58 protein-coding genes (2 of these 58 cut by a window edge) are annotated in these 55,646 nt (G+C 71.3%); 29 read left to right on the plus strand and 29 right to left on the minus strand.

Features of this window, described 5'->3' with window-relative positions; genetic code table 11:
• The 3 genes in view from JOF36_RS16465 to JOF36_RS16475 are tightly spaced (at most 1 nt apart) and all read left to right on the plus strand, a layout consistent with a single transcriptional unit that may run on beyond the window.
• Positions 1-585, plus strand: partial view of a class I SAM-dependent methyltransferase gene (locus JOF36_RS16465; protein ID WP_210027745.1) — the 3' portion only. 225 nt of this gene lie to the left of the window's left edge; only the last 585 of its 810 coding nucleotides appear in the window; its start codon lies beyond the left edge, outside the window; it ends in the stop codon at positions 583-585.
• Complete coding sequence (locus JOF36_RS16470) at positions 582-1,061, plus strand: hypothetical protein (RefSeq protein ID WP_210027747.1); 480 nt, start codon at positions 582-584, stop codon at positions 1,059-1,061. The genes JOF36_RS16465 and JOF36_RS16470 overlap by 4 nt, the downstream gene beginning before the upstream one ends.
• Position 1,062: 1 nt before the next feature.
• Positions 1,063-1,662 carry a TetR/AcrR family transcriptional regulator gene (locus JOF36_RS16475; RefSeq protein ID WP_210027749.1) on the plus strand — a complete coding sequence of 200 codons (600 nt, stop codon included), beginning with the start codon at positions 1,063-1,065 and terminating at the stop codon, positions 1,660-1,662.
• Here JOF36_RS16475 and JOF36_RS39100 read toward each other — a convergent pair.
• Positions 1,629-1,838: an oxidoreductase C-terminal domain-containing protein gene (locus JOF36_RS39100; RefSeq protein WP_210035771.1), complete on the minus strand. Its 210-nt coding sequence runs from the start codon at positions 1,836-1,838 to the stop codon at positions 1,629-1,631. The genes JOF36_RS16475 and JOF36_RS39100 overlap by 34 nt on opposite strands.
• A gap of 49 nt (positions 1,839-1,887) precedes the next feature.
• Between JOF36_RS39100 and JOF36_RS16485 the strand changes: the two genes are divergently transcribed.
• Positions 1,888-2,664 (plus strand): SDR family NAD(P)-dependent oxidoreductase, encoded by a 777-nt coding sequence (locus tag JOF36_RS16485; protein WP_210027751.1) that lies wholly within the window; start codon positions 1,888-1,890, stop codon positions 2,662-2,664.
• A gap of 74 nt (positions 2,665-2,738) precedes the next feature.
• Positions 2,739-3,986, plus strand: coding sequence for an NAD(P)/FAD-dependent oxidoreductase (locus JOF36_RS16490; protein WP_210027754.1), 1,248 nt, complete (start codon positions 2,739-2,741; stop codon positions 3,984-3,986).
• A 23-nt stretch (positions 3,987-4,009) separates the two neighbouring features.
• On the opposite strand, the gene JOF36_RS16495 is transcribed toward JOF36_RS16490, so the two are convergent.
• Complete coding sequence (locus JOF36_RS16495; protein WP_210027755.1) at positions 4,010-4,639, minus strand: TetR/AcrR family transcriptional regulator; 630 nt, start codon at positions 4,637-4,639, stop codon at positions 4,010-4,012.
• Between the two features lie 99 nt (positions 4,640-4,738).
• Here JOF36_RS16495 and JOF36_RS16500 point away from each other — a divergent pair, with 99 nt between their 5' ends.
• Positions 4,739-5,908, plus strand: coding sequence for a thiolase family protein (locus tag JOF36_RS16500; RefSeq protein ID WP_210027757.1), 1,170 nt, complete (start codon positions 4,739-4,741; stop codon positions 5,906-5,908).
• 50 nt (positions 5,909-5,958) lie between these two features.
• Here JOF36_RS16500 and JOF36_RS16505 read toward each other — a convergent pair whose 3' ends face one another.
• Positions 5,959-6,759 carry an enoyl-CoA hydratase-related protein gene (locus JOF36_RS16505; protein ID WP_210027759.1) on the minus strand — a complete coding sequence of 267 codons (801 nt, stop codon included), beginning with the start codon at positions 6,757-6,759 and terminating at the stop codon, positions 5,959-5,961.
• A 106-nt stretch (positions 6,760-6,865) separates the two neighbouring features.
• Here JOF36_RS16505 and JOF36_RS16510 point away from each other — a divergent pair, with 106 nt between their 5' ends.
• On the plus strand, positions 6,866-7,900 hold the full coding sequence (locus JOF36_RS16510; RefSeq protein ID WP_210027761.1) for an MBL fold metallo-hydrolase: 1,035 nt from the start codon (positions 6,866-6,868) through the stop codon (positions 7,898-7,900).
• 62 nt (positions 7,901-7,962) lie between these two features.
• Here JOF36_RS16510 and JOF36_RS16515 read toward each other — a convergent pair whose 3' ends face one another.
• Positions 7,963-9,288, minus strand: a complete 1,326-nt coding sequence (locus JOF36_RS16515) for a phytoene desaturase family protein (RefSeq protein WP_210027763.1) — start codon at positions 9,286-9,288, stop codon at positions 7,963-7,965.
• A gap of 73 nt (positions 9,289-9,361) precedes the next feature.
• A complete protein-coding gene (locus JOF36_RS16520) occupies positions 9,362-10,120 on the minus strand; it encodes an SDR family NAD(P)-dependent oxidoreductase (protein ID WP_210027765.1) in 759 nt (252 codons plus the stop codon).
• Positions 10,121-10,167: 47 nt separating this feature from the next.
• Here JOF36_RS16520 and JOF36_RS16525 point away from each other — a divergent pair, with 47 nt between their 5' ends.
• The gene (locus JOF36_RS16525) at positions 10,168-11,328 is read left to right on the plus strand and encodes a CaiB/BaiF CoA transferase family protein (RefSeq protein WP_210027767.1); all 1,161 of its coding nucleotides are present in this window, start codon (positions 10,168-10,170) and stop codon (positions 11,326-11,328) included.
• 130 nt (positions 11,329-11,458) lie between these two features.
• On the plus strand, positions 11,459-13,153 hold the full coding sequence (locus JOF36_RS16530) for a class I adenylate-forming enzyme family protein (RefSeq protein ID WP_210027769.1): 1,695 nt from the start codon (positions 11,459-11,461) through the stop codon (positions 13,151-13,153).
• Positions 13,154-13,278: 125 nt separating this feature from the next.
• On the opposite strand, the gene JOF36_RS16535 is transcribed toward JOF36_RS16530, so the two are convergent.
• The 3 genes from JOF36_RS16535 to JOF36_RS16545 all read right to left on the minus strand — a co-directional run bounded on the left by JOF36_RS16535 (position 13,279) and on the right by JOF36_RS16545 (position 16,555).
• Positions 13,279-14,445: an acyl-CoA dehydrogenase family protein gene (locus JOF36_RS16535; protein ID WP_210027770.1), complete on the minus strand. Its 1,167-nt coding sequence runs from the start codon at positions 14,443-14,445 to the stop codon at positions 13,279-13,281.
• A gap of 24 nt (positions 14,446-14,469) precedes the next feature.
• Positions 14,470-15,687 (minus strand): enoyl-CoA hydratase-related protein, encoded by a 1,218-nt coding sequence (locus JOF36_RS16540; RefSeq protein WP_210027772.1) that lies wholly within the window; start codon positions 15,685-15,687, stop codon positions 14,470-14,472.
• A 70-nt stretch (positions 15,688-15,757) separates the two neighbouring features.
• Positions 15,758-16,555, minus strand: a complete 798-nt coding sequence (locus tag JOF36_RS16545) for an SDR family NAD(P)-dependent oxidoreductase (protein WP_210027775.1) — start codon at positions 16,553-16,555, stop codon at positions 15,758-15,760.
• A 193-nt stretch (positions 16,556-16,748) separates the two neighbouring features.
• Here JOF36_RS16545 and JOF36_RS16550 point away from each other — a divergent pair, with 193 nt between their 5' ends.
• The 7 genes from JOF36_RS16550 (at position 16,749) to JOF36_RS16580 (ending at position 21,838) form a co-directional block, all read left to right on the plus strand.
• Entirely contained in the window at positions 16,749-16,940 is a 192-nt protein-coding gene (locus JOF36_RS16550; protein WP_210027776.1) for a ferredoxin, read from the plus strand.
• 181 nt (positions 16,941-17,121) lie between these two features.
• Complete coding sequence (locus JOF36_RS16555) at positions 17,122-18,420, plus strand: aromatic ring-hydroxylating oxygenase subunit alpha (protein ID WP_307862420.1); 1,299 nt, start codon at positions 17,122-17,124, stop codon at positions 18,418-18,420.
• Positions 18,417-18,917, plus strand: coding sequence for an aromatic-ring-hydroxylating dioxygenase subunit beta (locus tag JOF36_RS16560; protein ID WP_210027777.1), 501 nt, complete (start codon positions 18,417-18,419; stop codon positions 18,915-18,917). The genes JOF36_RS16555 and JOF36_RS16560 overlap by 4 nt, the downstream gene beginning before the upstream one ends.
• A gap of 14 nt (positions 18,918-18,931) precedes the next feature.
• Positions 18,932-19,153, plus strand: a complete 222-nt coding sequence (locus tag JOF36_RS16565; protein WP_210027778.1) for a hypothetical protein — start codon at positions 18,932-18,934, stop codon at positions 19,151-19,153.
• Positions 19,150-19,929 (plus strand): enoyl-CoA hydratase/isomerase family protein, encoded by a 780-nt coding sequence (locus tag JOF36_RS16570; RefSeq protein ID WP_210027779.1) that lies wholly within the window; start codon positions 19,150-19,152, stop codon positions 19,927-19,929. Before JOF36_RS16565 ends, JOF36_RS16570 begins: the two co-directional genes overlap by 4 nt.
• Complete coding sequence (locus tag JOF36_RS16575) at positions 19,926-20,729, plus strand: enoyl-CoA hydratase/isomerase family protein (RefSeq protein WP_307862421.1); 804 nt, start codon at positions 19,926-19,928, stop codon at positions 20,727-20,729. The genes JOF36_RS16570 and JOF36_RS16575 overlap by 4 nt, the downstream gene beginning before the upstream one ends.
• A gap of 11 nt (positions 20,730-20,740) precedes the next feature.
• Positions 20,741-21,838, plus strand: a complete 1,098-nt coding sequence (locus JOF36_RS16580; protein ID WP_210027780.1) for an LLM class flavin-dependent oxidoreductase — start codon at positions 20,741-20,743, stop codon at positions 21,836-21,838.
• Positions 21,839-21,885: 47 nt separating this feature from the next.
• Here JOF36_RS16580 and JOF36_RS16585 read toward each other — a convergent pair whose 3' ends face one another.
• From JOF36_RS16585 to JOF36_RS16605, 5 genes are all read right to left on the minus strand, one after another.
• On the minus strand, positions 21,886-22,293 hold the full coding sequence (locus JOF36_RS16585) for an Lsr2 dimerization domain-containing protein (RefSeq protein WP_210027781.1): 408 nt from the start codon (positions 22,291-22,293) through the stop codon (positions 21,886-21,888).
• A 3-nt stretch (positions 22,294-22,296) separates the two neighbouring features.
• Entirely contained in the window at positions 22,297-22,791 is a 495-nt protein-coding gene (locus tag JOF36_RS16590) for a hypothetical protein (protein ID WP_210027783.1), read from the minus strand.
• Between the two features lie 150 nt (positions 22,792-22,941).
• Positions 22,942-24,096: an MFS transporter gene (locus JOF36_RS16595; RefSeq protein WP_210027784.1), complete on the minus strand. Its 1,155-nt coding sequence runs from the start codon at positions 24,094-24,096 to the stop codon at positions 22,942-22,944.
• A gap of 76 nt (positions 24,097-24,172) precedes the next feature.
• Complete coding sequence (locus tag JOF36_RS16600) at positions 24,173-25,411, minus strand: CaiB/BaiF CoA transferase family protein (protein WP_210027786.1); 1,239 nt, start codon at positions 25,409-25,411, stop codon at positions 24,173-24,175.
• A 66-nt stretch (positions 25,412-25,477) separates the two neighbouring features.
• Positions 25,478-26,191, minus strand: a complete 714-nt coding sequence (locus tag JOF36_RS16605; protein WP_210027789.1) for a GntR family transcriptional regulator — start codon at positions 26,189-26,191, stop codon at positions 25,478-25,480.
• A gap of 190 nt (positions 26,192-26,381) precedes the next feature.
• Here JOF36_RS16605 and JOF36_RS16610 point away from each other — a divergent pair, with 190 nt between their 5' ends.
• A complete protein-coding gene (locus JOF36_RS16610; protein WP_210027791.1) occupies positions 26,382-27,188 on the plus strand; it encodes an enoyl-CoA hydratase/isomerase family protein in 807 nt (268 codons plus the stop codon).
• 3 nt (positions 27,189-27,191) lie between these two features.
• Here the strand turns inward: JOF36_RS16610 and JOF36_RS16615 are convergent, their stop codons facing one another.
• A complete protein-coding gene (locus JOF36_RS16615) occupies positions 27,192-27,653 on the minus strand; it encodes a nuclear transport factor 2 family protein (RefSeq protein ID WP_210027792.1) in 462 nt (153 codons plus the stop codon).
• On the minus strand, positions 27,650-29,458 hold the full coding sequence (locus JOF36_RS16620; RefSeq protein ID WP_210027794.1) for a flavin-containing monooxygenase: 1,809 nt from the start codon (positions 29,456-29,458) through the stop codon (positions 27,650-27,652). The genes JOF36_RS16615 and JOF36_RS16620 overlap by 4 nt, the downstream gene beginning before the upstream one ends.
• A gap of 212 nt (positions 29,459-29,670) precedes the next feature.
• Between JOF36_RS16620 and JOF36_RS16625 the strand changes: the two genes are divergently transcribed.
• On the plus strand, positions 29,671-30,273 hold the full coding sequence (locus JOF36_RS16625) for a carboxymuconolactone decarboxylase family protein (RefSeq protein ID WP_210027795.1): 603 nt from the start codon (positions 29,671-29,673) through the stop codon (positions 30,271-30,273).
• Between the two features lie 66 nt (positions 30,274-30,339).
• Here JOF36_RS16625 and JOF36_RS16630 read toward each other — a convergent pair whose 3' ends face one another.
• Together JOF36_RS16630 and JOF36_RS16635 are read right to left on the minus strand one after the other, a co-directional pair.
• Positions 30,340-31,800 (minus strand): acyl-CoA reductase, encoded by a 1,461-nt coding sequence (locus JOF36_RS16630; protein WP_210027796.1) that lies wholly within the window; start codon positions 31,798-31,800, stop codon positions 30,340-30,342.
• Complete coding sequence (locus JOF36_RS16635) at positions 31,797-33,149, minus strand: hypothetical protein (RefSeq protein ID WP_210027797.1); 1,353 nt, start codon at positions 33,147-33,149, stop codon at positions 31,797-31,799. Before JOF36_RS16635 ends, JOF36_RS16630 begins: the two co-directional genes overlap by 4 nt.
• A gap of 159 nt (positions 33,150-33,308) precedes the next feature.
• Here JOF36_RS16635 and JOF36_RS16640 point away from each other — a divergent pair, with 159 nt between their 5' ends.
• A complete protein-coding gene (locus tag JOF36_RS16640) occupies positions 33,309-33,875 on the plus strand; it encodes a TetR/AcrR family transcriptional regulator (RefSeq protein WP_281072466.1) in 567 nt (188 codons plus the stop codon).
• A gap of 18 nt (positions 33,876-33,893) precedes the next feature.
• Here the strand turns inward: JOF36_RS16640 and JOF36_RS16645 are convergent, their stop codons facing one another.
• From JOF36_RS16645 to JOF36_RS16665, 5 genes are all read right to left on the minus strand, one after another.
• Positions 33,894-34,775: a hypothetical protein gene (locus tag JOF36_RS16645; protein ID WP_210027799.1), complete on the minus strand. Its 882-nt coding sequence runs from the start codon at positions 34,773-34,775 to the stop codon at positions 33,894-33,896.
• An 8-nt stretch (positions 34,776-34,783) separates the two neighbouring features.
• Positions 34,784-35,599 (minus strand): mycofactocin-coupled SDR family oxidoreductase, encoded by an 816-nt coding sequence (locus JOF36_RS16650; RefSeq protein WP_210027800.1) that lies wholly within the window; start codon positions 35,597-35,599, stop codon positions 34,784-34,786.
• Positions 35,600-35,680: 81 nt separating this feature from the next.
• Positions 35,681-36,421, minus strand: coding sequence for an SDR family NAD(P)-dependent oxidoreductase (locus JOF36_RS16655; protein ID WP_210027802.1), 741 nt, complete (start codon positions 36,419-36,421; stop codon positions 35,681-35,683).
• A gap of 53 nt (positions 36,422-36,474) precedes the next feature.
• Positions 36,475-36,675, minus strand: coding sequence for a ferredoxin (locus JOF36_RS16660; protein ID WP_210027804.1), 201 nt, complete (start codon positions 36,673-36,675; stop codon positions 36,475-36,477).
• A 3-nt stretch (positions 36,676-36,678) separates the two neighbouring features.
• The gene (locus JOF36_RS16665; RefSeq protein WP_210027806.1) at positions 36,679-37,956 is read right to left on the minus strand and encodes a cytochrome P450; all 1,278 of its coding nucleotides are present in this window, start codon (positions 37,954-37,956) and stop codon (positions 36,679-36,681) included.
• 336 nt (positions 37,957-38,292) lie between these two features.
• On the opposite strand from JOF36_RS16665, the gene JOF36_RS16670 reads away from it, so the two are divergent.
• Genes JOF36_RS16670 through JOF36_RS16690 form a run of 5 tightly spaced genes read left to right on the plus strand, consistent with a single transcriptional unit; the run spans position 38,293 to position 42,656 of the window.
• Entirely contained in the window at positions 38,293-39,534 is a 1,242-nt protein-coding gene (locus JOF36_RS16670; protein ID WP_210027808.1) for an amidohydrolase family protein, read from the plus strand.
• Between the two features lie 50 nt (positions 39,535-39,584).
• Positions 39,585-40,556: a VOC family protein gene (locus JOF36_RS16675; protein WP_245350873.1), complete on the plus strand. Its 972-nt coding sequence runs from the start codon at positions 39,585-39,587 to the stop codon at positions 40,554-40,556.
• Between the two features lie 27 nt (positions 40,557-40,583).
• Positions 40,584-41,501, plus strand: coding sequence for an SDR family NAD(P)-dependent oxidoreductase (locus JOF36_RS16680; protein ID WP_210027809.1), 918 nt, complete (start codon positions 40,584-40,586; stop codon positions 41,499-41,501).
• 46 nt (positions 41,502-41,547) lie between these two features.
• Positions 41,548-41,952 carry an SRPBCC family protein gene (locus tag JOF36_RS16685; RefSeq protein ID WP_210027811.1) on the plus strand — a complete coding sequence of 135 codons (405 nt, stop codon included), beginning with the start codon at positions 41,548-41,550 and terminating at the stop codon, positions 41,950-41,952.
• Positions 41,949-42,656 carry an NADPH-dependent F420 reductase gene (locus JOF36_RS16690; protein WP_210027813.1) on the plus strand — a complete coding sequence of 236 codons (708 nt, stop codon included), beginning with the start codon at positions 41,949-41,951 and terminating at the stop codon, positions 42,654-42,656. The genes JOF36_RS16685 and JOF36_RS16690 overlap by 4 nt, the downstream gene beginning before the upstream one ends.
• Positions 42,657-42,734: 78 nt before the next feature.
• On the opposite strand, the gene JOF36_RS16695 is transcribed toward JOF36_RS16690, so the two are convergent.
• The 3 genes from JOF36_RS16695 to JOF36_RS16705 all read right to left on the minus strand — a co-directional run bounded on the left by JOF36_RS16695 (position 42,735) and on the right by JOF36_RS16705 (position 45,973).
• Positions 42,735-44,123 (minus strand): MFS transporter, encoded by a 1,389-nt coding sequence (locus tag JOF36_RS16695; RefSeq protein ID WP_307862422.1) that lies wholly within the window; start codon positions 44,121-44,123, stop codon positions 42,735-42,737.
• 87 nt (positions 44,124-44,210) lie between these two features.
• The gene (locus JOF36_RS16700) at positions 44,211-45,047 is read right to left on the minus strand and encodes a mycofactocin-coupled SDR family oxidoreductase (RefSeq protein ID WP_372447386.1); all 837 of its coding nucleotides are present in this window, start codon (positions 45,045-45,047) and stop codon (positions 44,211-44,213) included.
• A 317-nt stretch (positions 45,048-45,364) separates the two neighbouring features.
• The gene (locus JOF36_RS16705) at positions 45,365-45,973 is read right to left on the minus strand and encodes an acyl-CoA-like ligand-binding transcription factor (RefSeq protein ID WP_307862754.1); all 609 of its coding nucleotides are present in this window, start codon (positions 45,971-45,973) and stop codon (positions 45,365-45,367) included.
• A 250-nt stretch (positions 45,974-46,223) separates the two neighbouring features.
• Between JOF36_RS16705 and JOF36_RS16710 the strand changes: the two genes are divergently transcribed.
• Positions 46,224-47,342 carry a cytochrome P450 gene (locus tag JOF36_RS16710; RefSeq protein WP_307862423.1) on the plus strand — a complete coding sequence of 373 codons (1,119 nt, stop codon included), beginning with the start codon at positions 46,224-46,226 and terminating at the stop codon, positions 47,340-47,342.
• Positions 47,343-47,354: 12 nt separating this feature from the next.
• Here JOF36_RS16710 and JOF36_RS16715 read toward each other — a convergent pair whose 3' ends face one another.
• Together JOF36_RS16715 and JOF36_RS16720 are read right to left on the minus strand one after the other, a co-directional pair.
• Positions 47,355-47,888: a DoxX family protein gene (locus JOF36_RS16715; protein ID WP_307862424.1), complete on the minus strand. Its 534-nt coding sequence runs from the start codon at positions 47,886-47,888 to the stop codon at positions 47,355-47,357.
• 93 nt (positions 47,889-47,981) lie between these two features.
• Positions 47,982-48,992, minus strand: a complete 1,011-nt coding sequence (locus tag JOF36_RS16720) for an HNH endonuclease (protein ID WP_210027818.1) — start codon at positions 48,990-48,992, stop codon at positions 47,982-47,984.
• Between the two features lie 97 nt (positions 48,993-49,089).
• On the opposite strand from JOF36_RS16720, the gene JOF36_RS16725 reads away from it, so the two are divergent.
• From JOF36_RS16725 to JOF36_RS16740, 4 genes are all read left to right on the plus strand, one after another.
• Positions 49,090-50,250: an epoxide hydrolase family protein gene (locus tag JOF36_RS16725; RefSeq protein ID WP_210027819.1), complete on the plus strand. Its 1,161-nt coding sequence runs from the start codon at positions 49,090-49,092 to the stop codon at positions 50,248-50,250.
• A gap of 207 nt (positions 50,251-50,457) precedes the next feature.
• Positions 50,458-51,489, plus strand: coding sequence for an ABC transporter substrate-binding protein (locus JOF36_RS16730; RefSeq protein WP_210027820.1), 1,032 nt, complete (start codon positions 50,458-50,460; stop codon positions 51,487-51,489).
• A 39-nt stretch (positions 51,490-51,528) separates the two neighbouring features.
• Positions 51,529-52,704, plus strand: coding sequence for an ABC transporter ATP-binding protein (locus JOF36_RS16735; RefSeq protein ID WP_210027821.1), 1,176 nt, complete (start codon positions 51,529-51,531; stop codon positions 52,702-52,704).
• Entirely contained in the window at positions 52,701-54,437 is a 1,737-nt protein-coding gene (locus JOF36_RS16740) for an ABC transporter permease (RefSeq protein WP_210027823.1), read from the plus strand. Before JOF36_RS16735 ends, JOF36_RS16740 begins: the two co-directional genes overlap by 4 nt.
• Before the next feature lie 14 nt (positions 54,438-54,451).
• Here the strand turns inward: JOF36_RS16740 and JOF36_RS16745 are convergent, their stop codons facing one another.
• Positions 54,452-54,919 (minus strand): nuclear transport factor 2 family protein, encoded by a 468-nt coding sequence (locus JOF36_RS16745; RefSeq protein ID WP_210027825.1) that lies wholly within the window; start codon positions 54,917-54,919, stop codon positions 54,452-54,454.
• An 86-nt stretch (positions 54,920-55,005) separates the two neighbouring features.
• Positions 55,006-55,646 carry the end of an FAD-dependent oxidoreductase gene (locus JOF36_RS16750; RefSeq protein WP_210027827.1) on the minus strand. Its footprint extends 1,018 nt past the window's final position, so 641 of the gene's 1,659 nt are visible here — the last part of the coding sequence; the start codon falls outside the window, past its right edge; its stop codon occupies positions 55,006-55,008.

Raw genomic sequence — 55,646 nt, forward strand, 5'->3', positions numbered from 1 at the left:
CTCCGCAGCCGGGGGAACGTCGAGGTACGGCAGCACGACATCGTCACCGACGAGCTCCCCGAGGGAGAGTTCGACCTGGTTCATGCCCGGCTGGTGCTGCTGCACCTGCCCGAGCGTCGTCGGGCACTGGCTCGGATGGTCCGGGCGCTGAAACCGGGCGGATGGCTGCTGCTCGGTGAGTTCGACTGCACCTGGCTCCGGGTCCTGGCGACGACCGACCCCGCGGCCGGCGTGGTGTTCGCCCGGTTCCACCGCGCCCTGTGCGCCGTGCTGGAGCAGGCCGGCGCCGACGTCGAATGGGGTGTGCACGCCTACCAGGCGGTTCAGGATCTCGGACTGGTCGAGATCGGGTCGCACGCCGGTGCGCAGCCCTGGCCCGGGGGCGGCGACGGAGCACGCTGGCTGGAGATCAACTCCCGCCAGCTCGAGGACCGGCTGCTCGGCACGGGCCTGGTCACGGCCGGGGACCTCGACGGCGTGCGCGCCTCGCTGAGCGATCCCGCGTTCGTCGTGAGCTCCTACCTGACGATCTCGACCTGGGGCAGGCGGCCCCTCGACGACACCCCGGGTCGGGCCGCGCGATGACCGGTACCGACGACGTACCCGTACCCGTTCCCGCACCGCTGCGTCTCGCCGGGGCGTGTCTTCTCGCGCTGCTGGTGGTGCTGGCGGCGCTGCCGGTACTGATGGCGCTCGATCCCGCCGCCACCGCTGCCTCGGTGATCCGTCAGGACCCGTCGCTGAGCCCCGGCGACGTGGAGTTCGGCGTGTCGGCGGCGATCGCGTACGCGGCGGTCCTGCATCTGCTCTACGGCGCCGTCCTGCTGTGGCTGGGGTTCAGGACGCTCCGGCGGCGTCGCTGGGCCCGCGTCGCGCTGACCGTCGCGCTGGTTCTGGCGAGCCTCAGCAGCATCGACTCGATGACGAACGGCCCCGAGTACTTCTGGTGGGCGATCGCGGGCGACGTGCTCCACATCGGGATCATCGCCCTGCTGTGGTGGCCACGGTCGGTGCGCGAGTACTTCGTCTCGCCTCGGCCGAGCAGCGTGGCAGCGGAGTGACGTGCCCAAGCTGATCGACCACGACGAACGCAAGAGACAGCTGGCCCAGGCGACCTGGAGGGTGATCATCCGGGACGGGGTCGCCGCGGCCTCGGTCCGTACCGTCGCCGCGGAGGCCGGGGTGTCCGCGGGGTCGCTTCGGCACCTGTTCGGCACCCACGCCGACCTGCTCGCGTTCGCGCTGCAGATGGTCATCGACCGCGCCGTCGCCCGCGTGGCCACCCGCCCGCCGCAGCCGGACGCGGTGCGGGAGGTGGAGGCCGTCGCCGCGGAGCTACTGCCCCTGGACCGGGAGCGCCGTGCCGAGATGGAGGTCTACCTCGCCTTGTTCACCGCGGCCAACACCGACGCCGACCTGCGCAGCACCCGCGACCGGGCCCGCCGCCAGATGCAGGACGCCTGCCGATGGATGATCAGGCGGCTCGCCGAGGGCGCCGCCCTCGACGCCGGGGCCGATCGGGAGCTCGAAGCGCTGCGGCTGTACGCCCTGATCGACGGCCTCGCCGCGCACCTGACCTACGACGGCGCCGGCGCGGATCCGGAGTGGGCGCGCCGGGTCCTTCGACGTCACATCGGATCGCTGGCGACGCCCGGTCCGTAGCCGTCGCCCCGACCGAGCTTGCGCAGGTCCACGGCGGGATCGGCGAGATCGTCGATCCCGACCCGGACCCCGCGGATCATCAGCCGCTTCGCAGCCCGGAGCGCCTTCCCGGAGTCGATCGCGGCGCACCCGACGAGCTGCCCCTCGTCATCTTCCGGCCGCCGATCTGATTCGATGACATATTAGAAAATGTCGTCGGAGGACCCCGGAAGGAGACGTGCTCGGATGGTCGTCAAGGAGTACACCGAGAGCGGCGCCCTGGTGGTCGGCGGATCGTCGGGGATCGGCCTGCAGACCGCGTGTCACCTCGCCGCAGCCGGCGTGCCGCGGATCGCACTTGCCGGACGCGATCGGCGCCGGCTCGACGCGGCCGCCGCGACGGTTCGCGATCATGGCGACGTCGACGTCGTGGGGGTTGCCTTCGACGCCGCCGACCCCGCGGCGGCCGCTGCCGGGATCGAGGAGGCCGAGAGCCACCTGCGCGGGATCGACGTGCTGGTCTGTTCGGTGGCGAGCAGCGCCGAGCCCGATCTGCTGCACGACATCGCCCCCGAGGAGATCCTCGGTGTCGTCAGCGGTCAGCTGCTGCCTCCTCTGGTGACCACCCGGCTGGTCGTTCCCGGGATGTACCGGCGTGGGAGTGGTTCGATCGTGCTGATCGCGTCCGACGCGGCGAAGGTGGCAACCCCGGGGGAGAGCATCATCGGCGGTGCCATGGCCGGGATCGTGATGTTCGCGCGGACGGTGGCGCTCGAGGCCAAGAGGCACGGTGTCCGCGTCAACGCGGTGACGCCGTCGCTCGTGCGCGGGACGCCGACCACCGAGCGCCTCACCTCGTCCGGGTTCAGTGCCCGGCTCTTCGCCGCGGCGGAGAAGCAGGCCCACCTCGGCGTGGCCGAGCCGGCCGATGTCGCCGAGCTCGTCACCTTCCTGGCCGGTCCGGGTGCCCGCCGGATCACCGGGCAGGCCGTCAGCGTGAACGGTGGGATCTCGGTCGCATAGGCGCTGACCGCGTTGACGGCGAGAGCTACGGAGTTTAGTTTAGATTCAAAAGCAGCCGTAGGAAGGTGCCGTTGATGACGCCGCAGGGTCCCCGTCTCGTGATCGTCGGAGCCTCGCTCGCCGGGCTCCGGGCCGCCGAGGCGGCGCGCGATGCCGGGCACGAGGGCCCGGTCACGCTGGTCGGCGCCGAGTCGCACCTGCCCTACGACCGGCCACCGCTGTCCAAGGCCTACCTCGACGAGGCCGCGGAACCTGCGGTGCACTTCCGGGAGGAGCGGCATCTGCGCGATGCCCTCGGCATCGACCTCGTGCTGGGCGAGCCCGCCTCAGGTCTCGAACCCGACACCCGCGAGGTCCTCGTCGGTGCCCGGCGGATCCCGTACGACGGGCTCGTGATCGCCACGGGTGCCCGGGCCCGCCTGCTTCCGGGAGCCGAGGGCGCGACGGGTGTGCAGGCACTGCGCACCCTGGACGACGCGATCGCCGTCCGCGCTGCGCTCGACGCCGGGGCCCGGACGGTCGTGATCGGTGCCGGCTTCATCGGCTCCGAGGTCGCCTCCGCTGCGCGCAAACGAGGCCTGCCGGTCACGATCGTCGAGGCCCAGGGGACCCCGCTGGTGCGGGCGATCGGTTCCGAGATGGGCACGGCGCTGTCGGCGCTGCACGCGGCGCACGGGACCGACCTGCGGTGCGGGGTGGGTGTGGCCGGCGTGGAGAGTGCGGACGGCCGGGTGACCGGCGTCCGGCTCACCGACGGCACGACGGTGCCCGCCGATCTGGTCGTGGCCGGGATCGGTGCGGACCCGGCGACCGGGTGGCTCGAGGGTTCGGGCGTCGAGGTGGACAACGGAGTCGTGGCGGACGAGACCCTGGCCACCGCGTTGCCGGGGGTGTACGCGGCCGGGGACGTCGTCCGCTGGCGCAATCCGCTGTTCGACGACGGGCCGGCCGGCGGTCTGATGCGCATCGAGCACTGGACCAGCGCAGCCGAGCAGGGCGCGGTCGCCGCGCGCAACGCGCTGCTTCCGGCAGCCGCTGCGCCCTACCAGACCGTCCCGTACTTCTGGTCGGACTGGTACTCGAGCCGGATCCAGTTCGTCGGCGTCCCGGCTGCGGACGAGGTGACGGTGGTGTCGGGCTCGGTGGACGAGCAGAAGTTCGTCGCCCTGTACCGGACGGGGGACCGGCTCACCGGCGCGTTGACGCTGGACCGGCGGGCCGACGTCATGAAGTACCGGGCCCAGATCGCGAAGCGGACGACCTGGGACGACGCCCTCGCGTTCGCCGAGAAGCGGAACGCCGCGGCGGCAGTGAGTAGCTGACCGCACGCCCACCGACCACCGGGTCAGGGGCGGAGCGCGTGCAGCACCATCGACTGCGCGACGGCGATGAGCTCGTCGAGGGAACCGCGGTCGGAGTCCCACCACTCCACCGACCAGTTCAGCGCCCCCAGGACGAGCATCCGGCCCACCGACGGATCGACGTCCGCACGCAGCAGGCCGGCGTCCGCGAGATCCATCACCAGGTCCCGCCAGATCTCGTTGTACTCGCCGAGGGTCTTGAGTGCTCGCCTGTTGAACGGTTCCGGAACCTGGTTCAGGTTGCGGACCACGGCCCGCGTGTAGTCGGAGATCTCGAGCTCGTGCCGGAGGTGGGCCTCGACGGCGGCGGAGAGTCGCGCCGACGGTGACGTCTTCTCCGGGAGGGCGGCGAGCGTCTCCGTGAGGTGCTGGTGCATCGCCTGCACACCGGCGTGGAGCACCGCCTCGATCAGGTCTTCCCGCGACGGGTAGTAGTAGTAGATCGCGGGTGCCTGGACGTGTGCCGCCTCGGCGATGTCGGACAGTCTCGTCCCGGAGAAGCCCTTGTCGGCCAGGACCTTGGCGGTGGCGTCGAGCAGTCGCGCGCGCGTGCGCGCCGACTTCGATTCGGCACTCTCGGGTTCGGCGGGGGCTGCAGTCGGCTTGCGGGGCACGTTGAAAGGATATTCGAGAACGGCGGTACCGCGTTGCCACCCGCCTCCCGGCGTGTTCTACTCGAAGTTAGAAAATGTGATCGAGGTGGGAGAGCCGCTGTGGAGAACGCCGTCATCGTCGATGCCGTGAGGACCCCGGTCGGCAAGGGCAAGCCGGGCGGCGCGCTGTCCGCCGTCCACCCGACCGATCTGCTGGCCGGCCAGCTGAGTGCGCTCGTCGAGCGGACCGGCATCGACCCCGCCCTGGTCGAGGACGTCATCACCGGTTGCGCCCAGCAGGTGGGGGAGCAGTCCGGAAACATCGGCCGCAACGCCGTGCTCGGCGCCGGGTTCCCCGAGTCCGTCCCCGCGACCACGCTGAACCGCCAGTGCGGCTCCAGCCAGCAGGCCGCCTCGTTCGCGGCCCAGGCGATCCTCGCCGGAGCGCACGACGTCGTCATCGCGGCGGGTGTCGAGTCGATGAGCGCGGTACCGATCGGCAGCTCCCGCCCCACCAGCATGGGCGCCCGGGCGGCGGCGCGCTATCCGGCAGGCCTGGTCAACCAGGGTGTCTCCGCGGAGCTGGTGGCCCAGCGCTGGAAGCTCGAGCGCGACGAGCTCGACGCCTACTCGGCGGAGTCCCATCGCCGCGCCGCACGGACCTGGGCGGACGGCGGGTTCGACGCCGAGGTCGTCGGGGTACCGGAGGCCGCGGACCTCGTCATGGACGAGACCGTGCGGGCAGGCACCACCGCCGAGGGGCTCTCGGGGCTTCGCCCGTCCTTCGGGACCGACGAGATGGTCGCCCGGTTCCCGGACATCGACTGGAAGATCACGCCGGGTAGCTCGTCACCGGTGACGGACGGCGCGTCGGCCGTTCTGATCATGAGCGAACGACGGGCGACGGCGCTCGGCCTGCGGCCGCGGGCCCGCTTCCACTCCTTCTCCGTGGTCGGCGACGACCCGCTGCTCATGCTCACCGGCCCGATCCCGGCCACGCACAAGATCCTCGCGCGCAGCGGGCTGAGCCTCGACCGGATCGACGCGTACGAGGTGAACGAGGCGTTCGCGCCGGTGCCGCTGGCGTGGGCCCGGGAGTTCGGGGCCGACCCGGAGCGGCTCAACCCGCGCGGCGGCGCGATCGCGCTGGGCCACGCCCTCGGCTCCTCGGGGACCCGGCTGCTGGTCACTCTTCTGCACCACCTGGAGGCGACCGGCGGTCGCTACGGGTTGCAGACGATGTGCGAGGCGGGCGGGATGGCCAACGCCACGATCATCGAGCGGCTCTGAGCCCGACGACTGCGGGGCCGGTCGCGTCGCCCGCCCCGCAGTCCGCGGGATCACCGGCCCCGGTAGACCGGGGTGCGCTTCTCCATGAACGCCTGCCGGCCCTCGCGGTAGTCGGCGGTGCTCGCGTGCCGTTGCTGGAGGTCGGCCTCCAGCTCGAGCTGCTCGGCCAGGTGGCACTGCGCGGCGGCGGTCAGCGCGGTCTTCATGCTCCCGAGTGCCACGGTCGGCGCCTGGGCGAGACGGCCGGCCAGCGCCTCTGCGGCGCCGCGCAGGTCGTCGACCGGATGCACCGTGTTCACCAGGCCCCACTGCTCCGCCCGCGCCGCGGGCAGCTTCTCACCGAGCATGCAGAGCTCGGCCGCCCGGGCCAGGCCCACCCGCTCGGCGAGGAACGCGGTGGCGCCCCCGTCCGGCATCACGCCGATCCGGACGAACGCCAGCAGGAAGTAGGCGTCCTCCGCCGCGAGCACGAGGTCGCAGGCCAGCGCGAGGGAGACGCCCAGGCCCGCACATGCTCCGTGGACCGCGGCCACGTACGGCTTCGGCGCGGCCCGGATCTGGGCGACGATCGGGTTGTAGATCTCCCGGAGCCGGGAGCTGAGGTCGGGGTCGCCGTCCGGGGTGAGCTCACGCTCGTTCTTCACGTCGGCGCCCGCGCAGAAAGCGCGGCCCGCGCCGGTGATCAGGACCGCGCGCACCTCGTCGTCGGCGCCGGCGCGCCGGACCGCATCCAGCAGCTCACGCCCCATGGCGGGGGTCCAGGCGTTGAGCGCGTCCGGCCGGTGCAGCTCGAGATGTGCGACGGCGTCCTCGACCCGGTAGCGCACGTCGGCGTAGGTCGTCGTGGTCATACCCCGAAGCTACGGCGTCGAACTGAGATTCAAAAGAGTGGTCCGGCGTGACGCGTGCATCGTGTCGCGTGCGGACGAGAAGCGATCGAACCTTCGAGGAGGATGCATGACGGCGGAGCTCGCTGAGCAGCCCGAGGACTGGACGGAGCCCGGTGCGTACCCGGTGGTGGCCGGCGTGCACCGGGTGCCGCTGCCACTGCCGCTGACCGGCCTGCGTGCGGTGAACGTCTACGTCGTCGACGGGCCGGAGGGGCCCACGCTGGTCGACTCCGGCTGGGCGGGCGCCGATGCGGGACTGCTCACGGAGGGACTGCGGCGGCTCGGGCACGACCTGTCCGACGTGGCCCGGATCGCGGTGACCCACTCCCACCACGACCACTACACGCAGGCACTTGCGATCCGCGCGACGCACGGGACGCCGGTGCTGCTGGGCCGGGGTGAACGCCACTCCGTGGCGGCGATGGCCCGGCGGCCGGACAGCGAGGCCGCCCAGGCCGGGCTGCTCGTGCGGGCCGGCGCACCGGAACTGGCGGCCGAGATGGCACTCCGGTCGAAGGCGGAGGCTCTGGCCGACGATGCTCCCTGGGGCGAGCCGGACATCTGGCTCGACGACGGGCAGGCGCTCCCGGTAGGTGGCCGGGCCCTCGAGGTGCGCGCGACACCGGGGCACACCCGGGGGCACATCGTCTTGCGGGACAGTGGGATCGGCGCGCTGTTCGCCGGCGACCACGTCCTGCCGCACATCACGCCCTCGATCGGCTACGAGTGGGCGCCGGAGCCCGCGCCGCTGCAGAGCTACCTGGACTCGCTGCGGTTGGTGCGGGACCTGCCGGACACGCTGTTGCTGCCCGCGCACGGGCCGGTGACCCGCAGCGTGCACACCCGGATCGACGAGCTCCTCGATCATCACGAGGAGCGGCTCGCGGCCGCCCTGGCGCAGGTCCGCAGTGGAGCGGAGACCGCCTGCGCGGTCGCCGCGGGGTTGCCGTGGACGCGGCGGCGCAAGCGGCTCGAGGACCTCGAGACCGAGCACGCCGCGCTCGCGGTGCTCGAGATCGCGGCGCATCTGGACGTGCTCGTGGCAGCCGAGCAGCTGGTGTGCGCCGAGGTCGACGGAGTGCGCAGGTACGCCGTCGCCTGATTCGCCCCTCGGCCCCACTGCCGTCGCCCGATCGATCGGGCGACGGCAGTGGGGCCGGGGGATCAGGCCGTGGCGGAGAGCGGGACGTCCGCCTTGATCCGGTCGACCACGAGCGCGGCGGTCTCCGCGCAGGCGGTGGTGCCGCCGTTGGCGTACTCCTTGACGCCGTCGCCGACGTTCCAGAGGTTGGCGATCGGGGTGTCCGGCTGCAGGTCGTAGCCCGCGACGGCCCGCTGCGGCGGCCAGCCGTCCCGCATCACGGCCACCGACAGGACACGGGCGGCGTCGAACCCCGGGACGTGCTCGCCGAGGTCCTTCTTGAGCAGGGCGACCTCGCGCTCCTCGTCGAAGTCGCCCACGGACGGCTTCGGCACGGACGCCCCGACGTAGAGGTTCCAGCCGGGCGGTGCCATCTCGGGGCAGGTGTCGGTGAAGTTGGCGACGTAGCAGAGCCGCTCGGTCTTGGAGAACAGCAGCATCCCGGGTACGTCGACCAGCCGCTCCCGGCTGGCGAAGTTGACCGCCAGCATCGAGCAGGGGCGGTCCTTGGCCCGGACCTGGTCGCGGTAGTCCGCCGGCAGGGCGTCCGCACCGACCAGGGCGACCGTGCCCGCCGGCCCGGTGTTGCTGACGGCGACGCGGCAGCCGATCTCGACCGCGGTGCCGTCCCGGCGGATCGTGGCCCCGGTGACCCGCCCGTCGGCGACGTGCAGTTTCTCGACCTCGGAGGACAGCCAGACCTCGCCGCCGCGTGCCGTCACCGTCTCGGCCAGCGACTGCCAGAGACCGATCGTGCCGTCCGGGCAGAACCCGAACCGCTTGAACGCCGACTTACGTGTGAAGTAGGTGAGGAAGACCCGTGCGGGCAGCTCCTCGGAGCCGACCGCGAACACCGAGGCGCACATGTTCCGGAACACGCCCTGCACTGCGTCGTTCTTCGAGTACCTGGCGACCCACTCCGCGGTGGAGAGCTCGCTGCCGGGGAGCGCGTCGTCGTCCTTGCGGGCGGCGCCGATCCCGCTGACCAGCTTGGCGCCCTGTCGGGTGAGCGTGGACAGCAGCATGCCCCAGCCGCCACGGGTGACGTCGAGATCCTTGCCGCCGACGCGGTAGAGCACCGGGACCTCAGGGGTGCGGACGTCGAACTCGGCGCCGACCTCGGCGAAGGTCTCCTCGGTGATCCCCCCGACCTCGATCACGATCGCGCCGTCGTTGACCTTGAACCCGTCGATGTCGGTGGTCGACGCGCGGCCGCCGACCTTGTCGAGCCGCTCGACGACGAGCGTCCGGTAGCCGGCGTGCGCGAGGCGGGCCGCGGCGAACAGCCCACCCGCGCCGGCACCCACCACCAGCGCGTCGAACGTGCTCTCGGGTTGGACGGAAGCCACGTCATCTCCTTCGATCGATTTGCTTAATCGAGAGTAAATTCTTCGTCGCTGCTCCGTCAACCCGCCGGAGTGCTCAGAGGGCGTAGCCGCCGTCCACGTCGAGGGTCTGGCCGGTGATCCAGTCGGCCCGGTGCGACATCAGGAACCGGACGGCCTCGGCGACGTCCTGCACGGCGCCGAACCGGCGCAGGGCGAGGTTGCGCCTGGCGGTGGTGAGCAGTTCGTCGGTGTAGTCCCCCCGGGCGACGAGCTCACCCCACATCCCGTCGCCCTCGATCAGTCCGACGCCGACGCAGTTGGCCCGCACCCCGTACCGGCCCTCCTCCGCGGCGATCCCGCGCACCAGCGCGGCGACCGCGGCCTTGGGTGACGAGGACAGCACGTCCTTCTTCGAGTACCGCTCGATGGCGGGGGTGACCAGCGCGACCATGCTGCCGCCCGTGCGGCGCAACGGTTCGATCGCCGCGTGCAGCAGGTTGTAGGCGGGCAGGGTGTCGCCGAGGATCTGCTCGCGGTAGCGCTGCGGCGTGATCGCCGAGATGTAGCGCATCGGGATGTGCGGGCCGGCTGCGTACACGACGCCGCCGAGCGGCTCGGGTGCCACCGAGCGGACGACCTCGGCGGTGGCCTCGGCGTCGGCGAGGTCGAGCTGGACGACCACGGCGTCGCGGCCGGCGGCCACGACCTGGTCCGCCGCGGTCTTCGCCGCATCCGCACGGGAGCGGTAGGTGAGGGCCACGTTCCAGCCCTCCTCGCCGAGGGTGCGCGCGATCGCGGAACCGATGCCCCCTGATCCGCCGCCGACCAGGACCCAGCGCTGCGTCTCCGTCATGGTCTTACCCTAGTCTTTAATCGTTGTAAGAAAAAAGGGAGTGACTCATGACGGACCAGGCTGCCCGCGGTCCCCTCGCCGGGCGCACGATCCTCGAACTCGCAGGCATCGGCCCCGGCCCCTTCGCCTGCATGACGCTGGCGGACATGGGGGCCGAGGTGATCCGGATCGACCGGCCGTCCGGTCCGGGCATCGCCCCGGCATCCGGCCGCGCCGACATCCTCAACCGTGGCAAGCGGTCCATCGTGCTCGACCTCAAGCAGCCCGCGGGCGTGCAGGCGGTGCACACCCTCGCCGAGCGGGCCGACGTGCTGGTCGAGGGGTATCGGCCCGGGGTGGCCGAGCGGCTGGGCCTCGGGCCGGAGGCGTTGTGGGAGCGCAACCCGAAGCTGGTCTACGGCCGGATGACCGGCTGGGGACAGGACGGCCCCCTCGCGCAGGCCGCGGGACACGACATCGGCTACATCGCGGTGACCGGCGCACTCGGTGCGATCGGTGATGCCGGCGGGCCGCCGCAGATCCCGCTCAACCTCGTCGGCGACTTCGGTGGCGGCTCGATGTACCTGGTCAGCGGGATTCTCGCGGCCCTGCTCGAGGCCGAGCGCACCGGTCGCGGGCAGGTCGTCGACGCGGCCGTCGTCGACGGCGCGGCACACCTCCTCGCGGTGATCCACTCGCTGCTCGGGTCCGGACGCTGGGAGGACCGGCGGGGCGCGAACCTGCTCGACGGCGGGGCTCCCTACTACGCCGTGTACGAGACCGCCGACGGCCGGTACATGGCGGTGGGCGCCATCGAGTCGAAGTTCTACGCCGAACTGCTCCGGCTCCTGGAGATCGACCCGGAACGCGCTGCGCCGGAGCGGCAGAACGACCGGGACGGGTGGCCGCAGCTGCGCGCGGTCCTCGCCGGCACCTTCGCCTCTCGTACCCAGGCCGAGTGGACGGCCGTCTTCGAGGGCACGGATGCCTGCGTCGCTCCCGTCGTCGGGCTCCGGGAGGCGGCGGCGCACCCGCACGTCGCCGCGCGGGGGAGCGTCGTCGAGGTCGACGGTGTCCTGCAGCCGGGGCCCGCACCGCGCTTCTCGGCCCACCCGATGGTGACGCCCACAGCTCCGCCCGGGCCGGGGTGCGACACCGGTGACGTTCTGGCGGCCGCCGGCCTCGACGTCGACGCCCTGGTCGCGACGGGTGCGGCGATCCAGGCGTGAGCTCGGAGGTGCGCCTCGGTGACGGTCGGCAGCGTTCCGACCACGTGACGTGTGCGGCGCTCTTGCCTTGAAAGTGTGCTGTCTGAGTCACTAATCTATGGATGATTAAGTAACGTCGAGGAGGACGCTGATGAGGGAGCCGATCGACCGGAGGCGTGCTGCGCTCGAGGCCCGCTACCCCGTGTGGGAGCCGATGACCCTGGACGCGCGGCTGGACGCCTGCGCCGCAGAGTTCCCGGAGCGACCACTGGTCATCACCGACGACCGGACGCTGACCTACCGGGAGACCGCGGACTGGTCACACCGGCTCGCCGACGGCCTGGCCGCTCTCGGCGTCGGTCGCGGTGACCGGGTGGGCCTGGTGATGGCGAACTACCTCGAGTTCACCCCGCTCAAGTTCGCGATCGCCCGGGCGGGCGCCGTCGCGATCCCGTTCAACTACCTGTACCGCACCGAGGAGCTGGCGTACGTGCTGCGCCAGTCCCGCTGCAACGTCGTGATCACCATGACCGGCTTCGCGGGCCTGGACTACCTCGCGATGCTCGACGAGATCGGCCCCGGCTGGGAGTCGGGCCCCACCGAGCAGCTGCCCGACCTGCGAGCCGTCGTCCAGTTGCCCACGGACGACACCGTGCGCGACGGAGTCCGCACCGTCGAGGACCTGACCGCGCTGGGGGACCAGAACCCCGGCGCCGCGGAGGGTCAGCAGGCCGAGCCGGGTGGGCTGGGGGACATCCTCTACACCTCCGGCACCACCGGCTCGCCGAAGGGCGTGATGGTCACCCACGACGGCGTCCAACGGACCGGGTACGCGTCGGCGTTGACCCGCGCGTTCGAGGACGGGCGACGGATCCTGTTCTCGCTGCCCTGCTACCACATGTTCGGTTACGTCGAGGGGCTGCTCGCCGCGATGTTCGTGGGCGGCGCGATCGTGCCCCGCACCGCGTTCTCGCCTGCGGACTACTTCGCCGGCATCGAGCGCCACCGGGCGACCGAGATCCTCTGCGTGCCGACGATGACCGTCGGGCTGCTCGAGCACCCGGACCGCGGGTCCCGGGACCTCTCGTCGGTGTTCGCGATCCTGTCCGGCGCGGCGCCCGCCCCCGTGTGGCTGTGGGAGAAGGTGCAGGCCGAGCTCGGGATCACCGAGATCACCACCGGCTACGGGATGACCGAGTGCGGCGGAGCGATGACGATGTCGCTTCCCGAGGACCCGCTGGAGAAGCACTCGAGCACCGTGGGCCGGGCCAAGCTCGCCGGCGTGGCGGGGATGCCCGAGTACGGCGACGACGTGTGCCACTACCGGACCGTCGACCCCGAGACGGCCGAGGAGCTTCCTGCCGGGGCCGAGGGGGAACTCACCTCGACCGGCCCCACCCACATGCTGGGTTTCTGGGACAAGCCCACCGAGACGGCGGCCGCCCTGCGGGACGGCTGGGTCTTCTCCGGTGACCTCGGCCGGATCGGCGAGGACGGCTACATCCAGATCACCGGCCGCAGCAAGGAGCTCTACAAGAGCGGCGGCGAGCTGGTGATGCCCAAGGAGGTCGAGGAACTGCTCACGCAGTACCCGGGTGTGAGCCAGGCGTACGCCGTCGGGGTCCCGGACGAGCGCTGGGGGGAGACGGGCTGCGCCTGGGTCGTCCCGGAGCCGGGGGCGCAGATCGACACCGACGAGCTGCTCGCGGTCTGCAAGGAGAAGCTGGCGCGGTTCAAGGTGCCCAAGCACATCATGGTCACCACCGCCGAGGAACTTCCCACCACGCCCACCGGCAAGGTGCAGAAGTTCAAGCTCGCGCGACGCGCGGCGGAGATGCTCGGCTGATCCGACGACCACGGCGGAGGCCGGTCCCGGTCATGGGGCCGGCCTCCGTGGCGTGTGCCGACCTGCGGTGGAGAGCCGGCTGGGCCCGGACCGGGTTCGGTCCGGGCCCAGCGGGTCGGGCTCGATCAGTAGGAGGCGGGCAGCCCGAGGCTGCGCTGGGCCACGAAGTTGAGCACCATCTCGCGGCTGACCGGCGCGGTCTTGAGCATCCGTGCCACGAACCAGAGGTCGGCGAGGCCGTACTCGAGCGCCATGCCGTTGCCGCCGTGGGTCTGCATCGCCTGGTCCAGGGTGCGCAGCGAGGAGTCGGCCGCGGCGAACTTGGCGATGTTCGAGGCCTCGGCCGCGTCCTGGCCCGCGTCGAACAGCTCGGCCGCGCGGAACGCCATCAGCCGCGACAGCTGGGTCCCGATGTAGGCCTCGGCCAGCGGGTGCGCCACGCCCTGGTGGGCGCCGATCGGCACCGTCCAGACCTGGCGGTCCCTGGCGTACGTCGTCGCCTTCTCCAGTGCGTAGCGGGCGATGCCGTTGCTGATGCAGGCCGCGGTGATCCGCTCCGGGTTGAGGCCGGCGAAGACGTGGCGCAGGCCGCTGCCCTCGTCGCCGACGAGGGCCTCCGGGCCGACCCGCACGTCGTCGAAGAAGACCGTGAACTGGTGCTCGGGCTGCTGCAGTGCCGCGGGGATGTGCTGCCAGCTCAGGCCGGGGGAGTCCGTGGGGACCACGAACAGCGACAGCGGGTGGCGGCCCTTCGGGCCCGGCTCCGGGCCGCGCGTGACGACGAGGACGGCGTCCGCCTCGTCGATGCCCGACGTCCAGTACTTCGTGCCGGACAGGCTCCAGCCGTCGCCGTCGGGGTGGGCCGTCGTCGTGATCTCGTGGCTGTTGGAACCCGCGTCCGGCTCGGTGATGGCGAAGGCCATCTTGAGCGTGCCGTCCGCGATACCGGGCAGCCAGCGCTGCTTGAGCTCCGGGCTGCCGTGCTTGTCGATGATGGAGCCGCAGATCGCGGGGGAGATCACCATCATCAGCAGCGGCACACCCTGGCTGGAGGCCTCTTCGACGACCACGGCCAGGTCCGACATGGTCCCGCCGCCTCCGCCGTACTCCTCGGAGAGGTGCACGCCGAGGAAGCCCGCCTCGCCGAGCTCCTTCCAGAGTTCGGCGGGCTCCTCGTGGGCCTGGGCCTTCTGCATGAAGTAGTCGTGGCCGTACTTGCCGACCAGCTTGGCGACCGCGTGCCGCAGTGCGGCGCGCTCCTCGGTGTCGGCGACGATGGTCGACGGGGTCATCTGGCTCTCCTGCGGTCGGTTCGGTCAGTTCCCGGTGAACCGGGGGCGACGGCGTTCGGTGAAGGCGTTGACGCCTTCGAGGGTGTCCGCGGTCCGGGCGACCTCGGTGATCGACCGCTGCTCGGCGGCGAGCTGGTCGTGCAGGCCGGTGTCGAAGCTCTGCCGCAGCAGCCTGCGCATCCCGCCGAAGGACCGGGTGGGGCCCGCGGCCAGCGTGCGGGTGAACCGCTCGGCCTCCGCGTCGACCTCCTGAGCGGGTACGACGGAGGTGAGCAGGCCCCACTCCAGCGCCTCCGGCGCGGTGAGCCTGCGGTTGGTGAGGAACAGCTCCTGGGCGCGGCGCAGCCCCACCAGCCGGGGGAGGAACCACGAGTTCCCGCCGTCGGCGGTCATCCCGATCGCCCCGTAGCCCACGGTGAACACGGCGTCCTCGGCGGCGACGACGATGTCCGCGGCGCACATCAGGCCGAGCCCGCCACCCGCGGCCGCGCCCTGCACGGCGGCGACCATCGGCGCGTCGAGGGCGGTGAGCCGCTCGATGGCGAGATGGAAGTCGTCGATCATCCCGCGCAGCGTGTCCGGCAGCTCCGCGGGTGGGGCACCGGTGAACACCTCGATGTCGCCGCCCGCGGTGAACAGGGGGCCGTTGCCGCCGAGCAGGATCGCGCGCAGATCCGGGGTCTCGCTCAGCCGGGTCGCCGCCTGCGCCAGGTCGCGTGCCATGGCGACATCGATCGCGTTGTTCCTCGCCGGCCGGTCCAGCCGGAGCGTGGCGATCCCGTCCGCCACGTCGACGGTCAGGGTGCTGTAGGGGGCTGCCGCCTCCGTCCAGCGCGCCGTGTCGGTGTACTGGCTGAGCGCGGTCACCCGGCCTCCCGACACGGTCACCACGTGCGCGAACGCCGCGTCCACCGGGCCGCCGCCGCGGCGGCCGGTGCCGGTGTAGCGGCCGGTGACGAGCAGGCGCCCGTCCGCCAGTCCGGTGATCTCCTCGGGCACGGCGCGCGCGGCGAAGTGCCGGGCGATCCCGCCCCACCCGTGTCGCCGCATGTCCTCGGCGCCCCGGTGCTCACCACCCACCCCGAAGGGCATGCCCTCGGCCAGGTGCCCCACGAAGTCGGGGGCCACGACGGCGTCGAGCGCCTCGCGGTCGCCGTCGGCCAGCGCCGCGTACAGCATGCGGACGACCTCGGCCCCGGTCGCGGGGGTGGTCGCGGGCGAGGTGGTCACGGTCGGGTCCACGGCGACACCGTCCTCTCTTTTCTAATCAAAAGTAGACACCAGCGTCGGAGGGTGTCAATCCGGGGCGGGGTCAGGGCATCGAGGAGCCGCCGCCGACCGCCACGACCTGGCCGGTGACCTGGCGGGCGACGGTCTCGGAGGCGATCCACGCCACGGCGTTGCCGATGTCCTCCGGTGTGGTGAGCCGGCGCAGCGGCTGGGTGCGCACGATCGAGTCGACCTGCTCGGGGGAGAACAGCGAGTCCCGGCCGCCGGCCCACACGCTGTGCTCGCCGGCCGTGTCGTCCTCGGGCGGGAGCACGATCCCGGGCGCGACGACGTTGGAGCGGATCCCGTACCGCCCGTTCTCCCGGGCGACGGTCCGGGCCAGCGAGATCAGCGCGGCCTTGGTGCTGCCGTAGATGCCCTGCCTGACCGCCCCGAATGCGGCGTCGCTGGACAGGAACACGACGGCGCCCCGGCGGGCCTCCTGCATGGGGCCCAGCGCGGCCTGGGTGCAGTCGACGGCGGCCAGCAGGTTCAGGTCGACGGTCCGGTGCCAGAGCGCGCGGTCGGTCTGCTCGGTGAACCAGCCCGGCTTGCTCCAGCCCGCGTTGTTGACCAGGACGTCGATCCCGCCCCACAGGTCCAGGATCCGGTCCGTGACGGCCTGGCCGGCCCCCTCCGAGGTCAGGTCGATCGTCAGCGCGGCGGAGTCCGCGGCGCCGAGCGCGGACGCCTCGGCGGCCACCTGTCCGGCCTGCTCGCCGTCGACGTCCACGACCAGGACGCGGGCCCCCTCCCGGGCGAAGACGTGGGCGATCCCCCGGCCGATGTTGGCTCCCGCTCCGGTGACGACCACGCGGGTGTCGGTGTGTCCCAGGTCCATGGTGCTCCTTCGTGCAGGGGTGCCGCTACGGTTTCGACTGCAGATTAAGTCATCGGGTCCGCGTCGGTGACTCGTCTTGACAGTCGGAACAGGGCGTGGTTTTCTCTAATTAAGCTTAAAAAAGCTCGTCCGGTACGAGGTGGCGCTCGATGGCGTGGCGTTCCGGGCGCCGTGAACGGCAGGGAGGGGAGCCATGCGCGTCGTGGTCGACTTCGACAGGTGCACGGGCCTGGGCCTGTGTGAGTCGCTCGCACCGGACTTCTTCGAGGTGCAGGACGACGGATCGCTCGAGTTGCTGCGGTCCGAGGTGAACGAGGCCGAGCGCGCGGAGCTGCAGGAGGCTGTGCGCAGCTGTCCCACCGAGGCGTTGCGCCTCGAGGGCTGAGCCGGAGGGCTCGAGCGCGCGGAGCGGGTGGGCCGGTCCGTGTGGTCGAGTGAGCCGGTGCCGCAGTGTCGGTCCGGCGTGTCGCCGCGTTTGCCCGGGCGGGCCGGCGTGCGTATCTTTAATCAGAATTAAGCAGGTGGTCGCCGCAGTGCGGCCACCGGGCGGAGGAGAGGAGCCGACCGTGACGCTGACCGATGTTCCCGTCGGAGGTCGCGCCGGACACCGGGGGCCTGCGGCCCCGTACGAGGAGCTGATCCAGCCGCGCCGGGTGCACGGGTCGCTCTACACCTCGCCGGAGATCTTCGCCGACGAGCTCGAGCAGATCTGGTACCGGACGTGGGTCTACGTGGGCCACGTCAGCGAGATCGCCCAGCCGAACGACTACGTGCGCAAGAACATCGGTCCACAGGACGTCATCATGACCCGTGGCGCCGACGGCGAGGTGCGCCTGCTGCTGAACCGCTGTGCGCACCGCGGCAACCTGGTCTGCGAGGCACAGGCGGGCAACTCCAGCTCGTTCCGCTGCCCGTACCACGGCTGGACCTACCGCAACACCGGCGACCTGCTCGGTTACCCGTTCCACCAGGGCTACGGCGGCCGGGGCAAGCTGGAGCTGAGTCTGGGCCGGGTGCCGCGCGTCGGGGTGTACCAGGGTTTCGTGTTCGGCAGCTTCGCCGAGGAGGGGCCGACGCTGGAGGAGCACCTCGGTGAGGCCAAGGGTGAGCTCGACCGCCTGGTGCGGCTCTCGCCCGAGGGCGAGGTCGAGATCACCGCCGGGTTCCTGCAGCACAAGGCGCAGGCGAACTGGAAACTGCTCGCCGAGAACGAGACGGACGGCTACCACCCCCAGTTCGTGCACTCGTCGATCTTCTCCGTGGCCGAGAGCGGCATCGGAGCCCTCTACGGCGAGAAGTCCACGGCGGTCACCCGCGCGCTCGGCAACGGACACAGCGAGAACGACCTGCGTCCGGAGTTCCGCAGGATCGGGGAGCCGCTCGGCTGGTTCGGCACCACCGAGGCGAAGGTCCCGGACTACGCGGCCAGGATGCGCGCCCGCTACGGGAGCGAAGCCGACGAGATCCTCATCGACGGCGCCCCGCACGTCATGATCTTCCCGAACCTGTTCATCGCGGAGATCCAGATGTTCACCATCCAGCCGCTGGCCGCCGATCTGACCGTGCAGCACGTCACGGCGGTGCAGCTCAAGGGTGCGCCGGAGATGAACAAGCGGATGGTGCAGCAGTGCATCGGCTCCGTCGGACCGGCCGGAATGCTGCTCGCCGACGACACCGAGATGTACGAGCGCAACCAGGCCGGCGTCGCCGAACTGCGGCCGGAGTGGCTGGACGTGCGGCGCGGTGTGGACCGCGAGGAGATCGACGAGCGTGGTCTCACGATCGGGGCGGCCACGGACGAGACCGGCATGCGCGGGTTCTGGCAGCACTACAAGCAGCTGATGACGGAAGGACGGTCCCGGTGAGCGCCTCCACCGCCGCTCCGGCCATCCCGGACATCCGGGTGATCGAGCAGTTCCTCTACCGCGAGGCGCGCTTCGCCGACGAGCACCGCTACGACGAGTGGGAGTCCCTCTGGACACCCGACGCGCTGTACTGGGTCCCGGCGAACGACGACGACGCGGACCGGATGACGCAGATGTCGATCGTGCACGACAACCGCAACCGGATCGCCACCCGGATCAAGCAGTTCAAGACCGGGCGGCGGCACTCGCAGGTTCCGCACTCGCGGCTGCGCCGGGTGGTGTCCAACGTGGAGCTTCTCGGGACCGTCGGGAACGGGGACATCGAGGTGGCCGCGAACTTCGTGCTCGTCGAGTCGCGCGAGCGCCGCAAGGAGGTGTGGGCCGGGCGTTACACCTACCGGCTGCGTGTGGTCGATGGCGAGCTCGCCCTGTCGTACAAGAAGGTCGCCCTCGTGGACAACGCGCGCCCGATCGCGACCATGTCCTTCCTGATCTGAGGGTCGGAGAGCTGATGTACATCCCCCCCGACCTCGTGGGAAACGAGTTCGCCGAGGTCTCGGTCCGGATCGACGACGAGGCCAACAGCCGCAGGCTGCGGCTGGAGGACCACAAGACCGGCCGGGTGCGCTACCTCGACGCCCTGGAGCTGGAGACGCTGGTCTGGCTGCCCGAGGGCCATCTGGCGAAGCTCCTCGATCCGTCGGCCGACCGCTGGCGGGAGGACGACGTATGACCGACGAGCCGGTCCTGCTCTCGTACGAGGACCGGGGCGGCGGCCGCATCGCGCACCTCACGCTGAACCGGCCGCACGCCCGCAACGCGATCACCATCGCGCTCGCCGAGGGCCTGCGGTCCGGGCTCGCCGAAGCCGCCGGGAACGCGGACGTGATCCTGATCCGCGGCGCCGAGGGCAACTTCAGCACCGGCGGGGACTTCGGCGAGGTCGCGCGCCTGCGTGAGCAGGGCTCCGAGGCACTGCGCCCGCTCTTCGAGACCTTCATCGGCGCCTGCGAGCTGATCGCGGAGCTGCCCGTCCCCGTCGTGGCAGCAGTGGAGGGCTACGCGATGGCAGGCGGGTTCGAGCTGCTGCAGTCGGTGGACATCGCGATCGTGCGCACGGACGCCGTCCTGGCGGACAACCACGCCAACTTCGGCATGATCCCCGGCGGCGGCGGATCCCAGCGCCTGCCGCGGATCCTCGGGGTCCCGCGCGCGATGGGGCACATCCTGCTGGGGGACCGGATGACCGGGGCCCAGGCCGCCGAATGGGGTCTGGCCTACCGGGCCGCGCCGCCGGAGCAGTTCGACGACACCGTCGCCGAGGTGCTCACCAACCTGGCGGGCAAGGACACCGACGCGCTCGCCCGGATCAAGCACCTCGTGCGCGCGGGACTGCGGGGCTCGCTGGCCGACGGCCTCGCGAGCGAGGTCGAGTCGACCCTCGCCCACCTGGGCGGGGAACGAGCCGGCGCCGGGATCGGCCGGTTCACCGGGAAGGGAGATTCGTGAAGCTGATCGAGACCGGGACCGTCCTGCTGGACCTGGACGACAACGGAGTGGCGCACCTGCGGCTGAACCGTCCGGAGGCGTCGAACGGGATGAACGTGCCGTTCCTGCGGGAGCTGTACGACGCCGTCATGGTCGCCACCGGACGGCCGGAGCTGCGCGCGCTGCTGCTCACCGGCGAGGGGCCGAACTTCTGTGCCGGCGGGGACGTGAAGACCTTCGCGAGCAAGGGCGAGGAGCTGCCGGACTACCTGCGGGAGGCGACCGCCTGGCTGCAGAACGTCACCCAGGGGCTGCTCGCCCTGCCGGTCCCCGTGGTGGCCGGCGTGCACGGTTTCGCGGCCGGCGGCGGCGGCCTGGGACTGGTCTGCGCCTGCGACATCGTGATCGCCGGCGAGTCGGCGAAGTTCATGTCCGGTGCCGCTCGGGTGGGCATGGCACCGGACGCCGGATCCTCGGCGACGCTGCCGCAGCTCGTGGGCCTGCGCAAGGCCATGGAGATCCTGCTGCTCAACCCGACCCTCTCCGCCGCGGAGGCGGCCGAGATCGGGCTGATCACCCGCGTCGTTCCCGACGCCGACCTGCAGAGCGAGGCGCTGGCCGCGGCCAGGACGATCGCCGAGGGGCCCCCGCGGGCGCTCGGCGCGATCAAGCGGCTGGTCTGGTCGGGGTTGGGCAACCGCGTCGAGGCACAGCTTCCGGAGGAGGCCCGCACGGTGTCCGAACTGTCCGGGACGGCCGACGCCCGCGAGGGACTGGCCGCCGTCCTCGAACGTCGGAAGCCGACCTTCACGGGTCGCTGACGGAGGTCGCCGTGCACGTAGGGATGGGTGTCTTCTTCCAGGGCCTCGAGCCGGGTCGCGACGATCACGCCGTGGTCCGGGAGAACCTCGCTCTCGCGGACGAGGCGGAGAAGCGCGGCTTCGAGTCGATCTGGACGGCCGAGCACCACTTCACGCGCTACCACATGATGCCCAACCCGGCGCAGTTCCTGACCTACATGGCGGGGCGTACGAGCCGTGCCCGGCTGGGGACGATGGTGATGGTCCTGCCGTGGCACGAGCCGATCCGGGTCGCGGAGGAGATCGCCTGGCTGGACTCCGTGTCCGGTGGGCGGGTGCTGCTGGGGCTGGGACGGGGGCTCGGCTCGATCGAGTTCGACAGCTTCCGGCTCGAGATGGGGGAGTCGCGGCAACGTTTCGTCGAGTACGCGACCGCCGTCTCGCAGGCCTTGGACGTCGGCGCGATCGAGCACGACGGCGAGCTGTACCGCCAGCCGCGGGCGGAGCTGCACCCGCCCGCGGTGACCACCTTCAACGGCCGGACCTACGCGTCGGCGGTCTCCCCGGAGTCGGCGAAGATCATGGCGACGCTCGGCTACGGCCTCATGCTGATCGCGCAGAAGCCGTGGCAGACCACGATCCGGGAGACCGCGGAGTACCGCGAGCTGTTCCGTGAGATCAACGGGCACGAACCGCCCCAGCCCGTACTGGTCAACTTCACCACGGTGGACCCCGACGCCGGCCGTGCGGCGGCACTGCACGACGAGTACGCGATGGCCTACGCCCGCTCCACGATCGACCACTACGAGTTCACGAACCCGCGACTGGAGCACGTGAACGGCTACGAGTACTACGCCGGGCTGCGCCGCAACATCGAGAAGCACGGGTTGGCGACGTTCAACCGGTTCCTCGCCGACCTCCAGATGGGAGGTACACCCGAGGACCTGGTCGACGAGACCGTCGAGCGGGTGCGCGCCCTGGACGCCGGCGGTGTCGTCAACGTCTTCGGGTTCGGCGGCATGCCGCCGGAGGTGGCCCGCCGCAACGCCGATGTCTACACCGAGCAGGTGCTGCCGAAACTGCGGCGGATCGACACCTTCCGGGATGTCGCCACACCGATCATCTCCTGAGAGCGCTCGGGTACCCGACCGTTCCGAGGTTCACGGGTGGAACCGGATCAGCTCTCGGTCTCGGTGGTGGCTGCGTCCGGCGTCGTGTCGCTGCGCCACTGCGCGATCAGGGACTGTTTGAAACGGTTGTTGGGCGGAACGGGGATCCCTTTCGCCTCGGCCCACTGCCGCAGCTGCGCCCGTTCGTCGGCGGAGAGCCCCGAGCGGGTCGGGCCATGGTTTCCTCGTTGCCTCCCCTGCGGACGCGCGAGATGGTCGGAGAGGGCGGCCGTGCCCGGAACGGACGCTTCGACGCGGCCGGCGTCGATGAAGGGTTGGAGTGCCTCGAGCAGGCGCCGGTATTCGGCGCTGGCGAGGTCGATCTCGATCCGCATCTGGTCGATGTGGAGTTCGTGTTGTTCGACGTCGGCCTCGGTGCCGGTGATGTCGCAGTACCGGATCTGCCGGATTCCCATGGGTCAGCTCTCCTCTGCCTTGGCCGCGCGGGTGGCTTCCTTGCGCAGGGCGGTGAGGGTGGTGCCGGCGAGGGCCTTGGAGGCGACCGAGTCGCCGATCTGGCGCGGGGTCATGTGTCCGCGCCCGGTCGGGGCGAGGTAGATCTGACCGTCGGGTCCGGTGCGGTACTCCAGGTTCGAGGCGACGCGCCGGAACCGGGTGCGTCGGCCGGCGCCACGGAAGCCTTCCCATTTCTCGACCTTGACCGCGAGCTCACAGCAGGTGCAGGTCAGGCGGCGGACGAGCAGGCCGTCGTCGTCGACGCCGGTGAAGTGGATCCCGGCCTGGCGGATCGTGGGGAACAGGTGGCGGCCGCGTTCGCGGCAGGTCAGGACCTCGTCGGAGACCCGGTCCACGTAGAGGTCGACGTCCTCGTCGGAGGCCCGGACCCAACCTGATTCCTCGTGCTGCTCGCCCTGGATCGATTTCGGCGGTCCTGCGGTCGCACCGTCTGCCATGTCGTCGTCTCCTGTCGATGGGGTGATTCGTCGATTCCGGTCCATCTCGCTGCTGCGCGAGTGCACTACACCGATGATTGTGGTCGATCGGTGCATCGACCGTGGCGCAGGGGAGGGATTGCGTGTGTCATCACAACCCGACCGGCATTCTCACAGCCGCCGGACAGCCGCCAGGACGACGGCACTCGTCGCACAGAGAATCGCCGTGGCGACGAGCGGGAGGGCCAAGCCGACGTGGGCGACGAGGCCGCCGATCACGGCCGGGGCGCCGATGGCGCTCACCGAGCCGACGACGAGGGCCGCCGAGAACGCACCGGCCGGCCGGTCGGGTACGAGTTGCGCGGTCCAGATCGGGAGCGCCGCGGATCCGATGGTGTTGGCGGCACCGAAGGCGACCGCGGAGGCGAGGACGACCGGGAGCGAGTGCGATCCGAAGCCCAGCATCGCCAGCGCGGCGCCGAGTACCAGGAGGGAGACCGCCGCGACGGGGGCCGGTCGGATCCGCCGCACGAAGGTCCCGGTCCAGAGGCCTGCCAGGCCCGTCGTTCCCACGAGGGCGAACACCACAGGGCCGGCGACAGCTCCGAGACCACCCCGCTCCGCGCTGTCGGTCGCGTAGGTGAAGTAGGCGGTCGCGCCGGCGAAGAGCACGGCCGCGAATCCGAGTGGTGCCGTCATCCGTGGACCGAGCGCGGCGCGCGGACCGGGCATGCCCGGCGCCGGTGCCAGTCTCGGTACCCATCGGATGTTCAGCACGGTGGCGGCGGCGGCCGGCACGGTGATGGCGGCCCACGTCCACCGCCACGACGCCCACGTCGCTGCCGCCAGCGCGAGCGGCCCGACGACGATCAGTCCCACGGCCGCGCCGGTCGTGACCACGGCCAACACGCGCGGGCGGTCCGCCTCCGGCACCACGCGCGTCGCGATCTCGGAGTACGGCGCCCACACCCAGCCCGCGGCACCCCCCGCGACCAGCGCTCCGGTCGCCAGTACCGACGGGGCCGGAGCGAGCGCGACAACGGCGCATCCGACCGTGGCGCACAGGCCACCGAGCGTCGTCGGTGCCCGGGGCCCGATCGTCGCGGACAGGCGTGTGGACAGCAGCAGCGCGAGCAGGAAACCGGCGAACGTACCGCCGGCGATCAGCCCGAGGACGAGGTCGGAGAGCACGAGTTCGGCGCGGATGCCGGGCAGGGTGAGGCCGTAGACGTAGCGGACCATCCCGAACGTCACCGCCATGAGCAGCCCGCCGGCGAGACCGACCCGCCAGGTCGTGGCGGGTGAACGGTCGATACCCGGCTCCACGGGAGAACGGTGGCAGCGGCCTCGTCACCCGCGCATCCGAGTTTCTCCCCGTTACCTGCTGTCCGGGCGTCCGGCGTCAGACGACGCCGCTGCGGCGCAGGCCGGCCAGCTCGTCCCCGGTGAGACCGAGGAGGTCGCGGTAGACCGTCTCGTTGTCGGCGCCGAGCGCCGGACCCAGGTGGCGGACGGTCCCGGGGGTGTCGGAGAGCCGCGCGACGGGTGCCTGGACCCGGACGTCCCCGAGCTCGTCGTCGGTGACGGTCACGAAGGTGCCCCGAGCTCGCAGATGAGGGTCGTCCATCAGCTGGGCGGCGTCGTAGACCGGCCCCGCCGCGACGCCGGCGCCCTCGAACGTGCCCAGAACCTCCGCCAGCGGCCGGGCGGCGACCCAGCCGGCGATCAGGCCGTCGACGGCGTCGCGGTTGACGATCCGGCGGTGCGGGTCGGCGTAGTCCGGATCGTCCTTGAGCTCGGGACGGCCGATCGCGTCGTACACCCGCAGCGCGATGGTCGGCGAGCTGCCCGAGAGCGCGATCCAGCGGTCGTCGGATGTCCTGTAGGTGTTGCGGGGCACGCTGATCGACCAGCGGTTGCCCTCCCGGGCGGGGATCGTCCCGAGCTGGTCGTAGGTCAGCGTCGCCTGCTCGACGAAGCGGGCCAGCGGTTCGACGAGGCTCAGGTCGACGAGCTGCCCGCGTCCGGTCCGGTGCCGGGCGAGCAACGCCGCGGCCACGGCGAACGCTCCGTTCACCCCCGCCACGCAGTCGGCGAGCATGATCCCGGGCAGCGTGGGGGAGCCCGACGGTTCCCCGGTCACGTGCGCGAAACCGGACATCGCCTCGCCGATGGTGCCGAAGCCGGGGCGGTCGCTGTAGGGGCCACCGGCGCCGTACCCGGTCACGTGCACCACGATCAGCCGCGGGTTCAGCGCGGCCAGCCGCGGATGGTCCAGGCCCCACCTCTCCAGTGTGGACGGCCGGGTGTTGAGCACGACGACATCGGCCTTCTGGGCCATGCGGCGGAAGAGCTCCCGGCCCTCGGGGCTGCGCAGGTCCAGTGTGGCCGACCGCTTGTTGCGGCCGAGGCTCTTCCACATCAGGTTGACGTCGCCCTTCATCGACCCCCAGGCCCGGATCGGGTCGCCGCCCACCGGCTGCTCGATCTTGATGACGTCGGCGCCGAACTCGGCCAGGTAGGTGGAGATCAGCGGGCCGGCGACCAGCGTCGCGGCGTCGAGCACGACCAGGCCGTCGAACACCGAGTCGCTGCTCGGCCGGTCGGGGGTGTGCGCAGCGGCGGGCACGGTGCTGGACATCGGGCGTTCTCCAAATGGGGTCGGGCGCGGTGGACGAGGGTGAGGTCCGACGGCGCCGCGACCCGGTCAGAGACGCAGTTCGATGTCGTAGCGCCGGCAGACCGCGGCGAGGGCCGGGTCGGGCGTGCTGCCGGGGTGCAGGACCCGGATCTGGTCGGTGATCGCCGAGATGATGTGCCGGGCGACCTCGGCCTCGGTGGCCGCGCCGTCCCGGGCGCACCACAGATCCGCGATCCGCGCGTGGTACTCGGCGGAGAGGGAGACGTGCTCCTCCGCGCGCCAGTAGTAGCGGCGGTAGCGGGTGAACCGTTCCCAGTAGTGCCGGGTGGTCCGGCTCAGCTCGTTCGGCGGCGTGTGGTCGGTGGCGCCGTAGACCTCGAGATGGAAGGCCCGGTTGAGCCCGTCGAAGTCGTGCACCTCGGGCGTGGCCGAGGTCTGCTCCACCAGCTCGCGCAGGCGCCCGGCCGCCTCGTCGTCGTGGACGACGGCGGCGACCCGCGCGGCCGCGGGCTCCAGCACCATGCGGGCGGCCGCGATCTCGCAGACCTCCTCGTAGGACATCGCGGAGACCAGCACGCCCTGCCGGGGGTGGCTGGTGAACCACCCCTCGGACTCCAGCTGACGGAAGGCCTCCCGCAGCGGGGTGCGGCTGACGCCGAGCCGCCCGGCGATGTCCTCCTGCCGAACCCGGCGCCCCGGTTCGAGACGCCCGTCGATGACCTGGGAACGCAGCTCGTCCGCGATCCGCTCGACGAGGGTCCGGGTGTCAAAGGACTGCACCTCCGCATCCTACGAAGCTCGGGCGGGTTCCCGGCTCGGTGGGCCGGCCATTCCGGTTCTTGTATCCAAAAACCGAAAACGAGGCTAAAGTGAGTGCCGTACTCGCACAAGCCCCCTCGCCGAGACGGTCCCGCCGGCGCCGAGCGGCTGCCGAGCTATGTCCTCCCGTCACTCGTGAAGGAGCTCAGTCATGTCGTCCCCGCGAGTCACCTGCGACGTGCATGCCGACGGCGTCGCGATCCTGACCATCGACAACCCACCGGTCAACGCGATGACCGTGTCGATCGCCCGCGAGCTGGGCCGGCGGGCGACCGAGCTCGACGCCCGCGCCGACGTCGGCGTCATCATCGTCACCGGTGCGGGGGAGCGGTCGTTCTCCGCAGGCTCCGACATCACCGAGTTCTCGGCCATGCTGGAGCCGGGGGTCGCGGTCGAGCAGAAGCTGCGACCGCAGATGCTCGCGTTCTCCGACCTCGCCGAGACCGGGACGCCGACGATCGCCGCCCTGAACGGCCTCTGCCTGGGCGGCGGCCTCGAGATCGCGGTGTGCTGCGACCTGATCGTCGCCGAGGAACACATCAGGATCGGCTCCCCGGAGATCACCCTCGGCGTCTTCCCCAGCAGCGCCGGGACGTTCCGGGTGGCGCGCCGGATCGGACCGGGACGGGCGAAGGAGCTGCAGCTGCTCCGCGAGCCGGTGTCCGCGGCGACGGCATTGGACTGGGGCCTGGTCAACCGCGTCGCGCCCCGGGGCGGGGCGATGGCGGCCGCCCACGAGCTCGCGGCGGTCCTGCTGCGCCGTCCGCCGCGGGCACTCGGGCTGTGCAAGTCGGTCCTCAACCGGGTGCACGACCTGCCCGAGGCCGCGCTGACCGACCTCTCGCTCGACGCGAGCGAGACCGCCTTCACCTCACCGGAGTGCGCGGAGGGTGTGCGTGCCTTCCTGGCCAAACAGACCCCGGCGTACCGCCCGGCTCCCGCGGGGCCGGCTCGGTGACTTCTAGCCGGCCTCGACCCGGATCCGCTGGATCCGCAGGGTCCTGATCAGCCATTCGTCCCCGACCCGCTCGTACGTCTCGTGGTACCAGCCGTAACCGAGCAGCTGCGCGACCGGCGCACCCGGCGGCATGAACATGCGGTCGCTCATCGACCAGATCGCCTCGGCGGTGGTGTCGCCGGTCAGGGTGACCTCCACCTGGTGCCCCTGGTGGACGCTGACGACCCCGCTCCCGGCCGAGCCTTCCAGCGGCCAGGACTCCCTGCCCTCCAGCACCCGGTTCATCGACGGCACCAGGTCCCGGCCGCTGGCCGGGTCGGTGGTGCAGCCGCGGTAGTCGAGCACGCAGTCCGGATGCAGGACCGAGCGGACGAGAGCGCCGTCGTTCGTGTCGACGCCGCGGAAGTAGCGCGCCTTGACGACCTTGATCGCTTCGACGGCGGCGAGCCGCTCCGCCCCGGTCATCGCCCCGGCCGCTCGGAGAGGGCGTCGTCCATCCCGCCCGCGGCGCGCCAGGACCGCACCAGCTGCGTGAACTCCATCGCGCCGCCGCCGAAGTGCTCGGTCCGCTTCATCGGCTGCCCCTCGAGGTTGTAGTACCCGGGGGTGCACTCGGACTGGAAGGCGTGCAGGTTCATCGCCCGCTCGCGGACGGTGTCCACCCAGCCGTTCTCGGCCTCGGCCGTGGGCTCGACCAGCGCGCCGCGCCGCTCGGCCTCCGCGACGACCGCGGCCATGTTCTCGGACTGCTCCTCGAGGATGTGCGCGAAGTTGAACGAGATCGCGTTCTGGGTGCTGCCGAGCTGGAACAGGTTGGGGAACCCGCGGCTGACCCAGCCGTGCAGGGTGCGCAGCCCGTCCGCCCAGTACTCCGCCAGCGGGAGCCCGTCGCGGCCGCGGATGTCCGCGCCCGCGCGGACCACGGGATCCGCCTCGGCCTCGAAGCCGGTGGCGAGGATGACGACGTCCACGGGGTACTCGACGTCGTCGACGACCAGCGCCGTCTCGGTCATCCGGTCGACGCCGCGGCCCTCGGTGTCGACGAGGCGGACGTTGTCGCGGTTGAAGGCCTGCAGGTAGACGTCGCTGAAGCAGGGCCGCTTGCACATCTGCCGGTACCACGGTTGCAGGGCGGCGGCCGTGGCCGGGTCCGCGACGATCTCGGCCACCCGGGTCCGCAGCTCCGCCATCTTCTGGTGGTCGGCGATCTCCATGGCCAGGGCCGGATCCTCGCCGGTGCCGCTCATCAGCCGCAGCCGCCCGCGGGCCGACGCCGAGTCGGTCCACCGGTCACCGACGAGGTCCTCCTCGGCGGGGGCGCCGCTGACCACGGCCAGGAAGTTCTCCTGTCGCTCGCGCTGCCAGCCCGGCTCCAGCTCGGCCCACCACTGCGGGTCCGTCTCGCGGTCGTCGCGCCGGTCCACCGCGGACGGGGTGCGCTGCACCACCAGCAGCTCGCCACAGGACGGTGCGATGGTGGGCACGACCTGCACGCCCGTGGCGCCGGTGCCGATGACGGCGACGCGCTTGTCGGCGAGGCCGGGGTACTCGCGGACCGTCTCGGACCCGCCGGTGTAGGCGTAGTCCCAGCGGCTGGTGTGGAAGGAGTGGCCCGCGAAGTCCTCGATGCCCGGGATGCCGGGGAGCTTGGGCTTGTTGAACGGTCCGCTGGAGATCACCGCGTAGCGGGCGGTGAACGCGTCACCGCGGTCGGTCCCGACGCGCCATCGCGAGATCTCCTCGTCCCAGTGCAGGGAGGTGACCTCGGTGTGCAGCAGGGCGTCGCGCAGCAGGTCGAAGTGCTCGGCCATGCGTTCGGCGTGGCGGCGGATCTCGGAGCCGGGGGCGTACTTGCGGCTGGGTACCCCCCCGATCTCCTCGAGCATGGGGAGGTAGATGTAGGACTCGATGTCGCAGGCGACGCCGGGGTAGCGGTTCCAGTACCAGGTCCCGCCGACCCCTCCCGCGGTGTCGACGAGCCGGATCCGCTCCAACCCGGCCTTACGCAGGTGCGCCGCCGAGGTGAGACCGCCGAACCCGGTGCCCAGCACCACCACGTCGACCTCGTCGGTGACCGGTTCCCGTGCCACGGGCTCGTCCGACCAGTGGTCCTCGGCGAACTCGGCGAGATCGCCGGCCGCCTTCAGGTACTGGGCGGTACCGTCCGGCCGCAACCGCTTGTCCCGTTCGACCCGGTATTTCTCCCGGATCGCCTCCAGGTCGTCCGGCTGCCAGGACTCGGTCTCCGGGGTCCGCTGCTGGTGAGGCATACGCGCGTCGTCCTCGTCGCTCGTCGGGGTGGTCGCACCACGCATCCTCCGATGGGGCGCACACTGACAGTTAACCGTTCACGTGCGAGAATTCCTAGTCCTTAATCATCGAATTTCGGGCATATACCAAGATCTCGACGCCTGTTGCGTCAAATCAAGCTACTCTATAGCTGCACACAGCACTGTCGACTCCCTGACGAAGAGGTCTGCCGATGACGAAGTCCCGGGACACCCACCCGGTCCGGATCCCGCCGCGCCCGCGAGCGGACTGGGACGACCGGGTCGAGGAGGCGTTGTCGGTGCTCCGCCCGCCCGGGGCCGCCGGCAAGCGGCCGGCGGGAACCCCGCGACCGCCGTCGGGGATCATCGACACGTTCGCCCAGCACCCGGATCTCGCCCGGGGCTGGATGAGCTTCAACAGCCACCTGTTCAGCTCCACGCTCTCCGCCCGCGCACGCGAGCTCGTCACGGTCCGCATCGCCTGGCTGCGCCGGGGCGAGTACGAGTGGGTCCAGCACGTCAAGATGGCCAGGGCGGCCGGGATGACGGACGAGGAGCTCGAGGCGATCTCCGTCGGTGCGGACTCGCCCGTCTGGAAGCCCCTGGACGCCGCGCTGCTGCGGGCGACCGACGAGCTGTGCCACGACCGCTACGTCTCCGACCCGACGTGGGCCGAGCTGGCCGTCGAGCTCAGCCGCCAGGAGCTGATGGACCTGGTCTTCACCGTCGGCGCCTACGACATGCTCGCCATGGCGATGAACACCTTCGGGCTGCAGCTCGACGAGGGCATGACGGGTTTCCCCGAGCAGGCCTGAGGCCGGCGACCCGCTCCGACGGGTGTGGACCGCGGTCCACACCCGTCGGGCACGGCGTGGACGCGGCTACTCCACCCCGTCCTCGTGCGCCATCCAGTGCACGAAGCGGTGCAGCGGGTACATCGCGTCGTGCGGGTTGCCGATCGTGCTCGGCCCCGCCTCGCCCAGGTGGACGATGCGTTGCGCTCCGCCGCTCGCCAGCCGGTCGCGGTAGTCCGCCATCCGGTCGAAGGGGTAGAAGCCCACGGTCTGGGTGGCCACGTTGACGTAGCGCACCGCGTCGTCGAGGGAGTCGACCCGCACCACGTTCGCGGTCTTGTTGCTCGGGTGGAAGTCGACCGGTTCGTCGGAGCGGATCACCACGCCGGTGCCGTCCGTGCGGCCCCAGACCCGGAAGTCGTCCTCCAGCATCGACAGGGTGTCGATCTGTTCGCGCAGGTCGGCGTCGAGCCGACGACGGTCGCCCGAGTCCGCGGCGCGCTCGACGATGCGGGTGTGCAGGGCGGCGGAGAACCGGTCGGCCTCCTCCTGGGTGCCTTCGAGGTAGATGAAGCGGCTGGAGACGCAGGCCTCCTGGTTGAGCATCATCACGTCCGAGGACGTCCGGTCCGCGGTCAGCGCCAGTGTCTCCGGGGACGCGAATGCCTCCCGGCCCACCATCGAGATCGAGGTCTTGGGGTCGAAGGACACGAGCTGGAAGCCCGGGCCCAGGTACTTGATCACGTTGTCGATGGCGGGCCCGCCACCCCAGGCGACGATCTTGTCGAAGTACTGCGGCCGGTAGAGCGCCTGCTCGACCGAGGCGTCCCCACCACGCCAGTAGACCGCCGACATGGACCGGACGATCGGGTGCTCCGGGTCGATCTCGGCCATCGTGCGCAGGATCGCCACCGTGGTGAACGGGTCGCTCGACGGCATCTTGAACAGGTTGACGGCCTTGACCAGAGCGCCCTCCGCGATCGACTTCACCGCGACGCCGGGGGAGTTGCCCGGCAGCACGTGCACCAACCGCGGGCCGAACGCGCGCACGAAGCTCTTGCGACCGGTGTGGTCCCGCTGGGGAACCCACTCGTCGAGAGCGCGCGGATCGGGGAAGTTGCGTTCGACCAGTGTGGTCAGCAGCTTCCGGTCCAGGTAGTCCGCCGCGTAGCGGGCCTGGCGGAACAGCATCTCGGCCGGCAGCACGTGCGTCGAAGCCATCCGCTCGATGCACTCCTGCATGATCGTGTTGGCCGGGTCCGCGATCTTCCGGCCGGTCTCGACGAGGAAGTCGATGATCTCGGTGACCGGGACGTCGAGCAGCGGCGGGACCTCGGTCCGCGGCGTCACGAGGCGGTCGAGCTCGAGGCGCGGCGTGCGGAACCGCACGCCCAGCTCCCGGGAGCCGTGCGTCTCGGCCGAGCCCTCAGCACTGTCGGTGCCCGCAGTGCCCGCAGTGCCCGCAGTGCTTTCAGTGCCCTCGACGACCTCGCCCCGCAGGAAGAACGGCGCGTCGACGGAGATCTGCCGGTCGGTGGTGGCGGTCATACGATCCCCCGTACGTAGGCGTCGACCGTGCCGGCGCATCCGATCTTGTCGTCACCCTTGATGTCGGTGTAGCGGGTCACGTCGTCCCGCACCGACGGTCCGCGCGCACCGCAGCCGCACGGCCCGAAGTCGAGCGTGATCTTGTCGCCACTGATGACGCCGCCCCATCGGCCGTCGATCGAGAGATCGACGAACGCGGCGCGGCCCTCGACCTCACCGGTGGCCGGCAGGACGTTCTCCCCCTCGGCGTCGAGCACCAGCGGGACCAGCCACGGCGGCACGTGGTAGCGCTCGCCCTTCTGGCACCGCGGCATCGCCGTGTGCAGCTCCTGCATGGCGTAGTTCATGTAGAGCCCACGGCGGGGGTCGATGTTGAAGGTCTCGAACACGAACTCCCGGTGGTCCGGCGGGAGCTTGGCCAGCTTGAGGCCGCCGCCGACGTACATCGAGTTGTCCGGGTTGAAGTCCGCGCCGCCGTAGCCCTTGTCCCGCACGGCTTTCGCCAGCGCGTAGGCGCTCGACCACATGCCGGACACGTGCAGCTTGTCCGTGCGCGCCGCGATCGCGGCCGCGGCGGAGGCCTCCACGGCGTTCGCCAGGGCCTTCTCACGCTCGGCGGAGACCTGCTCGTAGTGGCGCAGGTCCTCCGGCTTCGCGGTGCCCGCGGCGACCGCCTGCCGCAGCACGGTCATCGAGGTCAGCGCGCCGATGGTCACCGGTGGCATCGGCGAGCGGAACGGCTCGTGGGCCGGGTCCTGCAGTGCGTCCCGGTATGCACCGCCGGTCGCGATGTTGCGGGGGACCATCGCCGTGACGCCGCCACCGCTGATCATGCGGCGGTCCTGGGCTGGGGTGATTCCGGACCCCCACGTGAAGGCGGCGAGGGTGTCCTTGCGGATCCAGTCCAGATCCGCCTGCGAGGCGACGAGCATTGCCGATTTGCCCGTGGTGCCGCTCGAACAGGAGACGAAGTGGCCGCTCGGTTTCAGCTTCTCGACCCAGTCGTCGATGTCGGAGACCGAGTCCACGTCCAGTGCGGGGACGCGGTGCGCGGAGACCGTGTCCAGCCAGCGGCTGAGCCGGTCCCACCGGCCCGCGGACAGGAACGACTCCGGGTAGCTCTTGTACGCGGTGTGCGGGAACAGGAGCCCGACGATGTCCTGACGGCTGCGGACGGAGTCGAGCCCGGCCTCCTGGGCCCGCCGCTCGAGGAGGCGGACGGCAGACCGGCGCTCCTGGAAACGCTCGTCGACGGCCTCGACCTGCAGCTGCTGCAGGTCCTCGAACGGGATGTCGAACCGGTCTGCCGATTCTGCGAGCTTCAACAGGCGGTCTGCGGCTTCGCCCATGGCTGTCCTCCCGACGTCGTCGTCACCGGGGCCTAGAATGGTACCGGTGCGTTCCATTATGCATGGGGCGGCGAGGAGGAGGAAGTCATTCAGGATACCGAAAAGCGCGGGCGGGTCGGTCGTCCCACACGTGAGCAGCAGGCGGCGCGGCACGAGGAGCTGCTCGGGACGGCCCTGGACGTCTTCCTCGAGAAGGGCTTCGAGCAGGCCACGGTCGAGGAGATCGCCTCGCGCACGGCGATGTCGAAGCGCACCGTCTACGCGCGGTACGCCGACAAGTCCGCCCTGTTCATCGCCGCTGTGGAGCGTGCGGTGGAGCGTTTCACCATCTCGCGCGAGGTGGTCGAGGCGGTGGTCACCGACGACCTGGGGGAGTCCCTGGTGGCCATCGCACGGCTGCGCGTGGAGAACCTCGCCAGCGCGTCGTCGATCAAGCTACAGAGGATCCTGATCACCCAGTCCTACCGCTTCCCGGACCTCTACCCGGCGGCGATCGAGCGCTTCGTCGGACCCGTGGCGCAGGTGCTCGTCGACCTGTTCGAGCGGCACCGCGCGGAGCTCGACATCGCGCAACCGCGGCGCGCCGCCACCGCGTTCCTCGGCCTCACCGTGGGCGGGCCGTCCCGGGCGATCGTGTCCGGCCTCGCCGACGGCGTCACCGACGAGGTCGACGAGACCATCCGCTTCGCGGTGCGGCTCTTCCTCGACGGCGTGCGCAGGCGCTGAGGCGGGGCCGCGACCCGGTCAGCCGAACAGCGCGTCCTCGTAGGCGTTCGTACCCATCCGGCAGGGCAGGAACGGCGCGACGAGCGCCGTGCGGCCGAGGCCGGAGGCGAGGACACGCTCCACCTCATCCACGAAGTGCTCCGCCCAGACCTCCCGCGGATCCCGGTCGAGCATCCACAGGACCGTCAGCCGCCGCCCGCCGTTGGTCACCGCGAGCTGGGAGCGGTACACGGCCTCGCTGTGCCCGGGGTCCGGCGGGTTGGTCCGGAACACCAGCACGCAGGTGGCGGGCGACCCCGGGCCGAGCCGGCGCGCCAGGTGCTCCGTGACCAGCCACCGCTCGAGTGCGTCGCGGTCCTCGGGAACGTCCGCGTCGACGACCTGGAGGACGAGACCGGCGGGCGGGTCGACGAGGCTCCACCGCACGTCCGGCACGTCGGCGTCGCGGTAGACGGATCCGGCGTGGTCCTGGAACGAGGTGAACACGTGGTCCCGGGCGAGGCTGATGTTCCCGGTCACCCGGTGCCGCGCGTTCGTGGCGAAGGTCCAGGCCATGTGGTCGTGCCGGCGCCCCGGAGTGATCCAGTAGACCGAGACGTACTTCCCGGCCGTGATCGGCCGGGCGACCGGCGAGCCGGCCGGGTAACGCAGTGCCTGAAGATCGAGGGGCGCCACGAACCGCCGGCCGGAGAACATCCACGGCAGCTGCATGGCGCCGTCGAAGTAGTGGTTGTCCTCGTACCACCGGTTGTACTCGCGCAGCCGATCGCGGTGCGGCTCGACCATCGTGATCAGGGCGTGCCCGACACCGGCCGCCTCCGGCCCGGACCAGGGCAGCGTCCCGTAGGGATCATCCACCAGGGACAGATCGTCCGGCGCGCCGTCGACGAACTCCACCATCGGTCCGGTCAGAACTCGGTGACACCGGCATCGGGCGCCACCTCGTGCGCGGTGATGTAGCGCGACTCGTCGGAGGCGAGGAAGGCGACGACCTCCGCGACGTCCTCGGGCTCGGTGACGTCGACCGGTAGCAGGTTGGAGAACATCGGGCCCAGGCGTGCGTCGTGCTCCATCGCCCTGTGCAGCTGTGCGGACATGCCCTCGCTCGCCATCGGGGTCCGCACGCCGGTGGGGTGCAGGCTGTTCACCCGGATGTGGTGCCTGGCCAGCTCGGCCGCGAAGGCCTTGGCCATCCCGCGGACCGCGAACTTGCTGGTGGTGTAGGGCACCATGAACGGCTGCACCTTCATCCCCGCGGCGGAGCTCACCAGGATGATCGACCCGCCGCCCGCACGGACCAGGTGCGGGGCGCCGGCCATGACGGTGTTCCAGGTTCCGGTCACGTTCGTCGAGAGCGTGTCGTCGAAGATCGTGGGGGTGACCTCGTCCCACGACCGCGGGACGCAGATCGCCGCGTTGGCCACGACGACGTCGAGCCTGCCGAGCTCGGCCGCCGCCTCGTCGACGGCGGCCCGCAGCCCGGCCGGATCCCGGATGTCGACCCGGGCGGTGATGATCCGGCGGCCCTGCTCTTCGACCAGCTTCGCCGTCTCGGCGAGGTCGTCCGGGGTGGGGGAGTCGTAGTCCACGCTCGGTAGCGGACCGGCGAGATCCACGCCGACGACATCGGCGCCCTCCCGGGCCAGGCGCACCGCGTGCGCGCGGCCCTGGCCGCGGGCCGCACCCGTGATGAGGGCGACCTTGCCCTCCAGTCGTCCGGTCATGCTGGGCCTCCATCGGTGAGACGGTCGGGGACGAGGTCGCAGGACGTCGCTCCAGTGCGGGGTGGGGGTGCTGCCGCCGGCTCAGATGTAGGAGCCGCCGTTCACGCCCATCGTCTGACCGGTGAAGTACGAGGCCTCGTCCGAGACCAGGAACAGGGCCGCGGCGGCGATGTCGTCGCCGGTGCCCAGCCGCTTCACCGGCATCCGGGCGCTCGCCTCCTCGACGGAGCTGAGCTTTCCCGCGGCCCGCGCACCCGCGTGCATGGGTGTCTCGATGGACGACGGCGCGATGTTGTTCACGGTGATCCCGAGCGGGGCGAACTCCAGAGCCAGCGACTTGGTCAGGGCGAACACACCGCCCTTCGACGACGCGTAGTGCGCCATCCCGGGCCCGCCGCGCTGGGCGCTCGACGAGCTGACCAGGACGATCCGTCCCCAGCCGGAGTCGATCATGTCCGGGATCGCCGACTGGACACAGTGGAACGTGCCGGTCAGGTTGACGGCGAGCATCTGCTCGAACGCCTCGGTGGTGATCTCCATGAACGGCGTGAAACCGCTGATCCCGGCGCTGGTGACCAGGACCCCGATCGGGCCGAGGTCGGCCCGGATCTTGGCGACGGTCTCGTCCACCTGGGCCCGGTCGCTCACGTCGGTCTCGAGGGCAGCGGCGGTACCGCCCGCGGAGCGGATCTCCTCGGCCACGTGCTCGGCGGCGTCGGCGTCCCGGTCCACGACCGCGACGGCGTCGCCGCGCTGCGCGAGGTGCAGGCAGACGGACCGGCCCATGCCGGACCCTCCGCCGGTGACCATGGCGACCTTCATCGGCTCACTCCTCGTGTGCTGTCGAGGCGCCGCCGCTGCGGGCCGCGCCGGCGTCATGCGCCGTCCTCGTCGAAGGAGAGCGCCCGGGTGGGACAGGTGTTCACCGCGGTGCGGATGTCGTCCGCCGGGTCGCCGTCCGCGTCCGCGACGATCGCGATCGTGGTGTCGTCCTGGTCGAAGGTGTGCGGGGCGTAGAAGAGGCACTGACCCGAGCCCATGCAGAGGTCCCGGTCGATCTCGATCTTGCGTGCCACGCCTCAGCCCTCGGTGACGAACTCGAGATGGAGTTCGGTGAGCCCGCGGAACATGTAGGACGGCATGTAGTCGTACCGCCTCGCGTCCGCGGGGCCGTGGTGCGCGTCGGAGATGCGGATCTCCGAGGTGCGGTCGAGGAGGCGCTCGAGGGTCACCCGGACCTCCGAGCGGGCCAGCGGCGCACCCGGGCAGGTGTGCACGCCGTGCCCGAACGCGACGTGGCGCCGCACGTTCGGCCGGTCGACGTCGAACCGCTCGGGGTTCTCGAACTGCCGGGGGTCGCGTCCGGCGGCGCCGTGCATCACGAACACCTGGGTGCCGGCCTTGATGTCGACGCCGCCGAGGGTGGTGGACCTGCGGGCCAGCCGCATATTGCCCTTGATCGGCCCCTGCGAGCGCAGAACCTCCTCGATGAACTTCGGGACGAGGCTGTGATCCGCCCGCAGCCGCTGCTGGAGCTCGAGATCGTCGCCGAGGATCTGCATCGCGGTGGCCAGCAGGCGCACCGTCGTCTCCTGCCCGGCGGCGAAGAGGTTCGCCGCGATGCGGGCCCCGTCGAGGGGCTCCGGGAGCGTGCCGTCCGGGAAGGTCGCGTGCGCCATCCGCGTGAGCACGTCGTCCTTCGGCTCACGCCTGCGCTGCGCGATCCGATCGGTGAAGTAGTCGTAGAGGTGGGTCAGCCCGCGGTGCTCCTTCGGCGGTGGCGCGGTGGTGTCGCCGAGCGAGCCCGGTCCTGCCACGCCGGCCTTCGCCAGCAGCATCGCGTGGTCCTCCTCGGGGACCCCGAGCAGGTCCGCGACCACGAGCAGCGCGTACGGCTGGGCGTAGTCGTCGACGATCTCGCACCCGCCGCGGGGAAGGACCACGTCGAGCTGGCGGTCGGTGAGCTGCCAGATGAAGTCCTCGTTCTCCTTGAGGCGCTTCGGCGTGATCAGACCCATGATCAGCGCCCGGTGCATGGTGTGCAGCGGCGGGTCCATCGTGACGATCTGGTCGTTGAAGGGGAGCCGGTGGCGCACCGCGGCGAGCTGCTCGTCGATGTCGTCCCCGGTGAACTCGATGCCGTAGTCCGGCGTCGGGCCGGCGATCATCGGGGCGGCCGAGTAGGTGTCGGTGTCGCGCATGACCGTCAGGGCCTCGTCGTACCCGGTCACCATGGCGACGCCGTAGGTCGGCTCGATCCAGACGGTGCTCTCCCGGACCAGCTCGTCGATGTACGGGTACGGCCGCAGAGCGGTGTCCGTGTCACGGAAGTAGTCGACGTCGCGCAGTTCGGTCATTCGTCTTCCCATCAGCCGTCGGTGGTGGCCGGGCACGGAGATCGTCGCCCTCGGTCGTGACAGGCCCCGACCGTCGCAGGATGGCGAGCGGGCCATATTTGTACGACCAAATGGCCTGCAGTGTTGCCGCCGCCGAACTGGGCTGTCAAGGTCGCGCCGAACTGCTCGCAGGCTCGTATTCTCCCGTCCCGCCTGGCGGTACCGGCGCGTTGACAGCCCGCGAATCCCGCACCGACACTCGGATCTCATCTTCGGCCGTACATATTCATCCGGTATCCGGCGCGGCAGTCACGGACAGGGCGATCGGTCCGGCGCCGCAGGGCGAGGGAGAGACAAGTGAGCGACGAGATTCTCGTGTCGGTGGACGGCCACGTCATGGAGCCGACGGACCTGTTCAGGACCAGGCTCCCGAAGAACCTGCGGGACCGCGCCGTGTGGGAGGAGGACCTCGAGTTCGAACCCCTGGGCGACGACGGCAGGCGGTTCTTCCGCCGGGCCCACGCCCCGGGCATGGACGGGTGGACCTACTCCCGGTTCCTGCACTTCGACGGGACACCGAACACCGGCCAGGTGGACCGGATCCTCGAGGACATGGACCTGGACGGCATCACGGGTCAGGTGATGCACCCCAACCTGACCCTGCTGTGGGTGTTCACGAACGACCACGAGTGGTCCCTGGCGCACGCCAAGGTCTACAACGACTACGTCATCGAGAACTTCACCGAGCAGACCGATCGCATCAAGCCCAGTGCGGTCATCCCGATCACCGATGTCCCGGACGCGGTCGCCGAGATCGAGCGGGTGGCGAAGCGGGGGATCAAGGCGATCCTGCTGCCCGCGACCCCGCACGTCCCGTACCACTCGCGCGAGTTCGATCCACTGTGGGCGGCGGCCCAGGCGAACGGCCTGGTCGTCATGTTCCACGTGGCCAGCGGTGGCATCGAGATGGAGCAGGACGCCAGCCGCAACATGCAGGGCATGATGATGGCGGTGGCCCAGGCACACCGGGACCTCACCGAGGAGGACGTGGTCGTCCGGATGACAGGGCAGGGCATGTACGCCGCCCTGACCCCGGGCCAGGTCCTCATCTCGCTGGTCGGCGGTGGTGTCTGCGAGCGTTTCCCGCAGCTGCAGTTCGCCCTGGTGGAGTTCAACGCCAACTGGCTGGCCGGCCTCATGGGCGCGATGGACAAGGCGTGGACGGTCGGCATCGGGCAGGACCCGGACTACTGGGTCGGCAAGTACGACGAGACGCTGCCGGCCGGTGAGCAGTTCGCGATGGCGCGGCTGTTCAAGGTCAACGACAAGTGGCCCTACCCGCTGCGGCCCAGCGAGTACGTCCGTCGCCAGATCCACGTGTCGTTCCAGGACGACCCGGTCGCGGTCGCGACGCGGCACATCACCGGGATCCCGACGCTGGTGTGGGGCTCGGACTACCCGCACGCGGAGGGCACCTTCGGACGCAGCCACGAGGCGGTCGACCACCTCTTCCAGGGCGTCGATCCGGCGGAGCGTGCCCAGATCGTCGGCGGCACCATGGCCAAGCTGATGGACTTCAAGATCCCCACCCTCGGATGACCACGCGTTCGCACCGGGTACCACCGGCGGAGAAGGAGAGGACCGACCCGATGTCGGAGGACACGATCAGCAGCGCAGCAGTGGTCCCGGCGTACCGCGCCACGATGATGTTCCACCCCAGCCACCACGTCCCGGACCTGAACGAGGCCGAGGAGTGGTTCCGCCGGGTGTTCGGACGGGACAGCATCCCGCTGTCGATCCTGTCCAAGAACCGGACGGACGGGAAGAAGGGGCCGGACTACTCGACGTTCACCCCGATCAGCGACGTCCTGTTCGACACGATCGACCCGAAGAAGTACGTCATCCTCGGCGAGCAGCGCTACGCGGCGGTCGAGACTCCGCACCTGAAGGCGCTCGGCTGGTACGTCGAGGGGATGACCGAGCTCTTCGGGGAGCTCAAGCGCCGTGGCATCAAGGTCATGAGCCAGCTCGACGAGCTCGCGGACGGCGACGAGCCGCCGCACGCCGCGGGCGCGCCGATGCCGCTGTTCTTCACCTACCCCGAGGACGCGGGGATCCGCTACGAGTTCATGCCGCCGCCCCCGGGCCCCTCGCCGCTGGACCCGCGGACCACGCCGGGCTGGACCCGGCCGCCGGTGTCCGAGGACGACCCGCTCGGCATCGTCTGCTGCTCGCACCACACGGTCCTCACCGACCGGCCCGAGCGCGTCATGCAGCTGACCGTCGACGTGCTCGGCGGCACCGTCATCGGCGAGGGACGGGACGAGGTGCGCGGCACGACCTGCACCTGGGTGCGGCTGGCGGACTCCGTCTTCGAGTACGCGGTGCCGGACGAGGGCACCGCGGCCCACGCCGACCGGGCGGCCCGCGCCCCGCACGACACGTACCACGCACTCACCTTCCGGGTCGCGGACCTGGCGAAGGTCGAGCGGCACCTCGAGGCCCAGGGCGTCCGGATCGCGCTGCGCTCCGCGGACACGATCGTCGTGGACCCCGCGACCGCGCTCGGTGTCCCGTGGGGCTTCACGACCGCCGTTCTCCCCGGCGACGACCGCGTCTGACGGCGTCCCCCGATCCGAGGCAGGAACATGGAAAAGTACGGCTTCGAGGGACGCGTCGCGGTGGTCACCGGCGCCGGTCGCGGGCTCGGGCGGGCGCACGCGCGGCTGCTGGCCGCGCGCGGTGCCGCCGTGGTGGTCAACGACCTCGGTGGCAACACCCGCGGTGAGGGCCACGACGACGGGCCCGCGCAGGCGGTCGTCGACGAGATCACCGAGGCGGGCGGCACCGCGGTCGCGAACGCCGCCGACGTCTCCACCCCCGAGGGTGGACGGGCGATCGTCGAGCAGGCCGTGGAGCGGTTCGGCCGGATCGACATCGTGGTCAACAACGCGGGCAACGTCCACTTCGCGGGCATCGCGGACGCGGACGCCGACATCCTGGACAGCCACTACGCGGTCCACGTCCGGGGTTCCTTCAACACCGTGCACGCGGCCTGGCCGCACATGGTGGCGCAGAACTACGGCCGGATCGTGCTGACGACCTCGCACGGGATCTTCGGGGCACCGGACAACCTCAGCTACGCGATGGCGAAAGCGGGCACGATCGGGCTGGCCCGGGCGATCAAGGTCAACGCCGGCGACCAGGACATCAGGATCAACCTGATCGCCCCGGCGGCGGTGACGCGGCTGGCGGGCAAGGACCCGGACGGGCAGGCGCCGCCCGCGCCCGCCGACATGGAGCCGGACCTGGTCTCCCCGGTGGTGGCCTACCTGGCGCACGAGAGCTGCCCGGTGTCGGGCGAGGTCTACGCGGCCGGGGCGGGGCGGTGCGCGCGGGTCTTCATCGCCGAGACCGAGGGATACGTGCACCCGTCCATCACCGACCTGACCGTCGAGGACGTCGCCGAGAACTGGGCTGCGATCAACGACGAGTCCGGGTACCACGTGCCTGCCGACCTCTACTCCTGGGCCGGGCGCTTCCTCGCCCACCGCGCCGCCGGCTGAGTCCCGGGGCACGCCGACTTCTCCGACGACATCCGAGGTGGACACCATGCCCGAGGTACACGCCGAGCTCACGACCGACCGTGACCCCGACGAGCTCGCGAAGATCGTGACGGACTACTACGGGATCCACACCTGGTCCGCGGGGGTGAACGCCACCGCGGCGGACGAGACCCGGCCGGGCACCCGGCTCTGCACACTGGCGAGCGGTGCCCGGGTCGCCGAGCAGCTCGTCGACTTCGGGCCGACGTTCGTCCGCTACCGGATGATCACCGACGAGACCAGCCCGATGTCGGACTACGAGGCCGAGCTCCGGGTCACCCCCGGCGCGACCGGCGGGTCCGTCCTGAGCTGGGGCGCGAGCTTCCACTGCGCCCCCTCGCTCGAGGAGCCGCTCACCGGGGGCATCCGGGCCACGTTCGAGCAGGGACTCGAGGACCTCCGGGCATCGTGACCCCTCCCGCCCTCGGGATCCTCGGGGCCGGCAGGCAGGGCTCAGCGCTCGCCGGGCTCGCCGTGTCGGCGGGCCTGGACGTCGTGCTGGGCAACTCGCGGGGCCCGCACACCCTGGCGGAACTCGTCGCGGAGCTCGGGCCCGCGGCGCGGGCGGTGACGGCGGCCGAGGTCGCCGCCACCGCCGGGATCGTCGTCGTGGCCGTGCCGCTGCACGCGCTCCCCGAGCTGCCCGCGACCGCGCTCGCCGGGCGGACCGTCGTCGACGCCACCAACTACTACCCGGGCTGGAACGGCCCGATCGCCGAGCTCGACGCCGGCGCGGTCACCTCGAGCACACTCGTGCAGCGCCGTCTCCCGGGAGCCGCGGTCGTCAAGGCGTTCAACACGATCGACTCCCGTCGGCTGCGCAGCCTGGCCCGGCCCCCGGGTGATCCGCAGCGCAGCGCGCTCCCGGTCGCGGGGGACCGGGCACCGGCCGTCGACCGCGTCGTCGGGCTGCACGATCGGCTCGGCTACGACGCCGTCGTCGTCGGCGGGCTGGACGAGAGCGGGTGCATCGAACCCGGCACCCCGGCCTTCGGCGCTCCCTACCGTGGGCCTGAGCCGTCCGATGTGGACCGAGCCACCTGGTTCGCCGAGACCCCGGGGGTCGCGGTTCCCGCGGCGACCCTGCGCGCGCTGGTCGGACGAGCCCCGCGCTGATCGTGGGGTGATCGACGGCTGTGGAGTGGGGCGCTCGCGACGCGGACGCAACACTCCCCAGCCGTCGATCACCGCCGGTCAGGCTTCCGGTGCGCCGACCCGGGGCGCCAGAGGCGGTGCCGGGGTGGTGGCGGCCCGGGCGTTCGGGCGCATGAGCAGGGCCAGCACGAGTCCGGCGACACAGCAGGCGCCGATGAACACGAAGACCGAGTTGAACGCCCCGGTCGTGGCGTAGTTAGTGCCGGGCACGACGGACAGGCTCAGCAGCAGGGTGACGATCGCGGTACCGACGCCGGTGAACGCGAGGCGGACCACGGTGAGCATCCCGGTCATCTCGCCGGTGTTCTCGGCGGGGACCTCCTCGATGATCAGGTTGGGCAGCGAGGTCGTGACGAAGGACGTGGCCATCAGGCCGATGGCGACCGCGAACGCGAAGCCGACGACCGTCGAGCTCAGTGCGGCCAGAGCGATGGCGGAGGCGATGCCGAGGACCGTGCCGATGATCAGCGGGCGGCGTGCGCCCGCCTTGGCGGCGATGCGCCCGCTGATCGGCGCCGCGGCGAAGGCGAGGATCGTGCTCCCGGCCCCGATGGCGCCCGCGACGGTGGCACTGAGCCCGAGTCCCACCGGAGCGTCGGCCGGCGAGATGTAGACCAGCGGGATGACGACGACCGCCCCGCCGAGGAGACCGGCGGAGAGCGAGACCATCGCGGCCAGGGAGAGGGCGAGCTTGCGCTGCCGGAACATCCTGATGTTGATCAGCGGGCTCTCGTGGCGCAGCTCCCACCAGACCCACGCGACCAGCGCCGCCACGCCGGCCACGGCAGCGCCGATCGTCCGCCCGTCCGCCCAGGTCCAGGTGGCCGACTTGGTTACGGCGAGCAGGACCAGCGCGATCGCCGCGGCGAACAGCACGGCGCCGCCGTAGTCGATGCGTTCGACACGGGCGACGACCGTCGACCTGGGCAGCGCGAGACAGGCGACGGCGGAGACGATGGCGATCACACCCGCGACGACGAACAGGTAGTGCCAGTCCAGGTTGTCGATGATGATGCCGCTCATCAGACCGCCGAGGGCCGCGGCCAGCATCACGGTCGCGGCGATGAGGGCGATGGCCATCGGCACCCGCTTCGGGGCCAGGTGCTCGCGGGCGAGGCCGAAGCAGAGCGGGAGGATACCGCCGGAGACGCCCTGGATGGCGCGTCCGATCACGACTCCGATGAGCGTGCCCGTCGCGATGGACACGATCGAGCCGATGACGGAGACGAGCAACAGGATGATCAGTAGCCGGCGCCGGCCGTAGATGTCACCGAGGCGCCCGCAGACCGCGGCGGAGACGGCGGCCACCAACAGGAACGCGGTGACAACCCAGCTGACGTCCGCGGCGTTCGCGTCGAACACCTCCATCAGGCGGGGGAGCGCGATCAGCATCATCGCCGACTCGATCGAGCTGACGATGTCGGCCACGATCAGAACGGTGATGATCACCCAGGTAGGGCGGACCAGGGGCGGTACGAGAGGAGCGTGTGAGGACGTCATTGTCGGTTCCGCTTCCTAGTCGGCGATGCCGGCGCTGCTCATCGGCAGCATCTGTCCGGAGTCGATCTTGAGCTGCAGGCCGGTGATGTACTTCGACTCGTCGCTGGCCAGGAACGCGACGGAGTCGCTGACCTCGGAGGCGTCCATCCACTTGATGCCCATCGGCGAGCCGGCGGCGAACACCGCCTCGGCGTCCTCGCGCGTCGGGTTCTCCAGATCGGGCCGGAAGACGCGGTACATGGGCGGGCTGTGCAGCATGTCGGTGTCGACGTTGTACGGGTGGACCGCGTTCACCCGGATCCGGCGCGGCGCCAGGTGGCCCGCCAGCTCGTGCACCAGCCGGGCGATGTGACGCTTGGAGGTCGTGTACGCGGCGCCGCCGATACCGTTCGCGGGATTGCTGGTTCCGTGGGTCATCAGGGCGGCGGTGGAACCGGTGCAGATGATCGATCCACCGTTCTCCGTCATGTGCGGCAACGCGACCTCGATCGCGTTCAGCGCCCCGATGTAGTTGGTTCCCATGGTGTCGAAGTAGGCCTGCAGCGGGGTCCCCTTACCGAAGGGTGCGATCCCCGCGTTGGCGACGACCACGTCCAGCCGCCCGAACTCGGCCACCCCGGCGTCCACCGCCTCGCGCAGCTGGGTGCGCTCGCGGACGTCCGCCTTGCGCGCGAGCACCCGGCGGTCGTACGACTCGACCAGCTTGGCCGTCTCGGCGAGGTCCGCGTCGGTGGCCAGCGGGTACTCGTTGCTCGGGATGTCCTCGCACAGGTCGACCGCGATGATGTCGGCGCCCTCGGCCGCCAGCCGGATCGCATGGCTGCGGCCCTGGCCGCGAGCCGCGCCCGTCACGAAGGCAACCTTGCCTGTCAGTCGTCCAGTCACAGTGTCTCCCGGCGAAATGGGTTGGGTCTCAGAATTGAGTGATTGGGGTTACTCTAATACCCCACAGGCGGCGTGGCGATAGTCTGTCGTGCCGCGCGATCCGGTCCGGTCGGGGCCGGTGGTGGTCCGTGTGGGCCCGCACGTGAGCGCGAACGGAGCAGCTCAGGCTCTGATAGGCGAGTACCCGGCGTCAGCACGCGCCCGGGACCTTTCTCTCTGGGGAGCGGTCGACAGCTCGGACGCAAGCCGAAGGTGAGTAACCTGATCTACGCGGCTCGCGTGGGTTAGCGGTCCAGGCCGTCGGCCAGGAGGGCGAAGGCGTCGGTCACCTCTTGACGGAGCAGCTCGGGAGAGGGGGCGTCGCCGCTGTCGAGCCAGCGGTGGAGCACCACGCGGAGGGCGGCGAGTGCGGCGGCGGCGCACAGCGCGGGGTAGATCGGCGGCGCCCCCGGATCCACCCGGGCGCTGATCGCATCGGCGAGGGCCTTCTCGTAGGTCGAGTGCATCGCCATCTGGCGGGGGGCCAGGAGCGGGCTGTCCCGGACGACGCGCAGGGCGAGGAGTCGGTCGCGACCGGCCGCGTCCCGATGCTGCATTACCCGCATGACCGCCTCGCGCAGCGCGACGAGCACCGGCTCGCCCACCGGCCGGGTGCTGACCTCGGCGATGAGGGTCTCCAGTCCCGGCACGGTGCTCGCGAGGATCGCGTCCTCCTTGCTGGGGAAGTAGTTGAAGAAGGTCCGCAGGCCCACGTCCGCCCGGGTGGCGATCTGCTCGACGGTCACGTTCTCGACACCGTGCTGCGATGCCAGCAGCAGGGCCGCCCGCTGGATGGCCCCGCGCGTGGCGACCTTCTTCCGTTCGCGCCGGCCGAGCGTGGTGTCGGTGGTCAGGTCGTCCGCCTCCTCTGCCGGCTACTTCCGGGCCGGTCCCCGCTCGCCTTCCGACGGGCGGCGTCGCGGACCATCGTGGCACGCCGTGCAAAAATGCACGAGATGCGTCTTGACGCTCCCGTCGGCGGCGCGGTTCAGTGAAAGAGTGACCTCAGAGCCGAGTACCACCCCCGCCCCGACGCGGCCACCGCAGCGTTCTGGGTTTGATCCGATCACTCAACTCACCGCCGCCCGGAACACCGTGGGCGTCGTGCCGATCCAGATGGGGTTCGGTCCCAAGGCGTGGCTGATCACCCGGTACGTGGACATCAAGCGGGTGCTGAGCGACGCCGAGTCGTTCATCAGCGGGTGGTCCCCCGAGGATCTGGAGGACTCGCGTGCCGATCCCCGCAACGCGCTCGGTGAGCGGACCGGGAACCTGCTCGTCATGGACCCCCCGGACCACACGCGGCTGCGACGGCTGCTGACCGGCGAGTTCACGATGCGCCGGATGCGCAGGCTGGAGCCGCGGATCGTCGCGATCGTGGACGAGCACCTCGACGCCATGGAGCGGAAGGGTCCGCCCGCCGATCTCGTCGCCGACTTCGCGCTGCCGATCCCGTCGCTGGTGATCTGCGAGCTGCTCGGCGTCCCGCTCGAGGACCAGGGCGGGTTCCAGGAGCGCACCCGCAAGCAGATGGAGGCCGGCATCTCCGAGGCGGAGCAGGTCGCCCTCGCCAAGGAGTCGCTGGAGTACATGCGCACCCTCGTGGACCGCAAGCTCCGCGACCCCGGGGACGACATCCTGGGGATGCTGGTCCGCGACCACGGGGACGACGTGACCCGCGACGAGATGGTCGGGATCGCCGGGCTGCTGCTGCTGGCCGGGCACGAGACGACGTCGAACATGCTGGGCCTCGGCACGCTGGCCCTGTTGCGCCACCCCGAGCAGCTCGCCATCGTCCGGGACGATCCGGACGCCGCCCCGGACGCGGTGGAGGAGCTGCTGCGCTGGCTGAGCGTGGTCAACGGCGGGGGCCCGCGGATGGCGACCCGGGACGTGGAGATCTCCGGCCAGCTGATCCGGAGCGGGGAGCTGATCGCCTTCAACCTGCCCACCGCGAACCGGGACCCGGCGCTGCTCGAGGACGCCGAGCGTTTGGACGTGACCCGCAAGGCCACCACGCACGTCGGCTTCGGGCACGGTGTGCACCACTGCCTCGGTGCCCCGCTCGCCCGGATGGAGATGCGCATCGCCTTCCCGGCGGTGCTCCGGCGCTTCCCCGATCTCGCCCTTGCCTGCGAGTTCGAGGACGTTCCCTTCGCCGTGAGCAAGACGATCTACGGCCTGGAGGCCCTGCCGGTGAAGTGGACCGAGCGGGACGGGTGACCGCCCGGCCCCTCACCGCCCGCGATCGGCCGCCGTGGCGGGGTCGCGCCAGTAGAGGGCGAGCTGCCCGGCTCCGCTTGCGAGCCCGAGGACGGTGGTGAGGGCGGCGGCCCGGCCGGGGGAGAGGTGACGGTGGAGCCCGAGCCGGTGGTCGACGCTGAGTCTGCCGGGGCCGAGAGCGGCGAGCGCGACGGCGGCGGTGCCGAGGTTGGCGACGTACTCCCAGCCCTCGGCGGTGATGAAGAAGCCGTTGCGGGCGTGGACGGAGCGGGCGGCGACGGTCAGCGTGCCGACGGTGGCGGCGGCGGCGAGCGGGGTGGCCGCACCGGCGAGCAGCAGCGCGCCGGCGGTGGTCTCGACGGCGGCGCTGGCGCGGGCCTGCAGAGCCGGGCGGCGGAAGCCGATGCTGGAGAACCAGCCGGCGGTGCCGTCGAGGGTGCGGGCGTGCTTGATGCCGTGGGCGATCATGGTGGTGCCGAGCGCGCCGCGCAGCAGCAGCCTCGCCACCTCGCCGCCGGTGCCGGTCCGCCTGGGTCGTCGGGCCACGTCCGCTCCTCTCGTCCGGCGATCACCAGCGGTGATCGACGTGAACAGTATCCTGATTCGCCCACGCTAGCAGTGCGCCAGCACTCGTGGGACCTACGAGCTGCCGGTCGCCCGAGAGCCCTGGCCGCGACGGGAACGAACGATCGCGGACAGTTCCTCGACGGTGAGCGCCGGCGTGGTCCGGTGGATCATCCGGTGGCAGTTCGAACAGATCAGGGCGAGATCGTCGATGTGGGTCTGGGTCGGTCCGATCCCATGCAGCGACGGTCGGTGATGGCACTCGATGTAGCCCGTCCCGTGCTCGCCGTAGACCACCGAGAAGTCGACGTCGCACACCTCGCACGCGACCGGACGACCCAGCTCCCGTGCCTGCGCGATCTTGCGTGAGCGCAGGGCCGCCTTGCGCTCACGCCGCAGGTGCCTGCGCAGCAGGGCGCTGCCCACGCCCGCTCCGCCCTCGAGCATGTCGAGGTCGCGCAGGGCGTGGATACCGTCTCCCCATTCACGGAGGGCCGTCCTGATCGCCGCGACCTCCTCGCGCATCCGTCCGGGGCGGCTCCGGAACGCCTCGACGACCTCGACGTCCAGCCGGTTCCCGGCGCTCCGAGGGTGGCCCGGAAGGCACGAGACCAGGTCACGCGTCCGGCCCGCGACGCCGGCCGGGCTCCGGAAGCCGGCCGCGCGCCCGTCCAGGGGGTGGATCGCCGTCGACTGGAGCAGTGCGGAGAGCTCGACGACCTCGGGGCTCTCCTGCGGGACGGCGCGCCAGCCGTTCGCCTCGACGAGCCCGCACACCAGGACGATCTCGTCCCGGCTCCAGGCCGGGTTCCGGTGGAGCCGGACGGTGAAGCCGAGGCGCCGCAGGCGCTCTGCGACCGCCTTCTCACTTGCCTCGGGTTCCACGGTGCGCCGTGGGCCCGTCCGGTCGATGCGGTGCGCGTGGGCAGCGATGGCCCCGGAGTCGTACAGCCTGCCGTCCAGCTCGACGAAGTAGCTCCTCGCGGGGCCGGAGCCCGAGCGCTCGAGGAACCGGTCGCGGCCGTGCGCGTCGAACTCCGCGACCGCGGCGAGCACCGCGGCTTCGGTCAGATCCTCGAGGGGCACCGCCGGAGGATACTGCGACCGGAGCGCGATCGTGGACGCCAACTGACACTGGCATCAGTGTTAGTGTGAAGCTCCCCCGACGACGAGGACGCGCACCATGACATCCGCACCCGTGCACCCGTTCCGGATCTCCGTGGCCCAGTCCGATGTGGATGACCTGCGGCGGAGGCTGGAATCCGCCCGGTGGCCCGAGGAGATCGACCGGACCCGCCCCGAGGACGGGATCACCGTCGAGGCGATGCGGGAGCTGGTGGACCGGTGGCGCGACGGTTTCGACTGGCGGGCCCACGAGGCCGACCTGAACCGCTTCCCGCAGGTCACCACCGAGGTCGACGGCCAGCTCCTGCACGCGGTGCACCGGCGCTCACCGCGCCCGGACGCCGAGCCGCTCGTCCTCCTGCACGGCTGGCCCAGCACGGTGGCGGAGTTCCGCCACATCGTCGACGAGCTCGCCGAGCCCGCCGATCCGTCCGCGCCGGCCTTCCACGTCGTCGCGCCGTCGCTACCGGGATTCGGGTTCTCGGGCCCGTTGCGTGAGCGGGGATGGGGTGCCCACCGGATGGCGGACGCCATCGCGCAGCTGATGCGCCGGCTCGGCCACGGCCGCTACCTCGCCCACGGCGGCGACGCCGGCTACCAGGTCGCGGCCGCGCTGGCCCGGGTCGATGGCGACCAGGTCGGCGGGATCCACCTGAACCTCGGCGGGGTGGGGCTGGCAGGCCTGCACCGCGACGAGCCCCCGGCGGACGACGCCGAGGCGCGCGCCCTGGCCCTGTACACCGACTACGTCCGGGACAAGTCGGCCTACGCGCTGCTCAACGCCACGCGCCCGCAGACCGTCTCCTACGGACTCGCGGACTCGCCGATCGGGCAGCTCGCGTGGATCGCCGAGAAGTTCTCCGACTGGGCCGACCCGGCGCACCCGGTGGCGGTCGACGACGTCCTGACCACCACCTCGATCTTCTGGTACACCGGGACGGCCGCCTCGTCCGCGCGCTTCTACCAGGAGGAGTACACGGCGAACCGCGCACCGGGCACCGGTCCCGCGACCCGGCGCGGGTTCGTGGACGTGCCGACCGCGGTGTCGTCGTTCCCGTCCGAGATCGTGCCGCCGATCCGGCGCTGGGCCGAGGAGCGCTACCGGATCGTGCGCTGGTCCGAGCTCCCCGCCGGCGGGCACTTCTCCGCGCTGGAGCGTCCGGACCTGCTCGTCGGAGCGTTGCAGGGGTTCGCCGCACAGCTTCGCGCCATGGCCTGACCACCGGCCGCGGCGCCTCGAATAGCTGACATTGACGCCATCGTCACTTATTAGCATGACACGGGCACGGCCTGCAGCCTCCTCTTCCGTCATGGACCAAATAGAGGGTACTGAATTAGTCTCATCGCCACGGGTTCGGTCGTGTGTCACGACGAGCCCCCGGCACATCGCGAGAGTCGCTCACATCAGCGCTGATAGGGGAGTTCCATGCGTCGCAGGCTGGCACTTGTCTCGGTGACCTGCGCCGTCGCGGTACTCGCGGCGTGTTCGGGAGGCGGGCAACCTCCTCCCGCCGCCTCGGTCGCCGAGGGGGACGAGCTCGTCGCGCTCGCCCAGCAGGAGGGGCAGGTCGTCTGGTACACGGGCAACCTGCAGCCCTCCATCGATGCCGTGCAGAAGGAGTTCGAGGCCACCTACGGCATCGAGGTCCAGGTTCCGGAGCGGCTGTCGAGTGCGGCGCTCGCCCAGCGAATCGACGCCGACGTGCGGGCCACGGACGTGATCGGCGCGGACGTGATCACCACGGCCGACGCGGCGCTCGTGGACAGCCTGCGGGCCGAGGACTACACGACAGCGCTGTCGCCCGAGATGTTCCCGGACCTCCCGGCGGACTTCATGCAGGGCGACGCCGGGGTGGGCTGCTCGGTCGTGGTCCCCGTCATCGGGTACAACAAGGCCGCGCTCGGCGACCTCACCGTCGACTCGTGGGACGACCTGCTGGATCCCCGGCTGTCCGGCCGGATCATGGTGAACGACCCGCGCAACTCCGGGGCCTGGGCGCAGCTGCTCGCGACCGTCCTCGCGGACCCGCGGCTCGGTGAGAGCTACCTGCACAAGCTGCGGGCGCAGGACTACCAGCCCGTCGCCAGCTCGCTGGTCGGTGCCGAGCAGCTCGGCGCGGGGCAGGGCGACGTCCTCGTCGCCGGTACCCCCGCGCAGTTCGCCCGGCCGGGGGAGGACATCGCCACCTGGTTCCCCACCGATCCCGCCCCGATCACGGTGACGCCCTGCGCCCTGACCTCGGGCAGCGCCCACCCGAACGCCGGCAAGCTCTTCCTGCAGTGGTTGATGACGCCCGAGGGACAGGCCGCGGCCAACAACCCGGACTACCTGGCCTCGCCGCTGGAGTCGGTCCCGGGCGCGACGGTGCAGCTCCCCGACGACTACGTCAAGGCGCCGCCGCCCGCCGAGGTGGAGGCGGCCCTCCCGGCGGTCCTGCAGTCGCTCGGCTTCAGCTGATCCACGCGGACCCGACCACCCGGAGAAGGGGAACGAGCCATGACCATCGACCAGAGGGACGGCGTGGCCGTGCCGGTCCGCGAGGCCGCGGCGGTGCAGGTCGACGGGCTGGTCAAGACGTTCGGCCGGGCGAACGGCACCACCGTGACGCCGATCGACGACGTCACCCTCACCATCGAGAAGGGCGAGTTCCTCGTCCTCCTCGGGCCGAGCGGGTGCGGGAAGACGACCCTGCTCCGGTGCATCGCCGGGCTCGAGACGCCCGACCGCGGATCGATCGAGCTCCTGGGGCGCAAGGTCTTCGACCGGACCGGCAGGCGGCCGGTGGTCGTGCCGCCGGAGCGCCGGGGGCTCGGGATGATCTTCCAGTCGTACGCGCTGTGGCCGCATCTCACGGTGGCACGCAACGTGGCCTACCCGCTGGAGGCGGCCAAGGTTCCCAAGGCCGAGCGGCGCGAACGCGTCGCGCGGGTGCTCGAGCTGGTGGGCGTGTCCGAGGTCGCCGGACAGCTGCCGGGACGGCTCAGTGGCGGCCAGCAGCAGCGGGTCGCGCTGGCGCGGGCGCTGGTCGCCGAGCCGAGCCTGATCCTGTTCGACGAGCCGCTGTCCAATGTCGATGCCAAGGTCCGCGAGGAGCTGCGGCTGCAGCTGCTGGAGATGCAGCGGCGGATCGGGTTCACCGCGGTCTACGTGACCCACGACCAGGTCGAGGCGATGGAGCTGGCGGACCGGATCGCCGTGCTGCGCAGCGGCCGGGTCGCCCAGCTGGCCGCCCCGGACGCCGTCTACGACCGGCCGTCCTCCCGCTACGTCGCGACGTTCATCGGCACCGCCAACGAGCTCACCGCCCAGGTGGTGGAGCGTGCCGATGACACGCTGACGGTCTCGCTGCCCGGTGTGCTCGACCGGGCCCGGGTACCCGCCCCCACGGCCGGGCGCCGGCCCGCGGTCGGGGAACAGGTGCACCTGATCTGGCGCCCGGAGCGCACGGTGGTCACCACCGACGGGCCCGCCGAACCCGGGATCGTCCTCGATGCGGAGCGCGTCCTCGGCCGCTACCTGGGCGCGTTCAGCGAGACCATCGCCGTCCTGCGGGACGGCAGCGAGGTGCGGGTCGTGACTCCCGCCCCGCTCCCGGGCGCGCGCGGCGACGGCCTGCGGTTGGCGGTGGCGGCCCGTGACCTGCGGGTGTTCGCGCAGGAGACGGGCGCATGACGGTCGGGCTCGACACCCCGCCCACCACCGTGGCGCCGGCTCCGGCGGGCGGGTCGGGGCGCCGTCTCACGGTCGTCGAGATCGTCACCGTGCTCGTCGGGGCGGTCTTCGCGGCGACCCTGCTGTACGCGCTGGCCGGGCTCGTGATCGAGATCCTCGCCGAGGGCGACGGCTCACCGCTGGCGCCGTACGCCGACGCGCTCGCCCTGCCCGGCACGGCCAAGGTCTTCGTCGACACGATCGTCGTCGTCACCGTCGCCACGCTGTGCGCGCTGGTGATCGCGGTCGGGTTCGCCTGGCTCAACGAGCGGACGAACGCGCGACTGGGTTTCGTGGCGGCGTTCCTGCCGCTGATCCCGCTGTTGGTGCCCTCGCTGGCCAGCACGATCGGGTGGGTGTTCCTCGCCGCGGACCGCGCCGGGATCCTCAACGTGATGCTGCGGGACCTGCTTCCGTTCGCGGGGCTGTCGGACACCGGCCCGCTGGACATCTACAGCATGGGGGGCATGGTGTTCCTCTACACGCTGAACATCGTCCCGTTCATCTACCTGCCGGTGTCCGCGGCGCTGTCCCGCCTCGACCCCTCCCTCGACGAGGCGTCACGGGTGGCCGGGGTCGGCCCGGCCCGCACCCTGTTCAAGGTCACCATCCCGGCCATCCGGCCGGCGATCGCGGGCGGGCTCCTGCTCGGCATCGCCGTGGGCCTCGCGACCTTCTCGATCGGCGTGATCATCGGTGCGGCCGCCCGCATCGACGTGCTGGCCGTGCGGATCTACAACCTGCTCACCCAGGGTTTCCCGCCGCAGACGGCGGAGGCGGTCGCGCTCAGCACGTTCCTGCTGTTCACGGTGCTCGTCGTGTCGACCTTCCAACGACGGGTGACGGCGCGCGGCGCCCACGCGACGATCGGTGGCAAGGGCATCGGCTCGGCCGTGGTGGACCTGGGCCCGGGCAAGTGGGTCGCCCGGGCCGCGATGATCGTGTTCGTGGCGCTGTCCTCGGTGGTGCCGCTGCTCGGCCTGTTCTACATCTCGCTGCTGGGCAGCTGGCAGCCGTCCCTGACGCTCGACGGGATCAGCCTGGACAGCTACGTCGTGGTGCTGTCGGACAACCCGATGACCAGCACCGCTCTGCGCAACAGCGTGCTGCTCGCGGTGGTGGGCGGACTGGTCACGTTGCTGGCCGCCACCCTGATCGCGATCTTCACCGCGCAGCGCCGTGGCCGGATCAGCACGCTGCTCGACGGCCTGGCGAAGGCGCCCGGCGGCCTCTCGCATCTCGTGCTCGCCATCGCGCTCCTGGTCGCCTTCACCGGACCGCCGTTCCGGTTCGGCACCAGCCTGGTCATCCTGTTCCTGGCGTTCCTCGTGTTCTTCATGCCGCAGGCCTACGTCTCGGCGAGCTCGGCCTACGCGCAGCTCTCGAGAGAGCTGGAGGAGGCCTCGCTCATCAGCGGCGCGGGACCGGTGCGCACGCTGACGCGGATCACGCTGCCGCTGATGCTCCCCGGGCTCGTCGGCGGCGCGATCATCCTGTTCGTACTGATCATGAGCGAGGTGACCGGCTCGGCGCTGCTCGCGGGCCCGGACACCCCGGTCGTCGGCTTCGTGATGCTCGACCTGTGGGCGAACGGGACGTTCTCGACCATCGCGGCCCTCGGCGTCGTCATCACGCTGATCTCGACCGCGGTGGCGATGCTGCTCCTGTGGGTCGGCCGTACCTCGCGCACCTGAGCGCGCAGGCGGGCTCAGCTCGGGTCGCGCAGGTCCAGTACGGAGTGGGGCAGGCTCAGCGACACCGGGATCGGGCCCGGATCACGCAGGAGCAGGTCGAGCCTGCGCCGTTCGATGCGCCATCGGCCGTCGTCGTCGCGCAGCCGGTCCCGGTAGAGGACCGCGGACCGGCTGATCTGGTCGGGGGTGTCCTGGTGGGTCCACTGGATCCACCCGTAGCAGACCGCCCAGATCCCGTTCTCGTCCTCGCCGACGACATGGTTCGTCATCACGTGCAGCGTCCAGGTGCACGCGTCGTGGAACGGTACGAAGGTCGCGAGCCAGTCGTCCATCCCGCGGTAGTCCGATCCCGGGTAGATCGCACGGACGTCGGGGGTGAACAACGTCGCGAAGTAGTCCCAGTCCCGGGTGTCGACCGCGAGGGCGTACCCGTTCTGCAGCCGGGCGGCCTCCACCGCGATCCTGCTCAGATCTGCGGGCATGTGCGTCCTCCTGCGGGTCGGTGTGGGAGTCCACTCGCAGGTGCGGGGGCCGGCACACGCCGGCCCCCGCACCTGACAATGAATGGTCAGTCGATCGGACGGGAGGGCCGGGTGGCGACGTGCCTGCCCGCCCGGTAGCCCATGGTCACGCTGGGGCCGATGCACCCGCCGCCGCCGGGGTAGGTCGCACCGAGCACCGAGGCGGAGGTGTTGCCCGCCGCGTACAGCCCGTCGATGATCGGCACCCGGTTGCCCAGGGCGCGCCCGTCGGCGTCGATCCGCAGGCCGCCGTTGGTGCCGATCGTGCCGGGCCACTGCTGGATCGCGCCGTAGCGCGGCCCGAGGACCGGTTCGATGGTGACCGAGTCGGGGCCGGTGAGGACATGGGTCTGCAGCGGGTCGGCCCAGTCCGGGTCCTCGCCCTTCTCGGCGTAGGTGTTGTAGCGGTCGACGGTCGCTGCGAGCGCCTCCGGGGCGATCCCGATCTTCTCCGCGAGCTCCGCGACCGACCCGGCCTCGGCCAGCCACTCCGGTGGCTCCTGGCCATCGGGCCCGGTCAGGTTGAGCTCGATGCCGGGCTTGGAACCCATGATCCCGGTCTCGAAGTGCCGGGAGCCGAAGACGATCCACGCCGGGGGCTTGTTCGTGAAGCCGGGGTTGCGCTGGTCGAAGCTGTTGAACGGGTGCGAGAAGTCGTTGTAGGTGTACCCACCGTGCATGAACCGGT

Source organism: Pseudonocardia parietis (assembly GCF_017876315.1).
Classification (GTDB): Bacteria; Actinomycetota; Actinomycetes; order Mycobacteriales; family Pseudonocardiaceae; genus Pseudonocardia; species Pseudonocardia parietis.

Coding starts and splice junctions, on each gene's coding strand:
- JOF36_RS16490 (WP_210027754.1), top strand. CDS start 2,739: ATGACGCCGCAGGGTCCCCGTCTCGTGATCGTCGGAGCCTCGCTCGCC.
- JOF36_RS16630 (WP_210027796.1), bottom strand. CDS start 31,800: ATGACCGCCACCACCGACCGGCAGATCTCCGTCGACGCGCCGTTCTTC.
- JOF36_RS16610 (WP_210027791.1), top strand. CDS start 26,382: ATGTCGTCCCCGCGAGTCACCTGCGACGTGCATGCCGACGGCGTCGCG.
- JOF36_RS16530 (WP_210027769.1), top strand. CDS start 11,459: ATGAGGGAGCCGATCGACCGGAGGCGTGCTGCGCTCGAGGCCCGCTAC.
- JOF36_RS16675 (WP_245350873.1), top strand. CDS start 39,585: ATGTCGGAGGACACGATCAGCAGCGCAGCAGTGGTCCCGGCGTACCGC.
- JOF36_RS16525 (WP_210027767.1), top strand. CDS start 10,168: ATGACGGACCAGGCTGCCCGCGGTCCCCTCGCCGGGCGCACGATCCTC.
- JOF36_RS16585 (WP_210027781.1), bottom strand. CDS start 22,293: ATGGGAATCCGGCAGATCCGGTACTGCGACATCACCGGCACCGAGGCC.
- JOF36_RS16625 (WP_210027795.1), top strand. CDS start 29,671: ATGACGAAGTCCCGGGACACCCACCCGGTCCGGATCCCGCCGCGCCCG.
- JOF36_RS16635 (WP_210027797.1), bottom strand. CDS start 33,149: ATGGGCGAAGCCGCAGACCGCCTGTTGAAGCTCGCAGAATCGGCAGAC.
- JOF36_RS16565 (WP_210027778.1), top strand. CDS start 18,932: ATGTACATCCCCCCCGACCTCGTGGGAAACGAGTTCGCCGAGGTCTCG.
- JOF36_RS16730 (WP_210027820.1), top strand. CDS start 50,458: ATGCGTCGCAGGCTGGCACTTGTCTCGGTGACCTGCGCCGTCGCGGTA.
- JOF36_RS16655 (WP_210027802.1), bottom strand. CDS start 36,421: ATGAAGGTCGCCATGGTCACCGGCGGAGGGTCCGGCATGGGCCGGTCC.
- JOF36_RS16535 (WP_210027770.1), bottom strand. CDS start 14,445: ATGACCCCGTCGACCATCGTCGCCGACACCGAGGAGCGCGCCGCACTG.
- JOF36_RS16725 (WP_210027819.1), top strand. CDS start 49,090: ATGACATCCGCACCCGTGCACCCGTTCCGGATCTCCGTGGCCCAGTCC.
- JOF36_RS16665 (WP_210027806.1), bottom strand. CDS start 37,956: ATGACCGAACTGCGCGACGTCGACTACTTCCGTGACACGGACACCGCT.
- JOF36_RS16645 (WP_210027799.1), bottom strand. CDS start 34,775: ATGGTGGAGTTCGTCGACGGCGCGCCGGACGATCTGTCCCTGGTGGAT.
- JOF36_RS16505 (WP_210027759.1), bottom strand. CDS start 6,759: ATGACCACGACGACCTACGCCGACGTGCGCTACCGGGTCGAGGACGCC.
- JOF36_RS16650 (WP_210027800.1), bottom strand. CDS start 35,599: ATGACCGGACGACTGGAGGGCAAGGTCGCCCTCATCACGGGTGCGGCC.
- JOF36_RS16520 (WP_210027765.1), bottom strand. CDS start 10,120: ATGACGGAGACGCAGCGCTGGGTCCTGGTCGGCGGCGGATCAGGGGGC.
- JOF36_RS16680 (WP_210027809.1), top strand. CDS start 40,584: ATGGAAAAGTACGGCTTCGAGGGACGCGTCGCGGTGGTCACCGGCGCC.
- JOF36_RS16470 (WP_210027747.1), top strand. CDS start 582: ATGACCGGTACCGACGACGTACCCGTACCCGTTCCCGCACCGCTGCGT.
- JOF36_RS16620 (WP_210027794.1), bottom strand. CDS start 29,458: ATGCCTCACCAGCAGCGGACCCCGGAGACCGAGTCCTGGCAGCCGGAC.
- JOF36_RS16590 (WP_210027783.1), bottom strand. CDS start 22,791: ATGGCAGACGGTGCGACCGCAGGACCGCCGAAATCGATCCAGGGCGAG.
- JOF36_RS16745 (WP_210027825.1), bottom strand. CDS start 54,919: ATGCCCGCAGATCTGAGCAGGATCGCGGTGGAGGCCGCCCGGCTGCAG.
- JOF36_RS16600 (WP_210027786.1), bottom strand. CDS start 25,411: ATGTCCAGCACCGTGCCCGCCGCTGCGCACACCCCCGACCGGCCGAGC.
- JOF36_RS16485 (WP_210027751.1), top strand. CDS start 1,888: ATGGTCGTCAAGGAGTACACCGAGAGCGGCGCCCTGGTGGTCGGCGGA.
- JOF36_RS16615 (WP_210027792.1), bottom strand. CDS start 27,653: ATGACCGGGGCGGAGCGGCTCGCCGCCGTCGAAGCGATCAAGGTCGTC.
- JOF36_RS16510 (WP_210027761.1), top strand. CDS start 6,866: ATGACGGCGGAGCTCGCTGAGCAGCCCGAGGACTGGACGGAGCCCGGT.
- JOF36_RS16570 (WP_210027779.1), top strand. CDS start 19,150: ATGACCGACGAGCCGGTCCTGCTCTCGTACGAGGACCGGGGCGGCGGC.
- JOF36_RS16740 (WP_210027823.1), top strand. CDS start 52,701: ATGACGGTCGGGCTCGACACCCCGCCCACCACCGTGGCGCCGGCTCCG.
- JOF36_RS16735 (WP_210027821.1), top strand. CDS start 51,529: ATGACCATCGACCAGAGGGACGGCGTGGCCGTGCCGGTCCGCGAGGCC.
- JOF36_RS16685 (WP_210027811.1), top strand. CDS start 41,548: ATGCCCGAGGTACACGCCGAGCTCACGACCGACCGTGACCCCGACGAG.
- JOF36_RS16550 (WP_210027776.1), top strand. CDS start 16,749: ATGCGCGTCGTGGTCGACTTCGACAGGTGCACGGGCCTGGGCCTGTGT.
- JOF36_RS16545 (WP_210027775.1), bottom strand. CDS start 16,555: ATGGACCTGGGACACACCGACACCCGCGTGGTCGTCACCGGAGCGGGA.